Source organism: Streptomyces sp. NBC_00989 (assembly GCF_045162655.1).
In the GTDB taxonomy this organism is placed as follows: domain Bacteria; phylum Actinomycetota; class Actinomycetes; order Streptomycetales; family Streptomycetaceae; genus Streptomyces.
Window position 1 is genome coordinate 6,160,001 of the sequence record NZ_CP108728.1, and the last position, 56,028, is coordinate 6,216,028.

Consider the following 56,028-nt stretch of genomic DNA (forward strand, 5'->3'; position numbering starts at 1 on the left):
AAGCCGTGGGAGCGTCGCGTTGCATGCTTGCATGCAACGTCGTGACTGCGTGCCTTTTGAAGAATGAGCCTGCGAGTTTGCGGTGTGTTGCGAGGTTAACCCGTGTGGGGAAGCCGTAGCGAAAGCGAGTCCGAATAGGGCGATTTAGTAGCGCGCTCAAGACCCGAAGCGGAGTGATCTAGCCATGGGCAGGTTGAAGCGGAGGTAAGACTTCGTGGAGGACCGAACCCACCAGGGTTGAAAACCTGGGGGATGACCTGTGGTTAGGGGTGAAAGGCCAATCAAACTCCGTGATAGCTGGTTCTCCCCGAAATGCATTTAGGTGCAGCGTCGTGTGTTTCTTGCCGGAGGTAGAGCACTGGATAGGCGATGGGCCCTACCGGGTTACTGACCTTAGCCAAACTCCGAATGCCGGTAAGTGAGAGCACGGCAGTGAGACTGTGGGGGATAAGCTCCATGGTCGAGAGGGAAACAGCCCAGAGCATCGACTAAGGCCCCTAAGCGTACGCTAAGTGGGAAAGGATGTGGAGTCGCAGAGACAACCAGGAGGTTGGCTTAGAAGCAGCCACCCTTGAAAGAGTGCGTAATAGCTCACTGGTCTAGTGATTCCGCGCCGACAATGTAGCGGGGCTCAAGCGTACCGCCGAAGTCGTGTCATTCCAGTAATAGGGCCAACGCCTGCTGGGATGGGTAGGGGAGCGTCGTGTGCCGGGTGAAGCTGCAGCGGAAGCTAGTGGTGGACGGTTCACGAGTGAGAATGCAGGCATGAGTAGCGATACACACGTGAGAAACGTGTGCGCCGATTGACTAAGGGTTCCTGGGTCAAGCTGATCTGCCCAGGGTAAGTCGGGACCTAAGGCGAGGCCGACAGGCGTAGTCGATGGATAACCGGTTGATATTCCGGTACCCGCTGTGAAGCGTCAAACATCGAGCATCGTGATGCTAAGGCCGTGAAGCCGTTCCGGACCCTTCGGGGAATGGAAAGTGGTGGAGCCGCCGGCCCAAGCGGTTAGTAGGTGAGTGATGGGGTGACGCAGGAAGGTAGTCCATCCCGGGCGGTGGTTGTCCCGGGGTAAGGGTGTAGGACGTGGTCTAGGCAAATCCGGATCACACATAGTCTGAGACCTGATGCCGAGCCGATTGTGGTGAAGTGGATGATCCTATGCTGTCGAGAAAAGCCTCTAGCGAGTTTCATGGCGGCCCGTACCCTAAACCGACTCAGGTGGTCAGGTAGAGAATACCGAGGCGTTCGGGTGAACTATGGTTAAGGAACTCGGCAAAATGCCCCCGTAACTTCGGGAGAAGGGGGGCCATCACTGGTGATCGGATTTACTCCGTGAGCTGGGGGTGGCCGCAGAGACCAGCGAGAAGCGACTGTTTACTAAAAACACAGGTCCGTGCGAAGCCGTAAGGCGATGTATACGGACTGACGCCTGCCCGGTGCTGGAACGTTAAGGGGACCGGTTAGTCACTCTTCGGGGTGGCGAAGCTGAGAACTTAAGCGCCAGTAAACGGCGGTGGTAACTATAACCATCCTAAGGTAGCGAAATTCCTTGTCGGGTAAGTTCCGACCTGCACGAATGGCGTAACGACTTCTCGACTGTCTCAACCATAGGCCCGGTGAAATTGCACTACGAGTAAAGATGCTCGTTTCGCGCAGCAGGACGGAAAGACCCCGGGACCTTTACTACAGTTTGATATTGGTGTTCGGTTCGGCTTGTGTAGGATAGCTGGGAGACTGTGAACTCTGGACGCCAGTTCAGGGGGAGTCGTCGTTGAAATACCAGTCTGGTCGTGCTGGATGTCTAACCTGGGTCCGTGATCCGGATCAGGGACAGTGTCTGATGGGTAGTTTAACTGGGGCGGTTGCCTCCTAAAGAGTAACGGAGGCGCCCAAAGGTTCCCTCAGCCTGGTTGGCAATCAGGTGTTGAGTGTAAGTGCACAAGGGAGCTTGACTGTGAGACCGACGGGTCGAGCAGGGACGAAAGTCGGGACTAGTGATCCGGCGGTGGCTTGTGGAAGCGCCGTCGCTCAACGGATAAAAGGTACCCCGGGGATAACAGGCTGATCTTCCCCAAGAGTCCATATCGACGGGATGGTTTGGCACCTCGATGTCGGCTCGTCGCATCCTGGGGCTGGAGTCGGTCCCAAGGGTTGGGCTGTTCGCCCATTAAAGCGGTACGCGAGCTGGGTTTAGAACGTCGTGAGACAGTTCGGTCCCTATCCGCTGCGCGCGCAGGAACATTGAGAAGGGCTGTCCCTAGTACGAGAGGACCGGGACGGACGAACCTCTGGTGTGCCAGTTGTTCTGCCAAGGGCATGGCTGGTTGGCTACGTTCGGGAGGGATAACCGCTGAAAGCATCTAAGCGGGAAGCCTGCTTCGAGATGAGTGTTCCCACCCCCTTGAGGGGTTAAGGCTCCCAGTAGACGACTGGGTTGATAGGCCGGATCTGGAAGGCGGGTAACCGCTGGAGGTGACCGGTACTAATAGGCCGAGGGCTTGTCCTCAGTTGCTCGCGTCCACTGTGTTAGTTCTGAGACAACGAACAGTTGTCGGCTAGAGCTTGAACCACACAACAGAAAAGTGTGCTTGTTCGCTCGAAACCATTAGGGTTTCGGTGGTCATAGCGTGAGGGAAACGCCCGGTTACATTCCGAACCCGGAAGCTAAGCCTTACAGCGCCGATGGTACTGCAGGGGGGACCCTGTGGGAGAGTAGGACGCCGCCGAACAAATATTGCGAAAACCCCTGTACCGTTTATTCGGTACAGGGGTTTTCTGCGTTTCGGCTACGGTGGCTATCGTGGCTGATATGAACTACAAGATCCGTTCGATACGCGCCGACGAGTGGGCCGCGGCGAAGGAGCTGCGGCTCGTCGCCCTGCAGGATCCCGTCGCGCACCTTGCCTTCCTGGAGACCTACGACGCGGCGCTGGCCCAACCGGACTCCTTCTACCAGGAGCGGGCCGTAGGGGCCGCTGAAGGTGCTGAAAAGGCTCAGCAGGTCATTGCCGAGGGGCCGGACGGGGAGTGGGTCGGTACGGCGACGGTGCTTCTTGAGGAGGCCGGGACGGTCGACTGGGCCGGCTATCCGGTCGAGCGGAAGCAGGGGCACATCGTCGGGGTGTTCGTGCGGTCGGAGGTCCGGGGCATCGGGCTGACCGAGGTGCTCTTCGACGCGGCTCTGGAGTGGGCCTGGGGGCGCGGGGTCGAGCGGGTGCGGCTCATCGTGCACGAGGACAACGAGCGGGCCCGGCGCTTCTACGGCAAGATCGGCTTCGTCCCCACGGGCGTCGTCGTGCCGTTGGGCGAGAACGCGGACGAGCGTGAGCTGGAGATGGTGGTCGAGCGGCCGTAGTCGTAGCCGCAGCTGGAGGCGCCGCAAGTCCCGTTGCTAGACCGGTAGTTCGTGGTGGGGCCAGCGGGCCCTGGCCTGTTCTCTGGAGCGGAGCAGGGCCAGGGTCGGCAGGCCTCGGTCCGCGCCCGTGGCGAGGAGCTCCGGGAGTTGGGGGAGCGGGGCCACGGCGGCGACGTCGTCCAGGACAAGCGTCATTGGTGGGTCGAGGCGACCGGCCGATGACCGTTCGGCCATGTGCCGGCCGCGCTCGACCACGCTTGATGCGAGGGCGGTGAGGAGAGGCATCGCGCCCGGGTTCGTACGGGGGTCCTCGATGGATTCACCGACCAGATAAAGCGTGCCCCCTTCGTTCACGAAGGAATCCAAGGAGAGGGCGTCAGTTCTGTTGGGCGTGCAGGCTTCGCGGATGTTGACCGTGAAGAGGGAGGAGAGCGCGCGGGTCGTCAACTCCTGCGCGATGTCCCGGCGTTCGGGGTGGGATGTGAGTGCGGCTTCGAGTTCGCCTGCCGCGCCGGGGGCTGCCTTGGGGTTGGTGCGGAGGATTCTTACCGCGTCCTGGATCTGGGTGCCCTGGGACCAGCGGTGGACGTGGCGGATGGTGCGGCCGTCGATCGCGGCGGCGTGCAGGTAGCTGCGGAGGAGCGTTTCGGCTGTGTCCGCCACCGCCTGGTCGATTTTCGCCGTGGGTCTTACCGGGGTGAGGAGGGCGGCGGCTCGTTGTACCGCTGTTGGTTTGTCCTCGCAGCCCGTGGTGGGGGACCAGTGGAGGCGGGCCGGGGTGTCGCAGAGGTGGGTGGGGTCGTAGAGGAGGACCGGGCCCAGTTTGGCTCTGGCGTCCTTGGTGTCCTGCCAGACCGTCTTGTTCGACGTGACTACCAGGGCTGGGCCTTCTGCGTCTCGTACGGCCTGGGTGGCTGTGGTCTGGCGGCTTTCCGCCGTCGCCAGAAAGACCTTTTCCCACCCGCTCACCCGTTCGCCGTTGGACGGAGAAGTCCCGAAGTGCGGTGCAGGGGGCGCCTGTTCAAGGACGACCGTCGGCTGCGGTTGTTGTTGTGGTTCCGGGCGCTGTATCGGTACCTCCTGGGGCTCCGGTGAGGGCGGGACCACCAGGCTCTTCGCCCGTGTTCTCGCCCGTACCGCCCGCCATCTCGCCAGGGTGCCCATCACGAACACCGTCAGGACGACCAGGATCATCAACTCGCCGATGAACAGGCCCCAGAAGAGGCCGTAGCCGGAGAACTCGGCGGGTGGGGACTGCGGCCAGGCGCCGGTGATGTCGTGGGGCTGGGCGATCAGGTGGCGCATGGCCATCGGGGTGCGGGCGAAGGTCACGCCGGTCGGCCAGCTGCCCTTGGAGAACAGGGCCGCCAGGCCGGCGGCCGACCACACCAGCAGGGTCATGCCGAGGAGGAACGCGAGCAGGCCCACCAACAGGCCGTCGGGGATGCCCCCTTGGCGCTCGCGTCCACCGTCGTCCGGTCTCATGTCATGCCACCGCCGTTCACGCCACCGTGGACTCGGAGGAGCCGTCGAGATCGCTCAACTGCTGTTCCATGAAGGCCGCCGCGCGTTCCTCCGCCTCCAACTCGGCGGCGCGCAGGGCGTCGTCGGTCAGTTCCTGGTCGTGGTCGCGGGAGGACTGGGTCATCGCGCGGTCGGTGAAGACGAGGGGGCGTTCCGTCTCGGTGATCAGGTGTTTGACCACCTGGACGTTGCCGTTGACGTCCCAGACCGCGATGCCGGGGGTGAGGGTGGGGATGATCTCCACCGCCCAGCGTGGCAGGCCCAACACCCGCCCGGTTGCTCGGGCTTCGTCCGCCTTCTGGGCGTAGATCGTTCGCGTCGACGCCATTTTCAGGATCGCCGCTGCCTCCTTCGCCGCGGCTCCGTCGACGACGTCCGACAGGTGGTGGACCACCGCGACGAACGACAGACCCAGCCGTCGGCCGAACTTCAGCAGGCGCTGGAAGAGTTGGGCCACGAAGGGACTGTTGATGATGTGCCAGGCCTCCTCGACCAGGAAGATGCGCTTCTTCCGGTCGGGGCGGATCCAGGTGTGTTCCAGCCAGACGCCGACGATCGCCATCAGGATGGGCATGGCGATGGAGTTGCGGTCGATGTGGGACAGGTCGAAGACGATGAGGGGGGCGTCGAGGTCGATGCCCACCGTCGTCGGGCCGTCGAACATGCCGCGGAGGTCGCCGTCGACGAGGCGGTCGATGACGAGTGCCACGTCCAGGCCCCAGGCCCGTACGTCGTCTATGGCGACGTTCATCGCCTCGGCCGACTCCGGTTCGGGGTGGCGTAGTTGCTCGACGATGTCCATGAGGACCGGCTGGCGTTCGACGATCGTCTCGTTGACGTAGGCGTGCGCGACCTTCAGGGCGAAGCCGGAGCGTTCGTCGAGGCCGTGGCCCATCGCCACCTCGATGATGGTGCGGAGCAGCGCGAGCTGGCCCGTGGTGGTGATCGCCGGGTCGAGGGGGTTGAGGCGGATCCCCATGTCCAGGGCGGCAGTTGGGTCCAGGCGGATAGGAGTTATTCCCAACTCCTCCGCGATCAGGTTCCATTCGCCGACGCCGTCCTCGCCCTGGGCGTCCAGGACGACCACCTGGCGGTCGCGGAAGCGCAGTTGTCGTAGGACGTACGTCTTCTCCAGGGCCGACTTGCCGTTGCCCGACTCGCCCAGCACCAGCCAGTGAGGGGCGGGGAGTTGCTGGCCGTAGAGCTGGAAGGGGTCGTAGATGTAGCCCTTGCCGGAGTAGACCTCGCGGCCGATGATGACGCCCGAGTCGCCGAGGCCGGGGGCGGCCGTCGGCAGGTAGACCGCCTGGGCCTGGCCCGTCGAGGTGCGGACGGGGAGTCGGGTGGACTCGATCTTTCCGAAGAGGAAGGACGTGAAGGCGTCGGTGAGGACGGACAGCGGATCCCGCATCTGAGCCCTACCTCCGGATGCCGGTGGCGAACGGCAGTGTGTTCACAAACGCGCGGTGGTGCTCGCGGTCGCACCACTCCAGCTTCAGATACGACTTGCCGGCGGACGCCCTTATCGTGCGCTTGTCGCGCGCGAGGGCCTCGGGGTTGCGGGAGGAGACGGTGATGTAGCCGACCAGGTTCACGCCGGCCGCGCCGCTCGCCAGATCCTCGCCGCGCTGGTCCATGCGGCCGTGGGCGGCGACGTCGCGGGGGTCGACGGTGCGGTTCATCTTGGCGGCGCGGGAGGCGTCGGCCTCGTCGTTCGTCTTCTCGGTCAGCATGCGCTCGATGGCGATCTCGGTGGGTTCGAGGTCCATCGTGACGGCGACCGTGCGGATCACGTCCGGGGTGTGAACCAGCAGCGGGGCAAGGAAGTTGACGCCCACCGGGGTCATCGGCCACTCCTTCACCCAGGCCGTGGCGTGGCACCACGGTTCGCGGGTCGACGACTCACGGGTCTTCGCCTGGAGGAACGTCGGTTCCATGGCGTCGAGTTCGGCCGGCCAGGCGTTGCGCTTCGTCATCGCCTGGAGGTGGTCGATGGAGTGGTCCGGGTCGTACATGGAGTGGATGAGCGAGGCGAGCCGGCCCTGCCCGAGCGGCTGCCGTACGCGGATGTCCGCCTCCTGCAACCGCGAGCAGATGTCGGTGAGTTCGCGCGCCATGACGACCGCGAGACCTGCGTCCCGGTCGAGCTTGCGGCCCGCGTGGGGGCGCGAGGCGCGGGCCATCGCGTGGGCCTCGGCGGAGAGTTCGCGGTTGAAGTGCATGCAGGCGACGAGATAGGCGCGGTGCTGCTCGCTGCTGGTGGACACCATCGACTGGAGCTGGTCGTACGACTGTTGCAGCCAGCTCAGTGACTTCTCGTCGCCGCGCTGGGCGACGTCCTTGGCGTGCGCGTCCGGGTCGGCGGGGAGCGTGCGGGCGAGCATCTGGATGCGGGTGACGAAGCCGTCGCCGTTCGCCACGTGCTTGAGGAGCGTGCCGAAGCGGTCGACGAGGGCCTCCTGGTCCTCGCTGTCGCGCAGGCCGACGCCCGGGCCCTCGATCTCGATCGCCGCGGTGACCGTACGGCGGTCGGCGTGCAGCAGTACGGCGATCTCGTCCGGGCCGAAGGGGGCGGCCAGCCAGTTGATCCGGCCGATCCCGGGCGGCGGGCCGATCTCGACCTCGCGTCCGTCGAGGTGGACGCCGGCCTCCATGACGGAGGAGCGGTACGTCGTGCCGTTGCGCAGGGTTCGCTTGTAACTGCGGTTGATCTCGAACCACTTGTAGAACGTACGGCGCTTGTACGGCACGTAGACCGCCATCAGCGCCAGCATCGGGAAGCCCGTCAGCAGCACGATGCGCAGGGACAGGACGGGGACGAGGAGTCCGCTCATCATGCCGAGGAACGCGCCCACGATGATGAGCGCGATCTCGCCGGTCTCGCGATTCTTGCCGACGATCGCGTTCGGCCGGGCACGGCCGATGAGATAAGTCCGGCGGGGCGTGATCGGATGGGACAGGTGGGACTCTGTCGTCAACGCCCTTCACCTCCCGTGCGGTTGTTGCGGGCGTTGCTGGCGTGCGGGGTGTTCGCCGGGCTCTGGCGGGGTGCGGGCGCGGCGGAGGGGACGGCTCCGCCGCCGCCGCTCGACGGGCGGCTGCTGTGGGCCGCGACGCCGCCGGAGACCGGGTTGGACGGGCGGGCGCCCCCGCCGGACGAGGACTGGCCGCCCCCTCCGTCGTTCGTGCGGGCGCTGTGGGTCTTGATGCCCTGGGCGACCATGGTCGCCGGGGAGCTGATGACCGCGGCGGCCTTGCCCTCGGCGCCCTGCATGATGCGGTTGCTGCGGCTGCCGGCGATCTCGTCGCCGAAGCCGGGGACGAAGCGGTAGATCATCGCGCTGGCGAAGATGGCGAGCAGGATGATGGCGAGGCCGGAGACGACGGCGGAGAACGAGTCCGGGCCGTCGGCGGTGGACAGCGCGCCGGCCAGGCCCAGCACGATCACGATGACCGGTTTCACCAGGATCACCGCGATCATGATGCCGGCCCAGCGGCGGACGTGGCCCCAGAGGTTCTTGTCGACGAGGCCCGCGTAGACGACGGTGCCGAGGAGGGCGCCGACGTAGAGGAGGGCGGCGCGGATGACGAGCTCCAGCCAGAGGATGCCGGCGGCGAGGATGCTGACCAGGGAGACGACGATCAGCATGATCGGGCCGCCGCCGATGTTGTTGCCCTTGGCCAGGGCGCCCGAGAAGTTGCCGAAGAAGGTGTCCGTCTGGTTGCCGGTGGTTTTCGCGAGGACCTCTGTGATGCCGTCGGTGGCGGAGACGACCGTGTAAAGGATCAGGGGGGTGAACGCGGAGGCGATGACCGTCAGCCAGAGGAAGCCGATGGCTTCGGAGATCGCGGTGGTGAGAGGGACGCCTCGTACCGCGCGCTTGGCTACCGCGAGCAGCCACAGGAGGAGGGTGAGGATCGTGGACGCGGCGAAGACGACGGCGTACTGCTGAAGGAACCTGGGGTTCGTGAAGTCGACGTTCGCCGTCTCTTTGACGGCGTCGCTGAGTTTGTCGATGGTCCAGGAGGCGGCTTCGGCGCAGCCCTTTCCTAGGGAGGAGAGGGGGTCGAGGGTGTCGGTGACGCCGGGGTTGGTGGTGGTGCTGTTCTCGTTGCCGCGTTCGCAGTACTTCTTGGCCTCGCCGACGATGAGTTTGCAGGAATCGGCGCTCTTGGACGGCGAGGGCGACGGGCTGGGCGTCGCGGCCACGGCATGGGTGGCCAGCAGGACGAGCGACGTCTGTACGGCGGTCACGGCTCCGGCGAGCCTGAGCACGCGTTGCGGGTTACCGGGCATACGTGAACCCTCCGTACTCGTCGATGGCCTTGCTGATCTCGTCCGAGGTGGCGGCCGTGTCGTCGCCGGGTACCGGGGCCGGGCCGTCCTTCTGGGAGTCCGTGACGATCTTCCAGTCGCCGTTGGACCACTGGAGGTCGAAGGTCCAGGTCTTCCACGAGGTGGTCACGGGGTCGGTCGAGGTCTGTCCGGACATGCCGATGAGCCCCACGTACCAGACCGCGACCTTCGCGTCGTTGTCGCTGTACTGCTGGACCGTCGTGCCCACGGGGATCACGCGGGAGACGAACGTGCTGCCGGTGGGTGCGTTGCCGTTGGCGTCGAGGCCCAACTTGCCGAGGAAGTCGGTCGAGTAGGCCTGGTCCATCGGACCCGTCAGTTTGCTCGCGGCACCGGACGTGTAGAGGGAGTTCACGAGCGAGTGCCGGATCTCCTTCTGGAACATGCCGGTGGAGCCCAGCGCCACCGAGTAGTTCGCCGCCGCCGACTGCGCGCCTTGTTCGGTACGCGCGAACCCCGACGGAATCCCCCCGGTCTTCGACTCCACCGGCTTCGTTCCGGTCGCTGTCGTCGGTGCGGTTTCCGGCTTCGAACCGCTCGACGTGCTGGTGTCGTTGGACGAGGACGTGCCGTCGCCGCGGTTGGCGAAGGCGATGGCGGCGATGAGGAGGACGACTACTCCGACGACCGTCACCAGGCTTTTCGAGGAGGACGATCTGCCGCCGCGGCGGGCGCCGCCGTAGATGTCGCCGCCGGTGCCCTGCGGCAGGCGGGTGCGGGTCTGGCCGGTGCCGCCGTAACCGCCGGAGGTCTCGTGCTCGTCTCCGGGACTCATGCCGGGTACGCCCCTTCGCCGTCGTCCAGAAACATCTGGAAGTACGACGGTAGCCGTGCTGGTTCCCGCGCGGGCGCGGAGTGGTGACTCGACATCAGGGAAACGCAACCTCAGCCGGTGGGCACGACGGGCGGGTGGGTGGGGAGAGGGACTGGCCGGGCTCGGCTATACGGCCATGCCGTACACGATCGTGAAGAGGGTGCCGAGGGAGCCGATGATGAAGACGCCGGTCAGGCCGGCGACGATGAGTCCCTTGCCCTGTTCCGCGCTGAACGTGTCGCGGAGCGCCGTGGCGCCGATGCGCTGTTTGGCCGCACCCCATACGGCGATACCGAGGCAGAGCAGGATGGCGACCGCCATCACGACCTCGATCATCACCTTCGCCTCGTTGCCCAGGCTGCCGAAGGGGCCCCAGTCCGGAGCGATCCCCCCGATGATGGTGTTGATGTCTCCCTTGTCGGCCGCAGAGAGCATGTAAGTCACCGCCCCTGATGGGTAGTTCCGCATCCCCTGCAGGTGCGCAGAGGTCAGGCATCATTGTCGCCGACAAAGGCGCCGTGCGATGTCGACTTGGCGTCATTGATTGGCGGGTTTCGTACGAATACCTCGTACGGTCACTCTGTGTATCACGGTAGGTAACGCCGGGCAACGAGGCCGGGGCGGAACCTGTCCGTGGTTTGGTCGTTAGCCCCTGATTACTGGATTTGGTTCGTGTTGATGTTCTCATGATGAACGGGCCGCGGCTGGATGCCGCGGCCCGTTCTCTCGTGCCACGTGTGGCCCCCACGACCCACGGTGGCATGACATGTGACTGAGGATCAGATCAGGGTGGGGGGCAGATCACCGTCAGTTGGTGAAGGCCGTGACGCCCTCCGGGGTGCCCCAGCCGGTCGGGCCGTCGTAGCCGGTCTCGGCGGTGCAGAAGTACGCCGTGGAGCAGGAGCCGTTGTAGCCGCTGGTCACGTCGTTGAGGGACGAGGTGCCGGCGTAGTCGTAGGGGTACTGCGCCGGGTAGGTGCCGCTGGCCGGGGTGCCGGCGAGGGCGTAGACACCCGCGATGATCGGGGCGGAGACGCTGGTGCCGCCGAAGGTGTACCAGCCGGCGGTGACGCCGTAGGAGTCGTAGACGGAGACGCCGGTGGCGGGGTCGGCGACGGCGGAGACGTCGGACTCCATGCGCTTGGTGCAGCCGGTGTCGGTCTGCCAGCTGGGCTTGGCGTCGTAGGAGGAGCAGCCGGAGCCGGTGCCCTCGGTGCTGGAGGTGCGCCAGACGGCCTCGGTCCAGCCGCGGGTGGTGGAGGAGGTGGAGAGCTTGGTGCCGCCGACCGCCGTCACGTACTGGGACGTTGCCGGGTACTCGGCGCCGTAGGCGCTGTCACCGGAGGAGACGGTGATGGCGACGCCCGCGTGCTTGTAGTACGAGGTGTCGTACGTCGTCTGCGAGGAGGACTCGGAGCCGCCGTAGGAGTTCGAGACGAACTTGGCGCCCAGGGTCACGGCCTCGTTCTCGGCGGTGCCGAGGTTGGCGTAGCTGGCGCTGGTGGCCTCGACGAGGGTGATGTTGCAGAGCGGGCAGATCGCGCTCGCCATGTCGAGGTCGAGGGAGATCTCCTCGGACCAACCGGCGTCGCTGGTGGGCAGGGACGTCGTGGAGCCGGTCTGACTGACCTTCTTGAAGCAGCCGTTGGCCGTCGTGCAGGCCGAAAGGCCGTAGTACGAACGGTAGGTGGCGAGGTCGGCCTCGGCGTTCGGGTCGTTGTACGCGTCGACGATCGCGATCGTCTCGCCGGAGCCGTTGGAGGCGGCGGCGGAGGTCAGGCCGTAGGCGGACCGGAGGTTGGTCGGGCTGTAGCCGGAGGGGGTCGACGCGTCGGCCGCCTTGGGGGTGACGCCGGTCTTCGCGGCCTGCATCTTCTGGAAGGCGGTGAGGCCGCCGGTGACGCGGTAGGACTTGCAGGTGAGGTCGCCCGTGTGCTTGGGGGTCGCACAGGGGGTGGCGGCGTACGTCACCTTCGTGGAGGTGGTGGCGCTCGCCGCGGCGTCGGCCTGTACGGCGGTGCCGAGGCCGGTGAAGACGAGTGCGGCCGTGGCTATGACGACGGACCCTGTGCGGCGCCATCTACCGTGCGTGTGGGGGGAGTCGGGGGTCGTGGTACGCAAGGTGCAGCCTCCTGAGTCGGTGGAACAGGGGCGGTGCGGGTGCGTGTCGCCGGTGCGGTTTCGCCGGCGGTGGGGGGCGGCCCGCGATGACGATCCCTTGTTGAGTACGCGACAACAAGAGGCTGCTGGAATCCTGACCTCCGTATTGCCGAACGGGGTCTGGGCCTTACTTTCCGATGGCCGTCCGATGGCCAGGGAGTGGCTCCCGCTTGACCCAACTCACAGTATTTCCATGGTGTTTCCACTGGTCACGCAGTCGCTTAGCACATGGCGAACGGGCCGCGGCTGGTTGCCGCGGCCCGTTGCCACTTGCTCCGCCGAGGGGACCCCACGTCCCCCTCTGCCGGCGGCTCCCCGTGACCCGACGGGGAGGTTCTTGCGGAGTGGAGTGCGGTCAGCCGGTGAAGGCGGACACGCCCTCCGGGGTGCCCCAGCCGGTCGGGCCGTCGTAGCCCGACTTCGCGGTGCAGAAGTAACTCGTCGAGCAGGTGCCGTTGTTGCCGCTCGTCACGTCGTTCAGGGCGGAGGTGCCGGCCGCGGCGTACGGGTACGAGGCCGGGTAGTCGCTGGTGCCCGGGGTGCCGGCGAGGGCGTAGACCGAGGCGATGATCGGGGACGAGGCGCTGGTGCCGCCGTAGGTGCCCCAGCCGGTGCCGTCGTCGCCGTAGGTGTCGTAGACCGAGACGCCCGTGGCGGGGTCGGCGACGGCGGAGACGTCGGAGATCATGCGCTTGGTGCAGCCGGTGTCGGTCTGCCAGGTGGGCTTCGCGTCGTACGCGGAGCAGCCGGAGCCGGTGCCCTCGGTGCTGCTGGTCTTCCAGACGCTCTCGGTCCAGCCGCGGCTGTTCGAGGAGGTCTTGAGGGCGGTGCCGCCGACCGAGGTGACGTACCGCGAGCCGGCCGGGTACTCGGCGCCGTAGGCCTCGTCGCCCGCGCTCGCGGTGATGGCGACGCCCGCGTGCTTGTAGTACGAGGTGTCGTACGTCGTGTCGGAGGAGGACTCCGAGCCGCCGTAGGAGTTCGAGACGAACTTGGCGCCCAGCTTGACGGCCTCGTTCACCGCGGTGCCGAGGTTGGCGTCGCTCGCCGACTTGGCCTCGACCAGGAGGATGTTGCAGTTCGGGCAGGTCGCGCTGACCATGTCGAGGTCGAGGGACTCCTCACCGGCCCAGCCGCTGTCGGCGGTGGGGAGGGAGGTCGTCGAGCCGGTCTGGCTGACCTTGGTGAAGCAGCCGCTGGCGACCGTGCAGGCCGAGAGGCCGTAGTACGAGCGGTAGGTGGCGAGGTCGGCGGCGGCGTTCGGGTCGTCGTAGGCGTCGACGATCGCGACGGTCTCGCCGGAGCCGTTGTCGGCGGCCGCGTCGGCGAGGCCGTAGGCGGACTGGATGTCCGAGGGGCCGTAGCCGGTGGGGTCGTCCGAGGCGGCCTTCGGGGAGATGGTCTTGGGCGTGATGCCCTTCAGCGCGGCCTGCTTCTCCATGAAGGCGGTGGTGCCGCCGGTGACACGGAGGGCGTTACAGGCGGCGAAGCCCTTCTTCGGGGTGGCGCCGCAGGCGGCCTTCTCGTACTGCACGTGGGCCTTGGCGACCTGTGCGGCGATCGTCTTGGCGGTCGCCTTGTGGGGGGCTGTGGCGGCGCTCGCGTGGGCCGCGGTGCCGAGGCCGGCGATCAGGAGTGCGGCGGTCGCGGCGGCGGCGGAGCCGAGTCTGCGCCAGTTGCCGCGTATGTGGGGGGAATTGGGGGGTGACGTACGCAACGTACAGCCTCCAGAGAGAGGTGGGCAGAGGCCTGCGGGTGGGGGTCCACCGGTGAGGTTCCCGGTGGGGGCGGCGGCCCGCGATGACCATCTCTTGTTGAGTACGTGACAACAAGGAGGATTCCGGAACTCTGACTTCCGCGTTACTCAAGGGGGTTGGGGGATTGCTGATCAGTGGCGGCGGGATGGGGTGGGGATGGCCGGGGCTTGACTCTCTCCACGGGAACTTCACAGCGGGACGCGCGTTGACAAGCGGTGCGGGTGGGGTGGGGCCGGGTTGGGGGTGGGTGGCTTGGGTTGTGTGCGGGGTGCGGGTGGGTGGGGGCTTGTCGCGCAGTTCCCCGCGCCCCTGAGGGGTTGGGGTGGGGCGGGGTTAGGGGGTGCGGGTCGGTGCAGCCCGCGCCCCTGAGGGAGTTGCTGTGGCCGGCGTCAAGTGGTTGTCGTTCGCTACTCGTTCACGCGGGGTGTCAGGCCGTTCAGCAAGTGGTGGATCAGGGTGGGGAGGTCGGCGATCGCCGCCTCGGGGGTGAGGGTGCCCTGGGCCGCGAAGGAGGCCGTGCCGTGGAGGGCGGCGCCGATGACGAGGGCGATGGTCCAGGGGGCGCCGGGGATCATCTCGCCGCGTTCCTGGGCGTCGATGACTATCTGGACGAACTGGGTCGTCGTGCCGTCCACGGCCGCGCGGAGCTGCTCGGAGATGTCCGGGTCGTGCTTGCGGGAGTACATGACCTCCAGCAGCTCGGCGTTCGAGACCGCGAAGTGGACGTAGGTCCTGGCCAGTTCGGTGAGGCGGGCTTCCAGGGGCAGGTCGGGGCTGTCGGCGGCGGTCAGCTCCTCGGCCATGCGCTCGAAGCCGGTCAGGGCGAGGGCGTCGACCAGGGCCTGCTTGTCCTTGAAGTGGCGGCCGGGGGCGGCGTGGCTGACGCCGACGTCCCGGGCCAGTTCGCGCAGGGACAGTGCCGCGACCCCCTTCTCCAGCAGGGTGCGCTCCGCGCTCGCGAGCAGGGCGGAGCGCAGGTCTCCGTGGTGATAGGGGCGTACGGGCATGCGGACCATCGTATCCCGATGTTGGCGGCGCCAGCATTGTTGTCACCGTCACCATTGTTGTCATTGACAGCATTGTTGGCGTTGCCTACATTGAGAGGCATGGACAAGACGGACAGGACCATCAGCGGCACGGGTAAGAGCAAGAGCGAGAGCAAGTGGGACGCCGGGCGGATTTCCGATCTCTCCGGGCGTACCGCCGTCGTCACCGGTGCCAACAGCGGGATCGGTCTCGTGGCCGCCGCCGAGCTGGCCCGTGCGGGCGCGCATGTCGTGTTCGCCGTACGGGACCTGGAGCGGGGGCGGGCCGCGGCGGCCAAGGTGAGCGGGAGTACCGAGGTGCGGCGGCTGGACCTCGCGGATCTGGCGTCCGTGCGGGAGTTCGCCGAGGGGTGGGACGGGCCGCTGGATCTGCTGATCAACAACGCCGGCGTGATGATGCTCCCCGAGCGGCGGACGCGCGACGGCTTCGAGATGCAGTTCGGCACGAACCACCTGGGCCACTTCGCCCTGACGAACCTGCTGCTGCCGTACATCACCGACCGGGTGGTGACCGTCACGTCCGGCGCGCACCGGATGGGCGACCGCATCATCCACTTCGAGAACCTGAACCTGGACGGCATCTACAGCCCCCAGCGCGCGTACTCCCAGTCCAAGCTCGCCAACCTGCTCTTCGTCCTCGAACTCCAGCGCAGGCTCGCGGAGTCGGGCTCGCGCGTCCGCTCCCTGGCGGCCCACCCGGGCTGGGCTGCGACCAACCTCCAGAGCCATACGGCGAACCCGGTCTCGCGCGTGCTCATGGCCGTAGGCAACAAGGTCCTGGCCCAGGACGACAGGGGCGGCGCCCTGCCGACCCTGTACGCGGCGACGCAGGATCTTCCGGGCGCGAGCTACGTCGGCCCCAGCGGGCCGATGGAGATGCGCGGGGCGCCGACGCTGGTGGGGCGGACCGCGGCGGCGAGTGACGTGGCGGCGGCGGAGCGGCTGTGGGAGGCGTCGGAGGAGCTCACCGGGGCGGTGTTCCCGCTTGTGGGCGCCGCGAGCTAACTCCAGGTGCGCGCCTGGGCGTTGAACACGGCGGGGTCGCTGTGCACCGGCAGGACGCACAGCAGGTGGCCGCCGGGCGCGCGCAGTACCCGGCACTCCAGCCAGCGGGCGGTCTCGGTCGCGCCGAGGGCGAGCAGGCGGGCGGTCTCCGCCTCCACGTCGTCCGTTTCGATGTCGATGTGGAAGCGCGGGTTGGGGTCGTCGATGGACTGAACTGCCGTGACCAGGCCGGGGATCGCCTCGTGGAGCGTTGTGAACTGCTCCTCGCCGGGGACCGGTTCCGCCGGGGTGCCGAGTGCCGCCGACCAGAAGGCCGCCGCGGCGGCCGCCTCCGGGCCGGGGGTGTCGATCAGGAGGGCGTAGACGCGGCTTCTATGCATCTGGCCCGATTTCCTTGGTTTCCGGGGCTGTTGTGTCCGCCACGCCCGCCACGCCCGCCGCGTCCTCCACGCCCTCGACGAAGTGGTCGAACTCGCCTGCCTGTACGCCGAGTACGAAGGCGTCCCACTTGCGGCGGTTGGTGGTGACGACGTTCTCCGGGTCGCTGGTCTCGCGGATGTAGACCGGGGCCTCGCCGTCGTCGCCCTCACCGAAGGCGAGCTCGATCCAGGGCCCCGGGCCCGTCGCGTCCGGCGGGGCGGCTCGTTCCCAGGTGAGATCGGGGGGGATGTCAGACACGGGGTTTCCTTCGTCGGCTGCCGGGGAGACGTCGAGTATCGCGCAGGAGAGGCGGGAGGGACGGACGGACAGTACGGTGGACTGACCGCCGGACCGAGCGTCGACCGAAGCGCGAACGCGCTGTTCACAGGGAAATCTCAGTAAACGTCGACGTCCTTTCTCACCTTCGTGGGACAGAGTGGGGCCCGATGAAGCGCAGCTCACGCATCTCCCGTTCCGCTCGCCTCGCGGGCAACCGTAGGTACGCGCTGTTCGTCGCCGTGGTGACGCTGGCCCTTACCTCCGCGTCCGTGGCGACCGCCGACGACGGCCCCGGGCCCTTCGGCGTGACCACCGTGACCGAGGCGAGCAAACAGAGCGTGCGGGTCGGCGCCCTGTTCGGGGCGGCCCATGCCACCAGCCTCGTCGGCGGGCACCACTGCACCGCGTCCGTGGTGCACAGCGCCGGGCACAACCTCATCGTCAGCGCGGCCCACTGCCTGGACGGCGACCCCGGCGACGTCTTCGTGCCCGGCTACCGGGACGGCAGGGCGCCGTACGGGGTGTGGAAGATCGAGCAGCGGTTCCTGCCGGACGGGTGGTCCAAGGGGCAGGCCGAGGACAGCGACATCGGGTTCGCCACGCTCGTCGAGGTGGGCGGTAAGAACATCGAGGACGTGGTCGGCGCCGACCGGTTCACGACCGGGATGGCGACCGGGGCCACGGCGGTGACGATCACCGGGTATCCCTCCGCCACCGACCAGCCCATCAGCTGCACCAACAAGCCCACCCAGCACAGCAGCACCCAGCAGCGCATCGACTGCCCCGGTTTCACCGGCGGCACCAGCGGCAGTCCCTGGGTGAACGGGGACCAGCAGGTCGTGGGCGTCATCGGCGGGCACGAGCAGGGCGGACTGACGCCCGACATTTCGTACAGCGTCGTGTTCGGTAAAGAGGCGGCCGAGTTGTACAAGGACGCGACGACTGACCCGTAATAAGGAGCGGCACCAGGCTCCGTCGACGCGCTGAATACGCGTCAGATGTGGTGGAAGCACGGCGAAATGCCGCCACCCTGCCCCGAAATGGCCTTGAACAGGGCTGACATGGGGGAGGGTTGAGCCGTGCGAAAAGTATGGGTGGCCGGTGGGGTCGCGGTTGGGCTGGGGCTCAGCTTCGTGATGCTGCTCGTCGTCGGGGTCTACCTCGTCGCCGGGAACCTCGTGAACGGGGCCGGCGGCGGGAGCGTCGCGCTCGCCAAGGGCGCGGTGCCGGCGGCGTACTCGGCACTCGTGCAGAAGTGGGGCAACCTCTGCCCCGCCCTCAACCCCGCGCTGCTCGCCGCCCAGCTCTACCAGGAGAGCGGGTTCAACCCGAACGCGAAGAGCCCGGCCAAGGCCGAGGGGATAGCGCAGTTCATCCCCGGCACCTGGGCCACGCACGGCATCGACGGCAACGGCGACGGCGTACGCAACGTATGGGATCCGAATGACGCGATTCCGTCGGCCGCGACGTACGACTGCGAGCTCGCCTCGTACGTGAAGGACGTGCCGGGGAACCGGACCGCGAACATGCTCGCCTCGTACAACGCGGGCGCGTACGCGGTCATCAAGTACGGGGGCGTGCCGCCGTACTCGGAGACCAAGAACTACGTGAAGACGATCACGACGCTGTCGCAGAGCTTCGCCGCGCCCGTCAGCCGGGTCGATCCCTCCGAGCAGGCCGCCACCGCCATCACCTACGCGCAGGGCAAGCTCGGCACGCCCTATCTGTGGGGCGGGAACGGTACGGCCGACCAGGACGGGCGCTTCGACTGCTCGGGGCTGACCAAGGCCGCGTTCGCGAGTGCGGGGATCACGCTGCCGCGTGTCGCGAACGATCAGTACAACGCGGGGCCGCATCCGCAGCGGGCCGAATTGCTGCCGGGAGATCTGGTGTTCTTCTCGGACGACCTCACCAATTCCCGGGCCATCCGGCATGTGGGGATTTATGTCGGCGGCGGGTACATGATCGACGCACCCCGGACGGGTGCTGTGATCCGATTCGACCCCATTGACACCCCCGATTACTTCGGCGCGACCCGGGTCACCGAAGATGGCGCGAAAGCGCTCCCCACGACGGTGTGAACCGTGTGTGAACCCACCCCCTGAGCTGCGGCGATGAGTCTCTCTTCGATAACGTCTGAGTGATCATTCGGTGGAGGGTGGAACGTATTAAGCGGGACCGTGCGTTCCTGTTCAGTAATGCGCACGCGAGGTGCGCCCGGAACTACGACGAAGGAGCCGCAGCACCATGGCTGTACTCGCCGAATCCGGGTCGAATCCCGACGTCGATCTGCTCTACGACATCAATGGCCTCGCCAAGGACGCGCCGCACTGGTTCGACCGGGGTATGGAGTTCGTCGGTGAGTACGGACTGCTCGTCGCGATGGTGCTGCTCGTGGTGTGGTGCTGGTGGTCCGTGCGGCGGCGTGGGGGCGAGGACTCCGCGTCCTCCGTGGCCGCGCTCGTGTGGGCGCCGCTCGCCGCTTCGCTCGCCGTCCTCGTGAACGTGCCCATACGCGGGTTCGTGGAGCGGCCCCGGCCCTTCCTCGACCACACCGGGCTGGATGTGCTGATCTCCGGGAAGACCGACTACTCCTTTGTCAGCGACCACGCCACGATCACCATGGCGATGGGCGTCGCGCTGTTCGTCGCGGACCGGCGGTTCGGGCTGGCGGGGATCGGGCTCGCGTTGTTCGAAGGGTTCTGCCGGGTCTACATGGGCGTGCACTATCCGACCGACGTGATCGGCGGGTTCGCGCTGGGTACGGCTGTCGCTCTGCTTCTGTCGCCGGTTGCCATGGCTCTGCTCACGCCGGTGCTGAAGGCGGTCGAGGGCTCGTCGTGGGGCGGGTGGTTCGTTCGGTCGGCCGGGACCCGGGGGGTTGGGCGGGGGGCTGTGATTCCGGGGACTCGTACGGAGACTTCGGGGACGGAGGAGCGGGACCTCGCGGCGTGATTGCTCCGCCGGGAGGCCGGTTCGTCGTGTGCGGGTCCGATGTGGCTGGTCGCGCCCGCGCGGCGGAGCCGCAGATGGATACAGCCCCGCGCCCTGAGGGGGTTGTCGGACCGTGGCTGACTGCGGAGCCGTAGGTGGGGATACAGCCCTGCGCCCCAGAGGGTGTTGCCGGACCGTGGCTGACTAGAGCCCCTGGTGATATGTGAAGAAGTGGTTCGGGTCGTACTGCTTCTTCAAGGTTGTCAGGCGGGTTGACGCGTCGCCGTAGTACGCCTTGCGCCAGTTTGTGAGGGTTGGGTCGGTGTAGTTCTGGTAGGCCGCGCCGGAGGCGTAGGGCTTCATGGCGTTGTGGAAGGACGTCAGCCAGGACTGGGCCGATGTGCCGGCCGTGCCGGACGGCCAGGAGACTATGTACTGGGCCAGGATGCGGGAGCGGCGGTGGACGAAGGCCGTCGCCGTGGGGGAGACGCGGTTGACCGCGCCGCCCAGGGCCGTCAGGGCGATGTCGCCGGAGTTGCCGCGGACCGCCTTCATCTGGTTGAGCATCGTCTGGATGCCCGTGGCCGAGATCGAGCGGTCGAAGAAGTCGGAGCGGCCCACGTAGGTCTCCCGCGCCAGCGCGCCCTGCGGGGAGCGGCCCGGGGTCGAACCCGGCAGATGGCACTGGGCGTCCGTCGAGAACGACGTGCAGCCCGCGTACGCCTCCATCGACTCCTCGTACGTGTGCCGCTTCAGCGAGACGCTCGACGCGTTGCCGCCGACCAGGTGGGCCAGCTTGTCGACCGCGTTCTGGAGTTCGTTGTAGGTGCCGAGGGAGAAGGCCGCGACGGAGACGCGCGGGGTGCCACCCGGTGTGTTCGTCAGGTGGCAGGACGACCAGATCTCGTCGGGCTGGTCCGGACCCCACTCCTGCCAGGCCTTCACCACGGCCGCCGCCATCGACGACGGCCAGGTCAGATAGCCCGATACGGCCTGGGGCGCGGGGTGGGTCTTGAACTGCAGCTCGGTCACCACGCCGAAGTTGCCGTTGCCCGCGCCGCGCAGCGCCCAGAACAGGTCCTTGTTCTCGGTGGAGTTGGCGACCAGCTGCTTGCCGTCCGCCGTGATCAGCGTCGCCTGCGTGAGGCTGTCGCAGGTCAGGCCGTACGCCCGGGAGACCACGCCGTGGCCGCCGCCGAGGGTGAGGCCGGAGACGCCGACCGTCGGACAGGAGCCGGCCGGGATCGTCACGCCCTTCGCCGCGAGGCCCCGGTAGACGTCGATCAGCTTGGCGCCGGCGCCGACGACCGCGGAGGAGCCGCTCGCCCGGATCTTGTTCAGCTTCGACACGTCGACGATGAGGCGGCCGTCGCCGGAGGAGTAGCCGGCGTAGGAGTGGCCGCCGTTGCGGATCGCGACGCGGATGTTGTGGGCGCGGGCGTAGGAGAGGACCGAACGGATGTCGTCGGGGTTCGCGACGTACGCCACCGCGGCCGGCTTCAGGGAGTCGAAGCGGGTGTTGTAGAGCTGGTGGGCCGTCTTCCAGGAGGCGTCACCGGGGCGGACCAGGGTGCCGTCCAGCTCACGGGCCAGGGCGGCCCAGTTGGCGGCGGCCGCGGCGGTGGTGGTGCGCAGGCCCGTCGAGGTGGAGGCGTTGGTCGCCGTGGCGGACGCGTCACCGCCGCCGGTGTTCCTGCCGTTGCACGCGGTCGTCGCGGCCGCGGCTATCGCGGCCACGCCGCCACCGATGAATGAACGCCGTTCCATTACGCCTCCTGTGGGGTTCCGTGAAGTGAGATACGGCCCGGGCCTCACAAGTTCTCGTGGCCATGTCACGGATTCGGAACAGAGGTGTGGTGCCCCGCGGCGTCCGTCCTGGCCTGGCTGCGCGCCCGTCTCGCCGGGCCCCGCCAGCCGCAGAGGCAGCGGGCGAAGCAGAAAGGGCCCTGCTCGACCGTCGTCGTGCGGTGTTCGGGAAGCCCGGGTTGTTCGGGGGGAGCCTGTTGTCCGTCCTGCTGCGCCACTCCGACAACGTTACCGAGGTCCGGTAAAGCGCTCGTATGGCGGTCGCGCGACGGTCATAGGGCGGTTGTACGGCCGCGCCGTCGCGTGACGGGCCCACCCACCCGTCGTTAAGCGGAACGACAGGGGCCCGTGACGACGTACGGGGGTACGGCAGGCTATGGAGCGGCAGCAGAGGCGGGCGGGCGGGGCGGTCGTCGCGGCGGGACTCATGGTCGGGGTCTGTGTCGGCAGCGGGGGTTGCGGCGCCGGTGACGGGGTGGCGACCGCGGACGCGCGCGGCGGCGGGGACGCGGTCGCGGTGGTGCGGCGCGCGGCCGACTCGCTGGTGGCGGCGGGGAGTTCACAGGCCCGTACGTCCATGGAGATGGCCACCGGCGGCACCCGCGTGACCATCCGCGGCGAGGGCGTCTACGACTTCCGCCGCCGGCTCGGCCGGCTGAAGGTGCAGCTGCCGCAGGACCCGGCGGGCGCCAGCGAGCACCGGCCGATCACCGAACTCCTCGCGCCGGGCGCCCTGTTCATGAAGAACCGGGGCGCCGGGGTGCCCGCCGACAAATGGGTACGGGTCGACACCGGGACGCTGACCGACGGCAACCTCGTGACCGGCGGGGCCACCGACCCGTACGCCGCCGCCGAGTTGCTGCGCGGGGCGACTACGGCGACGGATCTGGGGAAGACGGAGGTGGCCGGGGCCTCCGTGCGTCACTATCGGGGGGTCGCCGATCTCGCCGTCGCCGCGCGCAGCGCGTCGGAGGGGAACGAGGCGGCTCTGAGGTCGGCGGCGAAAGGGTTCGCCACAGCCCGGGTGCCCTTCGACGTCTACCTCGACGACCAGGGGCGCGTCCGCAAGCTCGGGCAGCGGTTCAGCTTCGTCAACGGGCAGCGCCGCAGCACGGTGGCGGTCACCTCGACGACGTTGCTGTACGACTTCGGGGCCCCCGTGGACGTACGACTTCCGGCGTCGAAGGACATCTACGCCGGGCAGATCGCCGAGAAGTGAACTGAACCGATCGGTGTGTGGCGGTGTGAGGACTAGCCCGTCCGTGCCATGCGCGTTGTGTAGACCGCTCCCTACTCTAGGAAGTCGGTGTCGGCAGAGAAGAGGTGATGCACGTGGCTCCGGTCGGCGGTACGGCAGTTCAGGACCACGTGGCCCTCGCCGAGATCGAGCTGTGCGGAGACCTGATCATCGCGGCCTCGGCCGCCGAGGACCGGCTCAGCCTGGAGAGCATCGACGAGGTGCTGAAGGTCGCCGAGGAACGGGATGTCTCCGGCGGTCCCCGGTAGCCGGGTGAGCGGTTGGGCTCAGGTGCGGAGGAGGCGGGCGATCGCCTTCGTCGCCTCGTCGACCTTCGCGTCGATCTCCTCGCCGCCCTTGACCGCCGCGTCGGCGACGCAGTGCCGCAGGTGCTCCTCCAGGAGTTGCAGCGCGAACGACTGCAAGGCCTTCGTGGAGGCGGACACCTGGGTGAGTATGTCGATGCAGTAGACGTCCTCGTCGACCATGCGCTGCAGGCCGCGGATCTGGCCCTCGATACGGCGCAGGCGTTTGAGGTGCTCGTCCTTCTGGTGGTGGTAACCGTGCGTGACCGGTTCCTGGGCCGGGTCCTGTGCCGGTCCGGAGGGCGCCGCCGCCGCGCCGGCCTCGGTGGTCGTCATGGCGTCCATCGCGTCCTCCAGACATATACCCCTAGTGGGTATATCGTAACGAACTTTGCTGGGTATAGGGCCCTTGGTACGCCCCCGTGCGGATCACTGTGCCTGATGGGCGACACTGGGGGACGGCCCATTAGCCGTGGCCGGATGATGCACTTAGCATCAGCCTGACCGAAACCGATGCATCCCGAGGACCCCTTGTGCGCTTTCGTCTGACCCCCAGGGAGACGAGCTTCTACGACATGTTCGCCGCGTCCGCGGACAACATCGTCACGGGCTCGAAACTCCTCATGGAACTGCTCGGGGCGGACACCGCCGGCCGGGCCGAGATCGCAGAGCGTATGCGGGCCGCGGAACACGCCGGTGACGATGCCACGCACGCGATCTTCCATCAGCTGAACTCCTCCTTCATCACGCCCTTCGACCGCGAGGACATCTACAACCTCGCTTCCTGCCTCGACGACATCATGGACTTCATGGAGGAGGCCGTCGACCTGGTCGTCCTCTACAACGTGGAGGAACTGCCCAAGGGCGTCGAGCAGCAGATCGAGGTGCTGGCACGGGCCGCGGAGCTCACCGCGGAGGCCATGCCGAACCTGCGCACGATGGACAACCTCACCGAGTACTGGATCGAGGTCAACCGGCTGGAGAACCAGGCCGACCAGATCCACCGCAAGCTGCTGGCCATGCTCTTCAACGGCAAGTACGAGGCCATCGAGGTGCTGAAGCTCAAGCAGATCGTGGATGTGCTGGAGGAAGCGGCGGACGCGTTCGAGCACGTGGCGAACACGGTGGAGACCATCGCCGTCAAGGAGTCCTGACCTCTCCATGGACACCTTCGCTCTGGTCGTGACCATTCTGGTCGCGCTCTTTTTCACGTACACGAACGGTTTTCACGACTCTGCGAACGCCATCGCCACGTCCGTCTCGACGCGGGCGCTGACTCCGCGCGCGGCGCTGGCGATGGCCGCCGTCATGAATCTCGCCGGCGCCTTTCTCGGTTCCGGGGTCGCCAAGACGGTGAGTGAGGGGCTGATCGAGACGCCCGAGGGGTCGAAGGGGATGGGAATCCTCTTCGCCGCGCTCGTCGGCGCGATCACCTGGAACCTGGTCACCTGGTACTTCGGGCTGCCGTCCTCGTCCTCGCACGCGCTGTTCGGCGGGATGGTGGGGGCCGCGCTCGCGGGCGGTACGGATGTCATCTGGCACGGTGTCGTCGACAAGGTCGTCGTGCCGATGTTCGTGTCGCCGGTCGTCGGTCTGGTCGGCGGTTATCTGGTGATGACCGCGATCATGTGGATCTTCCGGCGGGCCAATCCGCACAAGGCCAAGCGGGGGTTCCGGATCGCGCAGACCGTCTCCGCGGCCGGTATGGCTCTCGGTCATGGCCTCCAGGACGCCCAGAAGACCATGGGCATCGTGGTGATGGCCCTGGTGATCTCCGGCCACTCGACCTACGGCGATCCGATCCCGGTGTGGGTGAAGATCGTCTGTGCGTTGATGCTGTCGCTGGGGACGTACGCGGGCGGCTGGCGGATCATGCGGACGCTCGGGCGGAAGATCATCGAGCTGGATCCGCCGCAGGGGTTCGCGGCGGAGACGACCGGGGCCGCGATCATGTTCACCACCGCCTATCTCTTCAAGGCGCCGGTGTCGACGACGCATGTCATCACCTCGGCGATCATGGGTGTCGGGGCGACGAAGCGGGTCAAGGCTGTCCGGTGGGGTGTTGCCAAGAACATCGTGATGGGGTGGTTCATCACGATGCCGGCGGCTGCGGTGGTCGCGGCGCTGGCGTTCTGGGTCGTGGACCTGGCGGTTCTGTAGGCACCCGGCGCTTGCTGCCAGGGAGCTCCGCCCCCTGGACCCCCGGGCCTTTGCCCACCCACCACCCGTTTACGGTCGGTCGAGAAGATGCCGTAGAAGCAAAACGAACGGGCCCGCCCCCAAAGCCGGGGGCGGGCCCTTTTCGGCCTCGCGGTGGCACCGCCATGCAGCACCGCGAGGGGTTCCTGGGGTCGGGGTCTAGCCGAAGCGGCCGGAGATGTAGTCCTCGGTGGCCTGGACCGACGGGTTGGAGAAGATGCGTTCCGTGTCGTCGATCTCGATCAGGCGGCCGGGCTGGCCGACCGCCGCGAGGTTGAAGAAGGCCGTACGGTCCGAGACGCGTGCCGCCTGCTGCATGTTGTGCGTCACGATGACGATCGTGAAGCGTTCCTTCAGCTCGCCGATCAGGTCCTCGATGGCCAGGGTCGAGATGGGGTCGAGGGCCGAGCAGGGCTCGTCCATCAGCAGGACCTTCGGTTCCACCGCGATCGCCCGCGCGATGCACAGGCGCTGCTGCTGGCCGCCGGAGAGGCCCGAACCGGGCTTGTTCAGGCGGTCCTTGACCTCGTTCCAGAGGTTCGCGCCCTTCAGGGACTTCTCCACCACGTCCGCCAGCTCGCTCTTCTTGTAGCTGCCGTTCAGGCGCAGGCCCGCCGCCACGTTGTCGAAGATCGACATCGTGGGGAACGGGTTCGGGCGCTGGAAGACCATGCCGATCTCGCGGCGCACCGACACCGGGTCGATGCCGTGGCCGTAGAGGTCCTCGTCGTCCAGGAGCACCTTGCCCTCGACCCGGCCGCCGGACGTGACCTCGTGCATACGGTTGAGCGTGCGCAGGAACGTCGACTTGCCGCAGCCGGAGGGGCCGATGAACGCCGTCACCGAGCGCGGCTCGACGGTCATCGAGATGTCTTCGATTGCCTTGTGGGAGCCGTAGAAGGCGGTGAGCCCGCTTACGTCGATTCGCTTGGACATGACTGCTTCACTTCCAGAGATTCAGAACGGTCGCTGAGGGGGTCGCGGTCAGCGACCGGTCTTGGGGGCCTTCCAGCGGGCGATGCCGCGGGCCACCAGGTTGAGGATCATCACGAAGGCGATCAGGGTGAGCGAGGCCGCCCAGGCACGGTCGTAGGCCGCACCGGCGCCCGCGCTCTGCGCGAACTGCTGGTAGATGTACAGCGGAAGCGACGCCTGCGCCCCGTGGAACGGGTCGTTGTTGATGAACGGGTTGCCGAACACCAGCAGCAGGACGGGCGCGGTCTCACCGGCGATACGCGCCACCGACAGCATGATGCCGGTGGTGATGCCGCCGATCGCGGTGGGGAGGACGACCTTGAGGATCGTGCGCCACTTCGGGATGCCGAGGGCGAGCGATGCCTCGCGCAGCTCGTTCGGTACGAGCTTCAGCATCTCCTCGGTGGAGCGGACCACGACCGGCATCATCAGGATGGCCAGGGCCAGCGAACCGGCGAAGCCGAAGGGCTCCATGTCCCACATGAGCATCAGGGACAGGATGAACAGACCCGCGACGATCGACGGGATGCCCGTCATGACGTCGACGAAGAAGGTGACCCACTTGGAGAGGGCGCCGCGTCCGTACTCGACCAGGTAGATCGCGGTGAGCACACCGATCGGGGCGCCGATCAGGGTGGCGAGGCCGACCTGCTCCAGGCTGCCGATGATGGCGTGGTAGATACCGCCGCCGGGCTCGGAGTCGGCGACGACGCCCATCGAGTGGGTCAGGAAGTAGATGTCGAGGACCTTCACACCGCGCGAGATCGTCGTCCACAGGAGGGAGACGAGCGGGATCACGGCGAGGATGAACGCGACCCAGACCAGGCTGGTCGCGATCCGGTCCTTGGCCTGGCGGGTGCCCTCGATGCGGGAGGCGATGACGTACGTACCGGCGACGAAGAGGATCGCCGCGATCAGGCCCCACTGGATCTTGCTGTCGAGGCTGGCGACCAGCCCGATGAGGACGGCCAGGACGATCGACCCGCCGGCGATCGCGTACGGCGACCACTTGGGGAGGGTCGCGCCCTGGAGGGTGCTCGCGGGCTTGTCCGCTACGGCTGCGTTGCTCATGCGTTGGCCCCCGAGTACTCCGCGCGGCGGGCGATGATGAGCCGGGCCGCGCCGTTGACCAGCAGGGTGATGACGAACAGGACGAGACCGGACGCGATGAGCGCGTCCCGGCCGTCCGCCGACGCCTCGCTGAACTTGCTGGCGATGTTCTGGGCGAAGGTTCCGCCGCCCGGGTTGAGCAGGCTGGCGTGGATGATGAAGTCCGGGGAGAGCACGGTGGCCACGGCCATCGTCTCGCCGAGCGCGCGGCCGAGGCCGAGCATCGAGGCGGAGATCACGCCGGAGCGGCCGAAGGGCAGCACCGACATGCGGATGACCTCCCAGCGCGTGGCGCCGAGGGCTAGGGCCGCCTCCTCGATCATCTGCGGGGCCTGGCGGAAGACCTCGCGGCTCACGTTGGTGATGATCGGCAGGATCATGATCGCCAGCAGGATGCCGACGGTGAGCATCGAGCGGGGGGCGCCTTCGTCCCAGGAGAAGATCCCGGTCCAGCCGAAGTAGTCGTTCAGCCAGCCGAAGAGCCCGACCATGTGCGGTACGAGGATCAGGGCGCCCCACAGGCCGTACACGATGGACGGCACGGCGGCCAGCAGGTCGATCACGTAGGAGACCGGGCCGCGGAGCTTGCGCGGGGCGTAGTGCGTGGTGAACAGGGCGATGGCGACCGCGATCGGGACCGCGATGACCATGGCGATGATCGAGGACACCACCGTGCCGAACGCCAGGACGGCGATGCCGAACTTCGGCGGCAGCAGGTTGGTGTTCCACTCGAAGGTGGTGAGGAAGTTCGCGTGGTCCTTGCTGATCGCGAGGGAGGCGCGATAGGTGAGGAAGACCGCGATCGCGGCCATGATCACCAACAGCAGGATGCCCGACCCGCGGGAGAGACCGAGGAAGATCCGGTCACCGGGTCGGGTGGCGCCGCGTGCGGTGCGCTTCTGCGCGGCGGCGGAGGGCTCGGGGGTGGGAGGCGGTGCCTCTGTGGGGTTCTTGGTCGATATATCCATCAGGATTCTCCGGTCTGCGGGTCCACACGTGCTGTGTGCGGTCCGTGGCGGCGGTGCACCGGACGGTGCGGCCGGGTCCCTGGTCCGGGACCCGGCCGCACACTCGGACTAGCTGATGCTCGCGATGGTGCTGCGAACCTTGGTGATGATCGCGTCGGGGATCGGCGCGTAGTCGATGGTGCTGAGGACCTTCTGGCCCTCCTCGCTGGCGATGTAGGTGAGGAACGCCTTCGTCGCGGGCAGCGTGTCGGCCTTGTTGCCCTTGTCGCAGACGATCTCGTACGTCACCAGGGTGATCGGGTACGCGCCCTCGGCCTTGGTGTTGTAGTTGAGCTGGAGCTTCAGGTCGGAGCCGGTGCCGACGATCTTGGCGTCGGCGATGTCCTTGGTGGCGCTGTCGGTGCTGGGCGCGACCGGGGCCGAGGCGCCGGTGTCGATGCTGACGGGCTTGACGCCGTCACCGACGTAGGAGAGCTCGAAGTAGCCGATGGCGCCGGAGGTCTGCTTGACCCCGGCGGCCACGCCCGCGGAGCCGGCCGCCGACTGGCCGCCCTTGGCCTGCCAGGCCTTGCCGCCGGAGTACTTCCAGTTCGCTGCGGTGGTGGCGATCAGGTACTTGGTGAAGTTGTCCGTGGTGCCGGACTCGTCCGAGCGGTGGAACGCCTGGATCTTGAGGTCGGGCAGCGTCGCGGACGGGTTCAGCTTCTTGATCGCCGCGTCGTTCCACTTGGTGATCTTGCTGTCGAAGATCTTCGCGAGCGTCGGGGCGTCCAGGACCAGGTTGTCGACACCCGGGACGTTGTAGCCGAGCGCGATCGGGCCGCCGACCATCGGGAGGTCGATGCCCTGGCCGCCGGAGCAGACCTGCTTCGAGGCGGTGACCTCTTCGGGCTTCAGCGCGGAGTCGGAACCGGCGAAGGCCAGCTGACCCTGGTTGAAGGAGGTGACACCGGCACCGGAGCCGCCGCCCTTGTAGTTGATCTGGACGCCGCAGGCCTGGCTGAAGGCCTTCACCCACGCGTCGATCGCGTTCTTCTGCGCGGACGAGCCGTCGGCCAGCAGCTGCTGGCCCTTCTTCGCGGTGCCGCAGTTGGCGGAGCTGGCGTTGGCCGCAGAGGAGCTGGTGCTGCTCGAAGAGCCGCCGTTGTCGTCCGAGCCGCACGCCGTGAGGGCCAGGGCGCCGGAGACCGCGAGAGCACCGAGGGTGAGGGCCCGCCGGTTCATGCGCTGAAGCTTCACTTGAGGGAGTTCCTTCCGAGAGCCGCCGTCCTGAATTACGGCGGCGTGCGAAGACGGGGTGACGCGGGTGGCGACCCCCAGGTCGCGGCTCGCATCGCGTAAGGCCGAAATTAGGCAGAACAGGTGAAGGCGCCTATGGGCATGAGTGAACGGAGGGTGAACCCCTGTGGGCGGTGCGGTTAGGTCACGGAACGCTCACGTCGAGGACACGGGCTGATTCCGGACTATGACAGCCGCGGCGGGGTCTGGAGCGCGTCCACGACGGTGCCGTCCCCCGGCCGGGTGAGGCGGTTTCGGGCGCCGCCGGGCAGGGCCGCACCGGCCCGTCACGGCTCGCGCCCGTCCTCGTCGGTGCCGATGGCGATGAGGACGAGGGAGATCAGGTCCCGGTCCCTCTCGTAGGTGAGCCGCTCGTGGGCCTCGTCCGGCGTGACCCAGCGCACCACGTCGACCTCGTCGTTGGGCGCGAAGGCTCCGCCGGTCGCCTCCGCCGCCCAGTAGCGGACCTCCTTGGGCCGCCCGTGATGGTCCAGGTACCGGGCCGACGGGAGCCTCGCCCCCAGCCGGCACGTGTGGCCGGTCTCCTCCAGCACCTCACGGCGGGCCGCCTCCTCGAAGGTCTCGCCCCGTTTGAGCTTGCCCTTGGGCCACGACCAGTCGGCCCACTTGGGCCGGTGGACCAGCGCCAGTTCGAGGTCTCCGGCGGACGGGCGGCGCCACAGGACGCAGCCGGCCGCCTGGACGATGGTGTCGTTCGTGGAGGAAGTCACTGCTCGTTCACCGTCTCCTCTGCGCGGGGTGGTGCGCGGCTTTGCCCGGGGCGTCAGGGGGTGCCGACCGCCTGCTTCTGCCACGACTGCTGGAAGGCGAAGCGGGCTGCCTCCACCTCGTGGCGCTGGTCGGCGTGCAGCACCCCGAGCGCGTAGGCGGTCGCCGGGGCGATGCGCGGGGTGCGGGCCGCCGACGCGGCGGCCGCGGCGGCCTCCGAGGCGTCCCGGTGCAGATTGAGGGCCTGGCCGGCCGTCAGCAGGCGTACGTCGGTCGGAGCGTCGTCTCCGTGCAGGACCTCGCCGGCGTAGCGGTGCAGGCGCAGCAGCAGGCGGACCTGGTGCCAGGGGCCGTCCTGGGGGTGCGGGGCGGTGTCGGGGGAGAGGCCGTGGATGAGGGCCTCCGCGTTGTACGGGTGCCCGGCGGTGACCAGGGGCAGCGTGGTGACCGCGTCGGTGAGGCGCTCCCCGGCGGCGGCGGCCAGCGGGCGCAGGTCGGCGCCGGTCGCGGCCGGGGTCAGGGGGACCTCGCTGGCCAGCACGGCGACCTTGTCGGCGACCGCGTGGAAGCGGGAGGAGCCGAGGGCCTGGAGGGCGGAGGAGTGGGCCCGGGTCCGGGCCAGGGTGAGCTGGCGCTCCAGCAGGGCGCCGGCCTTGGCCGCGCCGACGGTGAGGTTGCCGCGCTCGGCGGTGGCCGTGGGTGTCACGGTCGGTCCGGTGCCCGGAGCTCGGCCGCCCGTGGCTGCCGGGACGCCCCGGCCCGCGCCGACGACCCGGCCGCCCACCGCCGAGGCCGCCGACTGCGCGGGGAACGCCGTGGAACCCGACAGCCGGTGCAGGGCCAGCAGCAGCCGCTCCAGGCGGGCCGCGCAGGCGTGCTCCAGGGCCAACGTGCCCGACAGCCATGCCAGTTCGGGGCGCATCGCCTCGGACCAGTCGGCGTCCAGCAGCGGACGGAAGGTGTGCAGGCTGCCGCTGATGCGGCGGGCCGAGTGGCGCAGGGCGCGCGCCGCGTCGACGGAATCCTCCGTGCCGTTCTGCCCGTTGCCGGTCTCCCGGTGCAGCCGCAGGGCGCGGAGGAACTCCGTGGCCTGGCCGCGCAGGTAGCCCGCGAGGGCGTCACCTGTCACGGACCTGGCCGTGGGATCCGTCGGGTCAAGGTGTTGCTGTGCCACGCCGGCGCCTCCGGGCGTCTATGAGCATCTCCTGGACGTTGCGCAGGGGTTGGCCTTCCGCGTCGGTCGCGTGCCGGGTCCACTCGCCGTCCGGGCCCAGGTGCCAGGAGGACGTGGTGTCCGACATGCCGGTTTCCAGCATCCGGCTGATCGAGGCGCGGTGGGCCGGGTCGGTGACCCTGACGAGGGCCTCGATCCGGCGGTCGAGGTTGCGGTGCATCATGTCGGCGCTGCCGATCCACACCTCGGGCTCGCCTCCGTTGCCGAAGCCGAAGACGCGGGAGTGTTCGAGGAAGCGGCCGAGGATGGACCGTACGCGGATGTTCTCGGACAGGCCGGGGACGCCGGGCCGTACCGCGCAGATGCCGCGGACCCACACGTCGACCGGGACGCCCGCCTGGGACGCGCGGTAGAGCGAGTCGATGATCGCCTCGTCCACCATCGAGTTGACCTTGATGCGGATGAACGCGGGGCGCCCGGCACGGTGGTGCTGGACCTCCTTGTTGATCCGGGCGATCAGGCCGTCGCGCAGGGACTTGGGGGCGACCAGCAGACGGCGGTAGGTCTCGCGGCGCGAGTACCCCGAGAGCCGGTTGAAGAGGTCCGAGAGGTCGGCGCCGACCTGCGGGTCCGCCGTCAGCAGACCGAGGTCCTCGTAGAGGCGGGCCGTCTTCGGGTGGTAGTTGCCGGTGCCGACATGGCTGTAGCGGCGCAGCGTGTCGCCCTCCTGGCGGACCACGAGGGACAGCTTGCAGTGGGTCTTGAGACCGACCAGGCCGTAGACGACGTGGCAGCCCGCCTCCTCCAGCTTGCGCGCCCACTTGATGTTGGCGTGCTCGTCGAAGCGGGCCTTGATCTCGACCAGGACGAGGACCTGCTTGCCGGCCTCGGCCGCCTCTATGAGCGCGTCGACGATCGGGGAGTCGCCCGAGGTGCGGTACAGGGTCTGCTTGATCGCGAGGACGTCGTCGTCGTTCGCCGCCTGCTCCAGGAACCGCTGCACGGACGTGGAGAACGAGTCGTACGGGTGGTGCAGCAGCACGTCCCGGTTGCGCAGGGCGGCGAAGATGTCGGGCGCGGAGGCCGACTCGACCTCCGCGAGGTCGCGGTGGGTGCCCGCGATGAACTTCGGGTACTTCAGCTCGGGCCGGTCCAGCGAGCCGATGCGGAAGAGGCCGGTCAGGTCGAGGGGGCCCGGCAGCGGGTACACCTCGGCCTCGCTGATCTTCAGCTCGCGCACCAGCAGGTCGAGCACCTCGCGGTCGATGGACTCCTCGACCTCCAGGCGCACCGGCGGCCCGAAGCGGCGCCGCATGAGCTCCTTCTCCAGGGCCTGGAGCAGGTTCTCGGCGTCGTCCTCCTCGACCTCCAGGTCCTCGTTCCTGGTCAGCCGGAACGCATGGTGCTCCAGGATCTCCATGCCCGGGAAGAGTTCCTCCAGGTGGGCGGCGATGACGTCCTCCAGGGGGACGTACCGGCCCGGGGAGGACTCCAGGAAGCGGGAGAGCAGCGGCGGCACCTTGACGCGCGCGAAGTGGCGGTGGCCGGTGACCGGGTTCCGTACGACGACCGCGAGGTTCAGCGAGAGGCCCGAGATGTACGGGAAGGGGTGCGCGGGGTCGACCGCCAGCGGGGTCAGCACCGGGAAGATCTGGTGCCGGAACAGCGTGAAGAGGCGGGCCTGCTCCTTCTCCGTCAGTTCGTTCCAGCGGACCAGGTGGATGCCCTCCTCCGCCAGCGCGGGGGCGATGTCCTCGTGGTAGCAGGCGGCGTGCCGGGCCATGAGTTCGCGCGAGCGGGCCCAGATCATCTCCAGCACCTCGCGCGGCTGGAGGCCGGACGCGGAGCGGGTGGCGACACCGGTGGCGATACGGCGCTTGAGGCCGGCCACGCGGACCATGAAGAACTCGTCCAGGTTGCTGGCGAAGATCGCGAGGAAGTTCGCCCGCTCCAGCAGGGGCGTGTTCGGGTCCTCGGCCAGCTCCAGGACCCGTTCGTTGAACGCGAGCCAGCTGCGCTCCCGGTCCAGGAAGCGGCCCTGCGGCAACTGGGGCCCGTCGTACGGCGACTCCTCGTACTCGTCGAGGTCGGCGTCGATGTCGGGTTCCAGATCGGAGACCGCCGCCGACACGGTGTGCGGGCGGTGGGCGGCTATGGAGCCCACGGAGGGCTGCGCGTGCTGAACCTGGGCCTGGGCGTTGGGCTGGCTGCTCATGTGCCCATTGTTCCGCGCCACCGGCGATACAGGCGCGTCGGACAGCGCCGGAAGGAGCGGGACGACGGCCCCGTTGCTCCCGTTCACCTCGGGAGGCGGCGAAGGCTCTGGCACGACGGGCTTCATTCGCCGAGCGTCGCAAGCCCGTCTGAACCGTTGGTTACGGCGACATGGCGTGCGGGATATCGGGGAGCGGCTCCCGGACGTCTACGGCACGGAAACGAACGTAACGGATGCCCGGGGGCCGCGGGGAGGGGGGTTCCGGTCAGGCCGTGCGGCGGCGCAGGAGGGTGAAGGCGGCGGCGAGAACCAGGGCGGTGAGGGCCAGGGCGATGCCGGTCTCCAGGAGCTGGAGGGGCCAGAAGTGGGAGGCGGGGTGGTACTCGCTGTAGAAGCCGGTGACGTCGTGGGCCTTCAGGCACGTCGTGCTGTCGCGGCACATCGGGTCGGCGATGTGGGCGCCGGTGGAGGTGACGGCACCACCGTCGCCGTAGAGGACGTTCCGCGGTGTCTCGTAGTCGCTGCCGGTGCTGGTCGCCCAGGGCCACAGGTGCGGGCGGGCCAAGCCGAGGGTGGTGCGGGCGAGACCCATGACGGCGATCGCGAGGCCGGCCGCGGTCAGGGCGCGGCGCTGGAGCTGGCCCGCGAGGGCGCCGACGGCGAAGCCGAGCAGGGGGTAGACGACGGCGAGGGTGCCGTTGGCGGTGAAGGTCTCGTCGTTCCACCAGTTCCAGCTCATCGGCACCTTGTGGGCGTCGAACAGCAGCCGGTGCAGCAGGACCATCACCGTGCTGCCCGCGGTGACCAGCGTGGCGGGCACGGCGAGGGTGGTGGCCAGCCAGCGGGTCGGGGAGACGCCCTGGGTCCAGGCGAGGCGGGCGGTGCCGCGCTCCAGTTCGCGGGCGACGAAGGCGCCCGCCCAGACGGCGACGAGGTAGGGGACCCAGCCGATCAGGCCCTCGGCGACGGTGTACGCCGTGTGATAGAGGCTGATCGCGTTGCTCCAGGAGCACATGTCCCCGGTGCACTGGCGCTGCCAGTCGGCCCGCGCGGCGTTCCCTCCGGGGCCGTAGGCCCACAGCAGGATCCCGGAGACGGCGGCGACGAGCACCGCCCAGCCGATCAGGACGGCGCGGTGCAGGCGCAGCACGGCACGCCACATGCGGGCCGGTCTCGGGCGGGCCGTCGGGTCCACGGCGAGGGCGGTCATACGGCGGCTCCCTTGATGTTCGTACGGCGGCCGAGCAGCGTGTACGCGGCCATGAGGGCGAGTGCGGTGAGGGCGAGGAGCAGAGCCGTCGCGGTGAGCTGGACCGGCCAGAAGTGGCGGGTGGGCCAGATGTCGTCCCACGTGCGGCCGAAGAAGTAGCGCGCCGCGCAGGTGACGGCGGCGGCCACCGCGAGGGCGGGCAGTGCGCGGCGGAGGGCGATTCCGGCGAGGGTGCCGGCGGCCAGGGCGAAGAGGACCAGGGCCACGGACATCGGGCCGGCCGGGACGAGGACGCGGTCGTAGGACCAGTTGGTGACCAGGACGTCCTGGTCGCCGGTCCAGACCCAGGCGTAGAGCAGGCCCAGCAGGGTGGTGCCGGCGGTCAACGGCAGGGCGGCCGCGGTGAGTTGGGCGGTGAGCCAGCGGGCCGGGGTGACGGACTGGGTCCAGGCGAGGCGGGCGGTGCCGGTCTCCAGTTCGCGGCCGATCAGGGCGGCGCCCGCCCAGGCGGCCACGGCTATGGAGACGTAACTGAGCACGTCACCAAGGAAGTTCATGACGTTGTTGACGTCGGTGAGGACGAAGTACTGGTCGACGGGGTGCCGTTCGGAGGGCGCCCGGAACAGGTGCACCCACAGCAGCGCGCCCACGGCGAGCAGCAGGAACGCTCCCCACACGGTCAACGCCGGTCGGTGCAGGCGCAGTACGGCGTGCCGCGGTCGGGCGGTGGGGCTCAGGGCCAGGGCGGTCATACGGCGGCTGCCTTACGGACGGGCGCCGCCGGACCGGTCTGGCGCTTGAGGAGTCGGAACGCGGCCACGGTGAGGGCGGCGGTGACGGCGAGGATGATCGCGGTCGCGGTCAACTGGAGGGGCCAGTAGTGGGATTGGGGGTGGTAGTCGTTGTAGTAGCTGACGGCGTCGAGCTTTGCGTAGAAGGCCTGGCAGCCCGCGTTGGTGGTGGAGCCGCACTGCTGGTTGGCGATGTGGGCGCCGGTGGAGGTGACCAGGCCCTGGTCGACGACGATGCCGGAACCCTGCGGGACGTTGTTCTTGAGGCTGCTGAGCTTGGTGACCGTGGGCCACAGGTACGGCGTCGCGAGGGCCATCGCGCTCCACAGGAGCACCGTGGCGAACAGCGAACCGACCAGCGCGGCGAGGGAGTTGCGCTTGAGCAGGCCGATGAGGGCGCCGATCACCAGGGCGGCCAGGGCCATGGCGGCGGTGGCCGGGCCGTTGGCGGCGTAGGTGCCGATGTCGTACCAGCTCTTGGCCGAGTCGAGACGGCCCTGGCCGGTCGACCAGGCCCAGTGGTGCAGCCCGACGAGCAGTCCAGAGCCCACCGTGACGAGGACGGCCGGGAGGGCGAGCTTGGCGGCGAGCCAGCGGGCCGGCGAGACCGACTGGGTCCACGCCAACTGCGTGGTGCCGTGCTCCAGTTCGCGGCTGGTCAGCGCGGCGCCGGACCAGGCGGCGACCAGGAACGGGGCGGCGATGACGGCGATCGTCGTGTAGGAGTACCAGTCCTTGTACCGGCCGACCGCGCTCGGGTCGTACACGCAACCGCTCGCCTCGCAGGCGTGGTACTGCTTCCAGCCCTCGACCGCCGCGTCGGTGAGCGGTCCGCCCAGCCACAGCAGCAGCCCGCCGAGGACGAGCACGAACAGGGTCCAGGCGACCAGGGCGGGCCGGTGCAGGCGGATCAGCCAGCGGAGCAGGTGCGGTGAGCCGGTCTGCCGGCCGGTGACCGGCGGGGTGGCGAGGGCGGTCACGCGACGGTCTCCTCGGTCTTGGCGGCGGGGGCGGTACCGGCCTCGGGGTTGCGCAGATAGGAGAGAACCAGTTCCTCCAACGAGGGCCTGTTGGTACGCCAGTCGGTGTCGAGCGTGCTCGACGGGCGGACCAGGGCGCTGAGTTGGCGGCCGGTGGTGCGGGACTCGACGACCGTGTGCGGGTCGAGGACCGTGTGTGCGGGCGCGGACACGTGGACGTGCGCGGCGAGCAGTTCGTCGATCTCGCCGGCGAGGCGGACCCGGCCGCCGCCGATCAGCAGCAAGTGGTCGCAGGAGTCCTCTAGTTCGGCCACCACGTGCGAGGACATCACGATCGTGGTGCCGGACTCGGCGGCCTGCGCCATGAGGAGGCCCATCATCTCGTGCCGGGCCAGCGGGTCCAGGTCGGCCATCGGCTCGTCCAGGAGCAGCAGTTCGGGCCGCTTGGCCAGCGCGAGGGCGAGGGCGACGCGGGTGCACTGGCCGCCGGAGAGGGTGCGGATGCGGGACTTCGGGTTCAAGTCCCCGTCGTCCACGATGCGTTGGGCGACGGAGGCGTCCCAGCGGTCGGTGTTCAGGTCGGCGCCCATGCGCAGCGTCTCGGCGACGGTGAGCTGCGGGTAGAGGGGCTTGTCCTGCGCGACGTAGGCGACCCGCTCGCGGGCCGCGCCGACCGCCGTGCCCAGGACGGATATCTCGCCCTCGGTGGGGGCGAGCAGCCCGGCGGCCAGGGCGAGGAGCGTGGACTTGCCCGCGCCGTTCGGTCCCACGACCGCGCAGACGCGTCCGGCGGGCAGCCGGAAGGCGCAGTCCCGCAGGGCCCACTCTCCCCGCCGGCCGAACCGCTTGCCGAGAGCGGCGGCCTCTATCGCGGCGGTGCCTGTCATCAGTCTTCTCCTTGGAAGTGCTTTTCGAGTACGGCGGTGAAGAGCGCGGCGACGTCGTCCCGGCCGAGTCCGGCCACCTGGGCCCGCGCGGCCCAGTCGTCGAGCTCTAACCGCAGCGGCGAGTCGGCGGGCGTGATGCTCAGCCCCTTGCGGATGAACGTGCCCAGGCCGCGGCGGGCCTCGACCAGTCCCTCGCGCTCCAGCTCGCGGTAGGCCTTCAGGACGGTGTTCGGGTTGATGGCGGTGGCCTCGACGACCTCGCGGGCCGTGGGCAGCTTGTCGCCGGGCTCCAGCATTCCCAGGTGCAGCGCCTGCTTGGTCTGCTGGACGATCTGTACATAGGTGGCCACGCCGCTGTGCCGGTCGATGCGGTACTCGACCACTCGCTTCCACCACCCTTTCACTAATTGAGTAGTGAAAGGGTGGTGCAAGGGGGCTGAGAAAGTCAAGTGAGATCGATGTGCCGGTCCGTGAACCGATCGGCGGGGCTCGTGCGATGAGGAGACGTGAGGGATACGGGAAGCGACGGGGAGCTGCTGCGGGCCATCGCGGCGGACGGCGACCGGCGCGCGTTCGAGGAGCTGTACCGGCGGTACGCGCCCTGGCTGACCGCGCGGCTGCGCGGCCGGTGCGCCGACGCGGGAATGGTCGACGACGTCGTACAGGAGACGTTTCTCGCGGTGTGGCGGGGCAGTGCGCGCTACCGCGAGGACGGCGATGTGGCCGGGTGGCTGTGGCGGATCGGGTCGCGGCGGCTGATCGACGTGCTGCGCGGCGACGGGGCGCGCGGCCGGCTGCGGCAGGCACTGACGCGGCTGCGGCACCGGGACGAGGCGTCGGCGGAGGAGCGCGTGCTCGCGGGGGTGGAGCACGGGGACCTCGCCGGCGCCCTGGTCCGGCTCTCGCCGGAGTTGCGGGCGGTCCTCCAGGCCACCGTGATCGACGGGCTGACCACCCGGGAAGCCGCCGTGCTGCTGGGCATTCCGGCCGGCACGGTCAAGACACGGGCCATGCGGGCCCGTAAGCAACTGCGGGAGGAGCTGGCATGACCTGGCATGTGGCCGAAGACGACGTACGCGCCTATGCGCGGGGCGAGTTGGCACCGCCCATGCTCTGGTCCGCCGACACCCACATCGCGCAGTGCGCAGAGTGCCGGGCCCTGCTGGCGTCGGTCACCGACCCGGTGGCGCTGGACGTGGGCTGGGAACGCCTCGACGCCGAACTCGACGCCCCCAGAAGGGGGTTGGTGGAATCCCTGCTCGTGCGGATCGGCGTCGCCGACCACACGGCACGGCTGCTCGCGGCGACACCGGTCCTGCGCCGCTCATGGCTGAGCGCGGTGGCCCTGGTGCTCGCGATGACGGTCCTGGTGACGAACACGTCGGGCGTCGCGACGCCCAACGTCTTCCTCGCCCTCGCCCCGCTGCTGCCGCTCGCGGGAGTGGCGATGGCGTACGGCCCGGTCCTCGACCCGACCTACGAGATGACCGTCGTAGCCCCCCTGCACGGCTTCAGACTCCTCATGATCCGCACAACCGCCGTACTGGTGGCGGGACTCGGCCTCAACGGCCTCGCGACCCTGGCCCTGCCCGGCTACGGCCTCGCCGCCCTGGCCTGGCTGCTCCCCGCGCTCGCCCTCACCGCGACGAGCCTCGCGCTGACCCCGCGCCTGGGCCCGGTCCTCGCGCCGGGTGTGGTCGGCGGGGCCTGGACCGCCGTGCTGATGGTGGCCCACGGGCGGGCGACGAACGGCGGCACGCTCGCCCCGTTCACCGCGACCGGCCAGACGGTGGCCGCGGCGGTGGCGGTCCTCGCCGCCGGCCTCCTCTTCCTGGCCCGCGACCGCTTCGACACGAAGACCCCGGGCTTCGGCCCGACAGCCTGATTTCTCAAGCGACTTCATTCCACTTCACGCAACTTCATGCCATTTTCCGACTGGAGTACGTCATGACCACCACCGTCTCCGCGGCCGGGCTCAGCCTGCGCTACGGCCTGACGACCGCCCTCGACGACGTGTCGCTGCGGCTCACCGAAGGCGTCACCGGCCTGCTGGGCCCCAACGGGGCCGGAAAGACAACCCTGTTGAGGGTGCTGGCCACCGCGGTCCCCGCCGACGAGGGCGCCTTCACCGTCCTCGGCCACGACCCCCGCACACCCGCCGGCCGCCAGGAGACCCGGCGCGTGCTCGGCTACCTCCCGCAGACGCCGGGCTTCCACCCCGACTTCTCGGCCTTCGACTTCGTCGACTACGTCGCGATCCTCAAGGAGTTGACCGACCGTACCGCCCGCCACAACGAGGTACGGCGGGTCCTGGCCGAGGTCGACCTGTCGGACGTACGCGGCAAGCGCATCAAGAAGCTGTCCGGCGGTATGCGCCAGCGGGTCGCGCTCGCGGCGGCGCTGGTGGGCGACCCCGGCTTCCTGGTCCTGGACGAGCCGACGGTCGGCCTGGACCCCGAACAGCGCATGCGGTTCAGGGAGTTGATCGCCCGCGCGGGGGAGGGGCGAACGGTTCTCCTGTCCACCCACCAGACCGAGGACGTGGCGATGCTCTGCCACCGCGTCGTCGTCATGGCCGCCGGCCGCGTCCGCTTCGACGGCACCCCGGCCGAACTCACCGCACGGGCCGCGGGCCGCGTGTGGAGCAGCTCGGAACGCGACCCCAACGCGAAGGCGGGCTGGCGCACCGGTCTCGGCGTCTTCCGCAACGTGGGCGACCCGCCGCCCGGCGCCGAACTCGTCGAACCCACCCTGGAGGACGGCTACTTGCTCACCCTCGACGGCATGCACGCGGAGGCGACGGCATGAGCACAGTACTGACCGAGGCCCCCGTCGAGACGACCACGGCACCCGCCCGCGAGCCATGGTCGGCGATCTTCGCGCTGGCCCGCTTCGAATCGCGCAAACTCCTCCTGCGCGTCCCGGTGCTGTTCATGCTGGCGGCCTACGTCGCCTGGATCGTGTGGCGCACCAAGAGCGACTGGTACGGCTATCCGGCCCTCCAGGACGTCGACCGCTCCACCCAGATGGGCCCGCTGCTGGTCGGCTTCGCGGTCCTGCTCTGCGTCAACCAGGCCGTCCTGCGCTCCCGACGGCACGACACGGAGCGGCTGTTCGGGGTCCTGGTCCTCGAACCGTGGCGCCGTGCGGCGGCCCACGCGCTGTCGATCCTGCCGGTGACCGGACTCGTCGCGCTGGGCGTGGCGGCCCAGTTCGGCTGGCAGGCGGTCAAGTCGACCGCGGTGGGCCACGGTTCGGTGGGCGAGCTGCTGGTAGGCCCCCTGTGCGTGCTGCTCTGCGGGGCGATCGGCCTGCTGATGGCGAGGCTGGTGCCGAAGCCGTTCGCGATTCCGGTGGCCGCGGTGCTGCTCCTCGTGTTCTCCGTCCTCGCGCCGGTCTCGACCGGCGGGGGTGCCACGGCATGGCTGACCCCGATCGTCGGCGAGGGAAGCAGCAAGACGATCCCCTCCGAACTGATCGGCCGCCCGGCCGTCTCGCACTCCCTGTACCTGACGGGCCTGGCGCTGGCTCTGGCCCTGCTCGCGGTACTGATCAGCAAGGGCCGCACGAAGACATCGACGGCGGTACTGGCGGGCTCGCTGGCCGGGGCGATCGCCCTCGGTGTGGTCGGCGGAGTCGGCCAGGCGGCAGGCGTCTCGTCGGAGACGGTCGCGGCCCGCACCCGGGCCACGCTCACCCCGCAGAAGGACCAGACCTGCGTCCGGCACGGCGGCTCGATGTACTGCGCGTTCCCCGAGTGGGTCCCCAGGACGGCGACATGGGCCGATGTCACGGACCACGTCCAGTCACTCGCGGGCGGCACCGCACAGACCCAGAAGCTGCTCGTACGGCAACGGGTCGACGCCCGCTACGGCATGGAGGCCGACGGCGCGATCGACCCGTCCACCACACCGAACCAGGTCACCGTCCGCACGATGTGGGGCGGACCCCGGACACCGGAGTTCTCCGCCGCGGTCGCCTCCGTACTGGTCCTCGGCAACGAGAAGGCCGGCGGTGACCTGTGCGACGGCCGCATGGTCACCATCATGTGGCTGGCCCTGGGCTGGACGTCCGACCCGGTGTCCGAGCTCCGCGCGGTCCGCCTGAGCGACACCGTGACCGGCTCCTCCATCGTCCTGTCGCCGACCAACGGAATGTCCATGACGGCCGGACAGACCAGCGTCGTAAGGGAGTTGATCGCGGCGGGCCCGTCCAAGGTCACCCCGAAGGTGAAGGCGCACTGGGCGGAACTGACGTCTCCGAAGGTGACGACGGCGAAGGTCGCCGAGCTGCTGGGCGTCAAGGCCCCCGGTGGGACCGACAAGTGCGAGTGATGACGAGGGAGAGCGCGAAGACTGAGCGGACGGGCATCCAACACCCGTCTACGGCAAGGGTGTTGGCGCAACTGACCCGACCGGTCCTGCGCGCCCTGCCGGTACGGGCACTGGCCGCGACCGCCGCGGTGGCCCTCCTGATCGCCGCCCTTCCCCGCCTCCTCTCGGACGAACCGGACCAGTGGTCCGCGCTCATCGCGCTGCGTGCCGCCGCGCTGACCTTCGCCCTGGGCCTGGCCTTCGTCCTGGACGACCCGACCCGCGAGCTGACCTCCTCGGTGCCGACCCGCCGCATGCTCCGCACGACCCTGCGGGTGGCGCTGGTGGCCCCGTTCGCGGCGGCCTGGTGGACAGCGGCGGTCCTGCTGATCCCGTCGAAGATCCGCCCTCCGATGGGCGACATGACCCTGGAGGCGGCGGCTGCGGCGGTCCTCTCCCTCGCGGCAGCGACCGCGGCCCTCCGCTTCACATCCGAACCGGAACCGGGCCAACGGGTCGCCGCAGGTTTCCTGGTCGTCGCCCTGGTGTCGCCCCTGGCACTGCCGGACGACTGGGGGATGTACGTCTCCCCGACGGAGAAGCCGTGGGGGGTGGGGCACGACCACTGGGCGATGGTGTTGGTGGGGGCGGCGATGGTGTGGGCGGCTTGTGGACCCGAGCCGGTGCGGCGGAGGCTGTTTGGGCGGAGGACCGGGGCCACTTCGTGACCAGGTCCGGCAACCAGCAGCCCGTCCGGCGGCGGCCTTTCCACGCAGGCCGCCAATATCCAGGCTGTCCGTCATGCGCCAGTTCAGGCTGACATAGCCAGCCTGCCCGTCACATGTCAGCGCAGGCCGGCATATCCAGCCCGTCCGCCACTTTCAGCGCAGGCCAGCGGTCACTCTTCAGCGCAGGCCGGCATCATCCAACCCGTCCGTCACTTCTCAACGCAGGCCCGCAAAATTCAGCCCGTCCGGCGTTTGAGGACGAGGCCCCTTCAGGGCCGATGGGGGTCTGGGGGCGCAGCCCCCAGGACCTCAGCTTCCCGACCCGCACCTCACGACTCCGAGCGGTACATCAGGTCCGTCTCATACGTCGTGAACCCCAGCCGCTCATACACGGACACCGCCGCCTTGTTGTCCGCGTCGACGTACAACATCGCCGTAGGAAGCCCCCGCAGGGCCAGGTGCCGTAGACCGATCGTCGTCAGCGCCTTGCCGAGCCCTCCACCCTGCGCACCCGGCAACACCCCGACGACATAGACCTCACCGAGCTGCTCCTGCTCATGCACCTTCGTCCAGTGGAAACCGACGAGTTCCCCACCCCGCTCGGCCAGGAAGAACCCCTCGGGGTCGAACCACGCCTCGGACTTACGCTCGTCCAGGTCGCGCTGGGTGAGGGAACCCTGTTCCGGATGGTGGGCGAAGGCCGCCGCGTTCACGGCGAGCCACGCCGCGTCGTCGGCGCCGGGCACGAAGGTCCGTACGGTCACCCCCTCGGAGAGAACCGGCTCCGGCAGCTCCAGGTCGGTCAACGCCCGCCGCAGCTGCCGGAGTTCACGGAACATCGTGAGCCCGAGAACCTGCGCGAGATGACGCGCCGCGGCATGCCCGCCATGCGCCCACACCCGCAACCGCTTCCCCGACGCGGCCAGCAGCGCAGCGCCCAGCGCTCGCCCGTGCCCGTGCCCCCGGTGCGAGGGATGGACGACGAGTTCGGCGGCCGGTGCCTCCACCGGGTCCGTGTCCTCCAGCTGCGCGTAGCCCACGAGTTCGTCGCCCAGGGTCAGCAGCAGATGCGAGACCCCGTCCCGCTCACCGCCCCGGATCCGCAGCCGTCCCTGCTCGGACACCGCCTGCTGCCCGTCGGTCCTGGCGGCCTCGGCGATCAGCGCGAGGACGGCCCCGCCCTGGTCCGGGGAGAGCACGGAGTAGGTCTCGATGGATCGGGAGCCGGGGGCGGGCCGTACGGTGTCGTCGCTGGTCATGGGTATGAGGGTAAGCCGATCCCCCCGCAAAGTGGCGGCAAAGAAGAAACCAGGATGTAACCAAGAACCCCCTGTCACGCTACGCGCGTTGACCCTAGGCTGCGCCGGAACGTGGTGACCTTCTCAGCCGACACACAGGGGGGCTCATGCCAGCCACAACCCAGCCCGACCGCCCGCGCAGACGCCGTACCGCCGCACTCCTCGCCGCCACCGTGAGCCTGGCCACGGCGGGTGCGCTGGCCGCCGCGCTGCCCGCCGACGCACACGGCAACCCCGGCGGTCACGGGCACAAGCCCAGCCGCTACCAGGACGTACAGCTCCTGTCCTTCAACGACCTGCACGGCAACCTGGAGCCGCCGTCCGGTTCCTCCGGCCGGGTCACCGAACTCCAGGCGGACGGCACGACGAAGACGATCGACGCGGGCGGTGTCGAGTACCTCGCGACGCATCTGCGCGAGGCCCGCAAGAACAACCCGTACTCGATCACCGCGGCCGGCGGCGACATGGTCGGCGCGTCCCCGCTGATCTCGGGCCTGTTCCACGACGAGCCGACGATCGAGGCGCTCAACAAGCTTGATCTGGACGTCACTTCGGTCGGCAACCACGAGTTCGACGAGGGCGCGAAGGAGCTGGCCCGCCTCCAGAACGGCGGCTGCCACCCCACCGAGGGCTGCTACACGGACAAGAAGTTCAAGGGCGCCGACTTCCCCTACCTCGCGGCCAACGTCCTCGACGAGAAGACCAAGAAGCCGATCCTGAAGCCCTATTGGGTGTGGAAGAAGAACGGCGTCAAGGTCGGCTTCATCGGCGTCACCCTGGAGGGCACCCCGGGCATCGTCTCCGCGGACGGCGTCAAGGGCCTCCAGTTCAAGGACGAGGTCGAGACGATCAACAAGTACGCCAAGGAGCTCCAGAAGCAGGGCGTCAAGTCGATCGTCGCGCTGATCCACGAGGGCGGCTTCCCGGCCTCCGCGTCGTACAACTACGACTGCGACGCGTCCGGTTCGGGCTCCGGCATCTCAGGCCCGATCGTCGACATCGCGAAGAACGTCACCCCGGCGGTCGACGCCCTCGTCACCGGCCACACCCACAACGCGTACGTCTGCACGATCAACGACCCAAGTGGCAAGCCCCGCATGGTCACTTCGGCGGCCTCCTTCGGCCGCCTCTACACGGACACCACGCTGACGTACGACCGCAAGACGGGCGACATCGCGCGTACGGCGGTCAAGTCGGCGAACCACGTGGTCACCCGGACCGTGCCCAAGGCCGCCGACATGACCTCGCTGATCGGCAAGTGGAACACCCTCGCGGCCCCCATCGGCAACCGCGCGATCGGCTACATCTCCGCCGACGTGGGCAACACCGGCACCGAGTCCCCGATGGGCGACCTCATCGCGGACGCCCAACTCGCGTACGGCAAGAAGCTGGACCCGGAGACCGACCTCGCGCTGATGAACCCGGGCGGGGTGCGGGCGGGGCTCACCTACAAGGCCACCGGCGCGGAGGGCGACGGCGTGGTGACGTACGCCGAGGGCTTCACGGTGCAGCCGTTCGCCAACACGGTGAACCTCCAGGACTTCACGGGTGCCCAGGTGATCCAGGCGCTCAAGGAGCAGGTGAGCGGCACGAACACGGCGGCGCCGAAGGTGCTCCAGGTGTCGTCCGGGCTGACGTACACGCTGGACCTGACGAAGACCGGCGCGGACCGCGTGGTCACGGACTCCATCCGCCTGAACGGCGCGGCGATCGACCCGGCGGCCACGTACCGCGTCGCGACGAACAGTTTCCTCGCGGGCGGCGGTGACGGCTTCACGACGCTGGGGCAGGGCACCGGTGACCTGGTCGGCACGGACGACCTGACCGCGCTGGCGGACTACCTGACGGCGAACTCGTCGGCCACCGGCCCGCTGGTGCCCCCGGCGGCGAACCGGATCACGATCGTGCAGTAGCAGTCAGCAGCTCTTCCCTGCTCAGGGGCTCGGTGCCGCGTAGGTCGGCACCGGGCCCCTTCTGTTTTCCGGTCCTAAATTCTGTGTAAGACCCGGTTCAGTTCCGCAAATTCCATAAGAGTCTTCCACAGGGATTGCTCAGGAAGGTCTAAGCGGAAAAGGCTTTTCCTGCGTCAGGAGTCCAGTAGTGTTTTCCATGTCGAAAGCGAACAGCGCAAACGACAAGAAGACGCAAGAGACGAAGGAGAGCACGATGAGCTTCCACAAGATCGCCCCGGTGAAGAAGACCCGCAAGCCCGCTCCGGCGCCCAAGAAGGCTCCGAAGAAGCCTGCTCCGGCCCCGAAGCGCCGCCCGGTCGGCCACAAGTAAGCCGCTGGGCCAGCCGCAATAAACCGCAGATAAGAATTCCCAGGGAGGGAAACAAATCATGAGCTTCAACAAGATTCACCCCATCAAGCAGACCCGCAAGCCCGCCCCGGCCCCCAAGAAGCCGGCGCCGAAGAAGCCCGCCCCGAAGCGTCGCCCGGTCGCCCACAAGGGCTGACAGAGAATTTACAGACGTAATTCAGAAGTAGTTCAAAGGCAATTGCAGCAGATCGGTAGAGGAACTGTTGCAGAACCGCAGCAGAGCCGGCAGCAGCCGCGACAGAGAGGGACACAGACATGAGCTTCCACAAGATCGCCCCGGTCAAGAAGGCCCACAAGCCCGCCCCGGCCCCGAAGAAGAAGCCCGCGAAGAAGCCGGCGGCGGCCCCGAAGCGCCGCCCCGTGGGCCACAAGTAACCCGCCGGGCCGGCCGTAGAAGACCCGCAGTACTCGCAGCACCCGCAGCACCACCTCGTATCAAGCCGCGGCACAGCGGCACTCCCAGGGAGGGAACCCAGCATGAGCTTCCACAAGATCGCCCCGGTCAAGAAGTCCCACAAGCCCGCCCCGGCGCCCAAGAAGGCCCCGAAGAAGCCGGCTCCGGCCCCGAAGCGTCGTCCGGTCGGTCACAAGTAAGCCGCAGGGCCGGCCGTAGAAGACCCGCACCACCCGCACCACCCGCAGCACTTACTGCACCCGCAGCACCACTCGCAGTACTCGCACGACTCGCACCACCCCACAACCCGCCGCGGCACAGCGGCACTTACCGGGAGGGAACCCGCCATGAGCTTCCACAAGATCGTCCCCGTCAAGAAGACCCACAAGCCCGCCCCGGCCCCCAAGAAGAAGGCGCCGAAGAAGCCCGCGCCGAAGCGTCCCGTCGGCCACAAGGGCTGATCCCGCACACCCTGAGGCGGGGCCACCGGTTAGCGGGCGAACTCGCTGCGGTGGCCCCGCCTCGGCCATGACCAGCCCACGTTCTGAAGGGAGTTGTTGACCATGAGGGAAGCCCGTGAGGCCTTCCGCCGTTTCTGGCCGCTGACCCGCGGTGACCGCAAGTGGCTCGCGGTGATCATCACGTGTGTCGTGGTGTCGGCGCTCTCCGAGACCGCCGCGATCCTGCTGTTCGCGGACCTCACGGACAACGCCCTCAAGTCCGGCTCGCTGTCCGCCTTCTGGGGCCCGGCCACGGCCTGGCTCGGCGTCGCCGCACTGGGCGCGCTCGTCGGCTACTTCGGCAACTCCCTCGCCACCTGGACCGCGGAGAGATTCGTCCTGCGCCTGCGCGCGAACGTCTTCCGCCATGTCCAGGACCTCCCGCCCCACTTCTTCCAGAAGCACCGCCGGGGCGACCTCGTCGAACGCCTCACCGGAGACGTCGAGGCCATCGAGCAGATGGTCGTGTCCGGAGTCGTAGGCACCATCTCGGCAGCTTTCTCAGCCGTGTTCTACGCCTGCGCGGCCCTCTACCTCCGCTGGGACCTGGCCCTGGCCACCTTCGTCCTGGCCCCCCTCTTCCTCTTCGCGGCCCGCCGCTTCTCGGGCCGCATCAAGCAGGCCTCGCAGGACGAACGGGTCGCGGACGGTGCGATCACCTCGGTGGTCGAGGAATCCCTCGGCAACGTGGTCCTCACCCAGGCGTACAACCGCCGCCGGGACGAGGAGAAGCGCCTCGACGTGGAGGCCCGCGCGTGGATGAAGGCGTCCGTCCGCGGCGCCCGACTCAGCGAGATGTACGAGCAGTTCGTGGAGGTCGTGGAGACCCTCTGCGTCCTGTCGGTGATCGGCCTCGGCGTGTGGGAGATCTCCGCCGACCGCATGACCCTCGGCGCCCTCCTCGCCTTCGCCGCCTTCATCGGCTACCTCTACCCGCCGGTCCGCAACCTCGGCCAACTCGGCCTCACCCTCACCGCCGCCACGGCCGGCGCCGCCCGCATCAACGAGATCCTGGACGCAACCCCGTCCGTCGGCGACCCCAGCGAACCCGTCCAGGCCTGGCCCGTCCACGGCTGGGTCAGCTTCCACGGCGTGACCTTCGCCTACCCCGGCGCGACCCGGAACTCGGTCGACGACGTCACCTTCAGGGCGGACCCGGGCGAGCTGGTGATCATCACGGGCGAGAGCGGAGCGGGCAAGTCGACCCTGTCCAAACTCCTCACCCGCTTCTACGACCCCTCGGGCGGCGTGATCTGCCTGGACGGCGTCCCCCTCCGCGACGTACCCCTCGAATTCCTGCGGGAGAACGTCGCGTTGCTGCCCCAGCAGACCCTCATCCTCAACGGCACGGTCCGCGAGAACATCGAGTGCGGCCGCCCCGGCGCGACGGACGAGGAGATCGAGCGGGCGGCACGTTCGGCGGCAGCGCACGACTTCATCACCTCCCTCCCCGAGGGTTACGACACCCAGATCGCCCCCGGCACGGCGGCCCTCTCCGGAGGCCAGCTCCAACGGATCGCGATCGCGCGGGCGATGCTCCGCGAGGCACCGGTCCTGGTCCTGGACGAACCGACGGCCGGCCTCGACTCGGTGGCCGCCCGCCAGGTGATCCAGCCCCTGCGCCGGCTGATGTCCGGCCGTACGACGATCATGATCACCCACGACCTGAGCCTCGCCCCCGACGCGGACCGCATCCTGGTCGTGGAAGGCGGACGTCTCGTGGAGACGGGTACGCACGGGGAGTTGGTGGCAAGGGGCGGTGCGTACGCGCGACTTGCGGGTCCGCTCCCCGAAACGGCGATCACGGGAAGGGGACGGCATCGTTCGGAGGACACGATGATCCTGCGCCAGGTCCCGCCGCAGGCACCGGACGAGACGATGATCCTGCGGGTGCCGAAGCGATAGATCAGATAGGCGGAGCGTTCCGGAGGCTGTACCCGAGCCCCCGCACGGTGTGGATGAGCCGCGGTTCGCCGCGGCTCTCCAGTTTCCGGCGCAGGTACATGACGTACACATCAAGGGTGTTGGACGCGGGCTCGAAGTCGAAGCCCCACACCTGCCGGTGGATCTGGGACCGGGTGAGCGCGGCGCCCGGATGCCTCAACAGGTGCTCCAGCAAAAGGAATTCGGTCTTCGTGAGATCGAGCGGCCACCCGTCACGGGTGACGGTACGGGTACGCAGGTCCATCACGAGATCCTGGAAGACGAGCCGTTCGAGCTCGGGCGGGAGATCGGGGCGGGTGTGCCGCGGGACACTACGGCGCAGCAACGCCCGTACCCGGGCGAGGAGTTCCTCGATGGCGAACGGTTTGCTGAGATAGTCGTCGGCGCCGTTGTCGAGGGCGACGATACGGTCGCCGACCGCGTCCCGCCCGGTGATCATCAGGATCGGCACGGTGGACCCGGAGGCGCGGATACGCCGGGTGGCGGCGAGCCCGTCCAACTCGGGCATGGTGACGTCCATCAGCACGAGGTCGGGCGCGGAGGCATCGTCGGGCACACCGAGGGACAGTCCGAGAGATACGCCCAGAGACACGCCGAGCAGATCGAGCGCGGTACGCCCGTCTCCGGCGAGGACGGTCTCGTACCCCTCGAATCTGAGCAGCCGCCCAAGCCCTTCGCGTACGTCCACGTCGTCATCGGCAAGCAGGATCTTCCGCGCCATCTCAACACGGTGTGACGGGGGGCTGTGCTGGGGCTGGCAGGGGGTTATGCGTGGGCTAGGGGGCTAGGGCTGGCCCCAGATCGAACTCACAGATCTCCATCCCCGCGAACGACGTGTGATCCAGGTCGAGTTGAAGCCACACGCGAGGCCCGCGCTCTTCCTCTCCCTCGTCCTCGTCGTCGAGATGGATCCAGGCGTTGGAGGCGCGGGCTGCCGGAGCGGTCCGGAGGTAATTGCAGGTCGGGCCGCACCCGCACCATCCGTGGAAGCGCAACTCCGCCAGGGCCCGCGCCAATTCGGGCTCACCTTCTCCGACCAGGGCCGCGTCCAGGAACGAGACCAGCGCGGGATAGACGTCGGTCAGCAGCGGGGGTTCGATCTCGCTCACCCAACCAGGCTAGCGGGGGCCCGACTTGGCCCGAGGGCTCGGTGTGCGCGGGGGCTACACCAGGAGCACGAACGCCATGCACAGGGCGATGAAGGCTGCGATGCACACCACGCCCCAGACCTTGCGGTCCCGCGCACGCCGCAGTATCCGGTCCTCCACATCGGGCCGCAACTCCCAGGCCGCGCCCCGGTGCGGAGCGGATACGGCACGCAGGTCGGCGAGTTCGGCGTGGAAGTCGGGGAGTTGCCAGTCGTCGAAGTAGGGGAGGCGCGTCCGGCGGCCGTCGTTGTCGTAGACGTAGGTCGTCCACTGGGCTCTCTCGACGCGGCCGTTCGTGTTCAGCTCGGCCCGGATGTCGTAGACGTCGTGCCAGGCCCAGGTGTTCGTCTGGATGGCGTCGCGGGCGGTGATCCCCTGGGCGCCCACGATCGTGCGCCCCCGCTGTCGATAGAGCACGGCCGGGACGACCCGGGCGAGCACGATCACTACCAGCGCGATCACGTACCAGCGCTTGGAGGCGTAGGGGTTCGTCGCCATCTGGAGGACGATGTTGCCGCCGATGACCACGGTGACGGCGATCTGCCACCAGGAGACGGACAACGTTTTTCGCCGTCTGTACTCCCGCTCGATCTCCCGCACATCGCCGAAGTACCCGTTGTCCCCGCTCATGGACCCTCCCCCGGTCAGCAGAGGAGGAGAGTAAGGCAGGAACCTGTGCACGTGAGGAGGGGGGGGTGGAGGTGAGTGCCGCCGGCCCGGTGTCACAGCCCGCACCCCGGGATGCGCCCGCCCCGGCTGACCGCGATCCGGATCACGTCCTCCAGGGACTCGGACGCCCTGGTGAGTGCGAAACGTACGGCCCGTTCGCCGGCTTTCGGGTCGGCGAGTACGGCCTTGGCTCCGGCCAACACCTGCTCCCCGGAGTCGAGTTGGGCCGCCTCGATGTCATCGGCGAGGAGGGAGAGGCGGCTGTCGTGGCTGTCGGCGCTGAGGTAACAGGGCTTGCCGTCGGGGGTGGTCCAGGGCAGCAACCGCAACTGCCGTTCGCCGCACGTGGTGTTGGGCATGTTGCTGGGGATGCTCATGCCCGTACCACCACCCCGTGGATACGACGCGGCCCCACATCGATGCCGTGCACGGCGAGCCAGAGGGCGCGTCGCCGCCGCCGTTGAAGTCGCCGTTTGCGCCGGGCGCGACGCTGCGAGGGGAGCAGGGCGTGCACGAGTGCCATCAGCAGTAACTCCCAGATTCCTACGACGCGTTCACTCATTCCGCTGCGCTCCTCTGCCCTGCCGGGGTCCTGACGAGCGGTGATTACCGTTCGTGCCTTGATGGTCACCGGTGCGGCGTACGCTGCGGAAGAGGGTTGGCGTTGTCTGCGGGCCCAGGCAACGGGGAGGGGTGAAGTGACCGAACAGGTTGACGCGGAGGGCGAGTCGGGGCGCGCGGTACTGGGACGGACGCTCCGGTATCTGCGCGAGAAGGCGGGGAAGTCACTCGGGCAACTGGCCGAGGACACCGGCTACGACAAGAGCTACCTGAGTCGGCTGGAATCCGGGGAGCGGCTGTCCAAGGTGACGGTCATGGAGGACCTGGACGTCTACTACGAGGCCGGTGAACTGCTGGTCAGCCACTGGAGGGTGGCGCGACTGGACGCGTTCATGGACCCGTACAAGCGGTTCATGGCGCTGGAATCCACAGCTCGGGTGATGTGGAAGTTCACGCCGGCGATGCCGGGGCTTGTGCAGACCGAGGACTTCGCGCGGGAGGTGTTGTCTGGAGCCCAGACAACACCTGACGGCGCCGAGTTGGTCGAGGAACTGGTAGCGGCGAGGGCCGGACGGCAGTACCTGCTGCGGCAGAAGCCGGAACCCGACGTCCGAATCGTCGTGGACGAGAGCGCGTTCCGACGCCCGGCCAGCCGAGCCAAGACGTGGAGTGACCAGCTGATTCACCTTGAGACCGTCGCGATGTGGCCCAACGTGACCATCCAAGTGCTGCCGTTTTCTGCGGGAGTTCACCACCACATGACGGGATCGCTGACGCTGCTCTGGCAGAAGGACGGAAGCGCTGTTGCCTACAAGGAGGGCAACGAATGCAGCGAGCTGACTGAGGATCCGGACGACATCCTGCGATACCGACTGTCCTACGATCGGCTTCGCGACCTGGCGCTGTCCCCGTCGGACTCGCTCACGTTCATCAGGGGCGTACTGGAGGATCACAGATCATGACGCACACCCCCGACCTCAGCACCGCTGTCTGGCGCAAGTCGAGCTACAGCGCAGGTGGGGACAACGACTGCGTCGAGGTCGCCGACGGCTACACCGGCCTTGTCCCCGTCCGGGACAGCAAGACCCCGACGAGCCGCCCGTTGGTCTTCTCGGCCGGGTCCTGGCTCATGTTCGTAGAAGAGATCGGCCGGAAGGAAAGGTGAACCCCCGCGGGTGAACCAGTGCGAGGACGGGTCCCGAGGGGTGCCATGTCGGGGCTATGGTGAAGCCATGGCGGAGAACACGACCATCCAGGTGTCCCGGCAGGCCCGTGACCATCTCGCGCAGGTCGCCAAGGAACGGGGGGTGACCCTGGGGCAACTGGTCGAGCAGCTGGCGGCTCAGCAGCCCACTGCGGAGCAGATCGCGGAGCGGGTGGCCGCCACGCGCAAGGTGCTGCGTGAGCGTATGGGCTGCACGCTCACTGATGAGGATTTCGACAACGGACCGGACGTGCTGGCCAACATCTACGCGATGGCCGCTGAGAAGATGCACGCTGCCCGAAAGCGAGCCGCGTGATCATTCTCGACACCAGCGCAACCCTCGCGCTCGCCCACGGGCACGAGGCCCTGCACCGACTGGCGGACAACGTCGCGCGCACTCCTGGCGACTGGCTCCACATTCCCGCTCTCTGTCTCATGCGCGCGGAGGAGAGTGACGAGGGTGTCGGGACCCGGCTCCTCGCACTGCCGGGGATTCACATCGACCCCCTCGGCCAGGCAGCGGCCGTGACGATGGGCGGCATGGTGCGTGACGGATGGGGAGGCTCGGACACCTGCCAGGTCATCTACGTGGCCACACCTCACCTGGAGTCGGGCGGCATGTCCATCATCCTGACCGGCCGCGAGGCGGACTACCCGCCGGGCTTCCTGGCGATCGATATCGACTCTCCCGGAATGCTCGGCTTCCGCTGAGGCAGCAGTGCTTCTGGGTGGGGAGGAGCCGCCCGGGGCACCTCCGGCGAAGTCGTAGCCGCCCCGGGAAACCGCACCGCAAGCACCCCGACCGCAGCGCGTTCAGCGCTGCCACCACGGCGGAGCATCCGACGCCACCGGGGGACCCGGACGCCGCCCGCGCGGAATTCCCCGGCTGATCAGGGCAACGGCCGCGACGACGCCCGGCGTTGAGAAAAGCGCGCCGATGACGCCGCCGACGTGCCCTATGCGGAACGTCGTTTTCCACTGGTGGACGAAGAGCCCGGATCGGCGAACTCCCGTTGGTATCTCCGTCGTAAGTAGTGTGCGGAAATGACAAGAAGCGAGCGGATCGCGGACCAGTTGGACCGGCACTGGCAGAAGAACCTGCGGCCGCGGCTGCACGGTCTTGCCGATGAGGAGTACTTCTGGGAGCCGGTACGTGGCTGCTGGAGCATCCGCCCGCGTGGCACGTCGTCCGCACCGATGTCGGAAGGTTCGGGGGAATGGACGATGGACCACGCGTCCCCCGACTCGGTGCCGACGCCGGCGCCGGTGACCACGATTGCCTGGCGGCTGGCGCACATCATCGTCTCCTGCCTGGGCTATCGGGTCGGATGGCACTTCGGCGGCCAGGACGTCGACTCCGGGACATTCGCTTACGCGGGGACCGCTGACGAGGCGCTGAAACAGCTCGACGAGATGTACGGGAGATGGAACGCCGGGGTCCGCGAACTCTCGGACGCCGACCTGGAGAATCCGCCCGCGGTGGGCCCCGAACAGTTCCCCATGGAGGGCATCGTCCTGCACGTCAACAGGGAACTGATCGCTCACGGCGCCGAGATCTCCCTGCTGCGCGACCTCTACCGCTGGCAGGACGGACCCGTACCGCGCCGCATATGACCTTCCGGCAACCGGCAACCGGCAATCAGCTACGACATGTCCGGCGGCGGAGCCGTGGGCGTTCCCGGGATCCGTACCGTCGCCACCGTCCCGCCCCCCGCCGCGTGCGCCAACGTCACCTCGCCGCCGGCCTGTTCGACCGTGCGGGCGACGATGGACAGGCCCAGGCCGGAGCCGGGGAGGGCGCGGGCCGACGGTGAACGCCAGAACCGGTCGAAGACGTGCGGGAGTTCGTCGTCGGGGATGCCGGGGCCGTGGTCGCGGACGGTGAGGACACCGCGCGTGAGCTGGACCTCGATGGTGCCGCCCTCGGGGCTGAACTTCACCGCGTTGTCGAGGATGTTGACGACCGCGCGTTCCAGGGCGGAGGGCTCCGACTGGACGTACCAGGGCTGTACGTCCGCCGTGATCGTCAACTCCGGGCCGCGGAGCCTGGCTCGGCGCAGGGCGGATTCCACGGTGTCCTGGAGCGAGACCACCTGGACGCGCTCACCCCGTTGGCCTTCCGAGCGGGACAACTCCTGCAAGTCGCCGATCAGGGACGCGAGTTCGGTCATCTGTGCCTTCACCGAGGCGAGCAGTGCCTTGCGGTCGGCCGGGGGGATCGGGCGGCCCGTCTCCTCGCTGCGGGTGAGGAGTTCGACGTTCGTACGGAGGGAGGTGAGGGGGGTGCGGAGTTCGTGACCGGCGTCCGCGATGAGTTGCTGTTGCAGCTCGCGGGAGTTGGCGAGGGAGGTGGTCATCGAGTTGAAGGAGCGGGAGAGGCGGGCGATCTCGTCGTCGCTGTCCTCGTCCACGGGGATGCGGACGGCCAAGTCCTCCGTACGGGCCACGTGTTCGACGGCCTCGGTGAGTTTGTCGACGGGACGGAGACCTGCGCGGGCGACCGCCAGACCGGTTGCGCCGGCGCCGACGACTCCGATGCCGGACACGAGGAGGAGGATCAGGGCCAGTTCGTTGAGCGTGTTCTGGGTGCTCTTCAGGGGCACCGCGACGAGGAGTCCGACGTTGGGTCCCGCAGCCCCGGAGGCAGTGGTGGTGGGGGCCACGAAGCGCGTCATCACGCGCACCTCGTTGCCATCCTTGTCCGTGCCGTTGCGGTAGTAGACCCGGTTCTCGATCGCGTTCTTGATCTCGTCCTTGTCGGCCTGGATGACCTTGACCACTCCCGTGGAGTCACCCGAGACGCAGACCTTTCCTTTCTCCGTGACCACCTGGGAGTAGGAGTTCCGGACGATGAAACCGTTGTCGGTCTGCGGGACCGTCTCCGAACAGTTGGTGAGGGCGGACTGGACCTGCGGGATCTGACCGGGCCCCCTCATCGCCGACCTCTGCAGGTCGTTGTCCAACTGCTCGTACAACTTCCCCTGCACGATGAACCAACAGGTCACCGATACCGCCGCCACCCCGAACGCCACCGCCGCCGCGACGAGCATCGCCAGCCGTGACCGGATCGGCAGTGTCCGGAACCGGTGCAGGAACCGGTCGAGGACCTTCTTCACTCCGCGCCACCCTGTCGGAGGACATACCCCACGCCCCGCACCGTGTGCACGAGCCGAGGCTCGCCGCCGGCTTCCGTCTTGCGGCGCAGGTACATCACGTACACATCAAGGGAGTTGGAGGACGGCTCGAAGTCGAAGCCCCAGACCGCCTTCAGGATCTGCTCGCGGGTGAGGACCTGGCGGGGATGCGCCAGGAACATCTCCAGGAGGGTGAACTCCGTGCGGGTCAGCTCGACTTGGCGGCCGTTCCGGGTGACCTCGCGGGTCGCGAGGTCCATGCGGAGGTCGGCGAAGGTGAGGGAGTCGTCCTCG

54 protein-coding genes, 2 rRNA genes and 1 pseudogene (2 of these 57 only partly in view) are annotated in these 56,028 nt (G+C 68.6%); 23 read left to right on the top strand and 34 right to left on the bottom strand.

The annotated features are described in order from the left end of the window. The 3 genes from OG714_RS27225 to OG714_RS27235 all read left to right on the top strand — a co-directional run. Positions 1 to 2,510 (top strand): 23S ribosomal RNA (locus OG714_RS27225) (it extends 613 nt beyond the left edge of the window). A gap of 106 nt (positions 2,511 to 2,616) precedes the next feature. Then, positions 2,617 to 2,733: ribosomal RNA gene (gene rrf / locus OG714_RS27230) — 5S ribosomal RNA — on the top strand. An 80-nt stretch (positions 2,734 to 2,813) separates the two neighbouring features. Next, a complete protein-coding gene (locus OG714_RS27235; protein ID WP_406131967.1) occupies positions 2,814 to 3,359 on the top strand; it encodes a GNAT family N-acetyltransferase in 546 nt (181 codons plus the stop codon). Between the two features lie 36 nt (positions 3,360 to 3,395). Here OG714_RS27235 and OG714_RS27240 read toward each other — a convergent pair whose 3' ends face one another. The 9 genes from OG714_RS27240 to OG714_RS27280 form a co-directional block, all read right to left on the bottom strand. Then, positions 3,396 to 4,844 (bottom strand): type IV secretory system conjugative DNA transfer family protein, encoded by a 1,449-nt coding sequence (locus OG714_RS27240; RefSeq protein WP_406124804.1) that lies wholly within the window; start codon positions 4,842 to 4,844, stop codon positions 3,396 to 3,398. A gap of 16 nt (positions 4,845 to 4,860) precedes the next feature. Next, entirely contained in the window at positions 4,861 to 6,294 is a 1,434-nt protein-coding gene (locus OG714_RS27245) for an ATP-binding protein (protein ID WP_393752831.1), read from the bottom strand. Positions 6,295 to 6,301: 7 nt separating this feature from the next. Next, positions 6,302 to 7,861, bottom strand: coding sequence for an SCO6880 family protein (locus tag OG714_RS27250; protein ID WP_406124806.1), 1,560 nt, complete (start codon positions 7,859 to 7,861; stop codon positions 6,302 to 6,304). Continuing rightward, positions 7,858 to 9,180 (bottom strand): hypothetical protein, encoded by a 1,323-nt coding sequence (locus OG714_RS27255; protein ID WP_406124807.1) that lies wholly within the window; start codon positions 9,178 to 9,180, stop codon positions 7,858 to 7,860. The genes OG714_RS27250 and OG714_RS27255 overlap by 4 nt, the downstream gene beginning before the upstream one ends. Then, complete coding sequence (locus OG714_RS27260) at positions 9,170 to 10,015, bottom strand: hypothetical protein (RefSeq protein WP_406124809.1); 846 nt, start codon at positions 10,013 to 10,015, stop codon at positions 9,170 to 9,172. Before OG714_RS27260 ends, OG714_RS27255 begins: the two co-directional genes overlap by 11 nt. A 165-nt stretch (positions 10,016 to 10,180) precedes the next feature. Beyond that, entirely contained in the window at positions 10,181 to 10,489 is a 309-nt protein-coding gene (locus OG714_RS27265; RefSeq protein ID WP_033281366.1) for a hypothetical protein, read from the bottom strand. A gap of 372 nt (positions 10,490 to 10,861) precedes the next feature. Further along, on the bottom strand, positions 10,862 to 12,175 hold the full coding sequence (locus OG714_RS27270; protein WP_406124810.1) for a peptidase S8: 1,314 nt from the start codon (positions 12,173 to 12,175) through the stop codon (positions 10,862 to 10,864). A gap of 394 nt (positions 12,176 to 12,569) precedes the next feature. After that, positions 12,570 to 13,931: a peptidase S8 gene (locus OG714_RS27275; RefSeq protein ID WP_406124812.1), complete on the bottom strand. Its 1,362-nt coding sequence runs from the start codon at positions 13,929 to 13,931 to the stop codon at positions 12,570 to 12,572. Positions 13,932 to 14,378: 447 nt separating this feature from the next. Further along, positions 14,379 to 14,978, bottom strand: a complete 600-nt coding sequence (locus tag OG714_RS27280) for a TetR/AcrR family transcriptional regulator (RefSeq protein ID WP_406124814.1) — start codon at positions 14,976 to 14,978, stop codon at positions 14,379 to 14,381. A 99-nt stretch (positions 14,979 to 15,077) separates the two neighbouring features. On the opposite strand from OG714_RS27280, the gene OG714_RS27285 reads away from it, so the two are divergent. Beyond that, the gene (locus OG714_RS27285; protein WP_406124816.1) at positions 15,078 to 16,022 is read left to right on the top strand and encodes an oxidoreductase; all 945 of its coding nucleotides are present in this window, start codon (positions 15,078 to 15,080) and stop codon (positions 16,020 to 16,022) included. Here the strand turns inward: OG714_RS27285 and OG714_RS27290 are convergent. Then, the gene (locus OG714_RS27290; protein ID WP_406124818.1) at positions 16,019 to 16,402 is read right to left on the bottom strand and encodes a VOC family protein; all 384 of its coding nucleotides are present in this window, start codon (positions 16,400 to 16,402) and stop codon (positions 16,019 to 16,021) included. The two genes, OG714_RS27285 and OG714_RS27290, sit on opposite strands and share 4 nt — an antisense overlap. Continuing rightward, positions 16,395 to 16,700 (bottom strand): DUF397 domain-containing protein, encoded by a 306-nt coding sequence (locus tag OG714_RS27295; protein ID WP_406124819.1) that lies wholly within the window; start codon positions 16,698 to 16,700, stop codon positions 16,395 to 16,397. Before OG714_RS27295 ends, OG714_RS27290 begins: the two co-directional genes overlap by 8 nt. Before the next feature lie 188 nt (positions 16,701 to 16,888). Between OG714_RS27295 and OG714_RS27300 the strand changes: the two genes are divergently transcribed. The 3 genes from OG714_RS27300 (at position 16,889) to OG714_RS27310 (ending at position 19,676) form a co-directional block, all read left to right on the top strand. Further along, positions 16,889 to 17,674, top strand: coding sequence for a trypsin-like serine peptidase (locus OG714_RS27300; protein WP_406124821.1), 786 nt, complete (start codon positions 16,889 to 16,891; stop codon positions 17,672 to 17,674). 183 nt (positions 17,675 to 17,857) lie between these two features. Further along, entirely contained in the window at positions 17,858 to 18,802 is a 945-nt protein-coding gene (locus tag OG714_RS27305) for an NlpC/P60 family protein (RefSeq protein ID WP_406131969.1), read from the top strand. A 166-nt stretch (positions 18,803 to 18,968) separates the two neighbouring features. Then, positions 18,969 to 19,676: a phosphatase PAP2 family protein gene (locus tag OG714_RS27310; RefSeq protein ID WP_406124823.1), complete on the top strand. Its 708-nt coding sequence runs from the start codon at positions 18,969 to 18,971 to the stop codon at positions 19,674 to 19,676. Positions 19,677 to 19,859: 183 nt separating this feature from the next. Here the strand turns inward: OG714_RS27310 and OG714_RS27315 are convergent, their stop codons facing one another. Beyond that, entirely contained in the window at positions 19,860 to 21,422 is a 1,563-nt protein-coding gene (locus tag OG714_RS27315; protein WP_406124825.1) for an FAD-binding oxidoreductase, read from the bottom strand. Between the two features lie 65 nt (positions 21,423 to 21,487). Beyond that, positions 21,488 to 21,679, bottom strand: a complete 192-nt coding sequence (locus tag OG714_RS27320) for a hypothetical protein (protein WP_406124827.1) — start codon at positions 21,677 to 21,679, stop codon at positions 21,488 to 21,490. 158 nt (positions 21,680 to 21,837) lie between these two features. Between OG714_RS27320 and OG714_RS27325 the strand changes: the two genes are divergently transcribed. Together OG714_RS27325 and OG714_RS27330 are read left to right on the top strand one after the other, a co-directional pair. Beyond that, the gene (locus OG714_RS27325; protein WP_406124828.1) at positions 21,838 to 22,680 is read left to right on the top strand and encodes a hypothetical protein; all 843 of its coding nucleotides are present in this window, start codon (positions 21,838 to 21,840) and stop codon (positions 22,678 to 22,680) included. 107 nt (positions 22,681 to 22,787) lie between these two features. Beyond that, complete coding sequence (locus OG714_RS27330) at positions 22,788 to 22,967, top strand: hypothetical protein (protein WP_405949029.1); 180 nt, start codon at positions 22,788 to 22,790, stop codon at positions 22,965 to 22,967. Between the two features lie 18 nt (positions 22,968 to 22,985). Here OG714_RS27330 and OG714_RS27335 read toward each other — a convergent pair whose 3' ends face one another. Then, the gene (locus OG714_RS27335) at positions 22,986 to 23,339 is read right to left on the bottom strand and encodes a metal-sensitive transcriptional regulator (protein ID WP_406131971.1); all 354 of its coding nucleotides are present in this window, start codon (positions 23,337 to 23,339) and stop codon (positions 22,986 to 22,988) included. Between the two features lie 197 nt (positions 23,340 to 23,536). Here OG714_RS27335 and OG714_RS27340 point away from each other — a divergent pair, with 197 nt between their 5' ends. Both OG714_RS27340 and OG714_RS27345 read left to right on the top strand, forming a co-directional pair. Next, on the top strand, positions 23,537 to 24,157 hold the full coding sequence (locus OG714_RS27340) for a DUF47 domain-containing protein (protein WP_026151758.1): 621 nt from the start codon (positions 23,537 to 23,539) through the stop codon (positions 24,155 to 24,157). A gap of 7 nt (positions 24,158 to 24,164) precedes the next feature. Beyond that, positions 24,165 to 25,163, top strand: coding sequence for an anion permease (locus OG714_RS27345; RefSeq protein ID WP_406124829.1), 999 nt, complete (start codon positions 24,165 to 24,167; stop codon positions 25,161 to 25,163). A gap of 198 nt (positions 25,164 to 25,361) precedes the next feature. Here OG714_RS27345 and pstB read toward each other — a convergent pair whose 3' ends face one another. The 12 genes and pseudogenes from pstB to OG714_RS27405 form a co-directional block, all read right to left on the bottom strand. Beyond that, positions 25,362 to 26,138 carry a phosphate ABC transporter ATP-binding protein PstB gene (gene pstB, locus OG714_RS27350; RefSeq protein WP_328682001.1) on the bottom strand — a complete coding sequence of 259 codons (777 nt, stop codon included), beginning with the start codon at positions 26,136 to 26,138 and terminating at the stop codon, positions 25,362 to 25,364. 48 nt (positions 26,139 to 26,186) lie between these two features. Further along, positions 26,187 to 27,248 carry a phosphate ABC transporter permease PstA gene (gene pstA, locus OG714_RS27355; protein ID WP_406124831.1) on the bottom strand — a complete coding sequence of 354 codons (1,062 nt, stop codon included), beginning with the start codon at positions 27,246 to 27,248 and terminating at the stop codon, positions 26,187 to 26,189. Then, complete coding sequence (gene pstC / locus OG714_RS27360) at positions 27,245 to 28,255, bottom strand: phosphate ABC transporter permease subunit PstC (RefSeq protein ID WP_406124832.1); 1,011 nt, start codon at positions 28,253 to 28,255, stop codon at positions 27,245 to 27,247. Before pstC ends, pstA begins: the two co-directional genes overlap by 4 nt. Before the next feature lie 108 nt (positions 28,256 to 28,363). Next, a complete protein-coding gene (gene pstS, locus OG714_RS27365) occupies positions 28,364 to 29,494 on the bottom strand; it encodes a phosphate ABC transporter substrate-binding protein PstS (protein ID WP_406124834.1) in 1,131 nt (376 codons plus the stop codon). A gap of 326 nt (positions 29,495 to 29,820) precedes the next feature. Beyond that, positions 29,821 to 30,264, bottom strand: coding sequence for an NUDIX hydrolase (locus tag OG714_RS27370; RefSeq protein WP_406124836.1), 444 nt, complete (start codon positions 30,262 to 30,264; stop codon positions 29,821 to 29,823). Between the two features lie 53 nt (positions 30,265 to 30,317). Further along, entirely contained in the window at positions 30,318 to 31,436 is a 1,119-nt protein-coding gene (locus OG714_RS27375) for a CHAD domain-containing protein (RefSeq protein ID WP_406124837.1), read from the bottom strand. Further along, positions 31,417 to 33,777, bottom strand: a complete 2,361-nt coding sequence (locus OG714_RS27380) for an RNA degradosome polyphosphate kinase (protein WP_406124839.1) — start codon at positions 33,775 to 33,777, stop codon at positions 31,417 to 31,419. Before OG714_RS27380 ends, OG714_RS27375 begins: the two co-directional genes overlap by 20 nt. 139 nt (positions 33,778 to 33,916) lie before the next feature. Next, positions 33,917 to 34,861 (bottom strand): hypothetical protein, encoded by a 945-nt coding sequence (locus OG714_RS27385; protein WP_406124841.1) that lies wholly within the window; start codon positions 34,859 to 34,861, stop codon positions 33,917 to 33,919. Continuing rightward, the gene (locus tag OG714_RS27390) at positions 34,858 to 35,613 is read right to left on the bottom strand and encodes a hypothetical protein (protein ID WP_406124843.1); all 756 of its coding nucleotides are present in this window, start codon (positions 35,611 to 35,613) and stop codon (positions 34,858 to 34,860) included. Before OG714_RS27390 ends, OG714_RS27385 begins: the two co-directional genes overlap by 4 nt. Then, complete coding sequence (locus tag OG714_RS27395) at positions 35,610 to 36,632, bottom strand: ABC transporter permease (RefSeq protein WP_406124844.1); 1,023 nt, start codon at positions 36,630 to 36,632, stop codon at positions 35,610 to 35,612. Before OG714_RS27395 ends, OG714_RS27390 begins: the two co-directional genes overlap by 4 nt. Before the next feature lie 389 nt (positions 36,633 to 37,021). Next, positions 37,022 to 37,519: pseudogene (locus OG714_RS27400) on the bottom strand (ATP-binding cassette domain-containing protein); the annotation flags it as partial. Further along, positions 37,519 to 37,902 (bottom strand): GntR family transcriptional regulator, encoded by a 384-nt coding sequence (locus OG714_RS27405; RefSeq protein WP_406124845.1) that lies wholly within the window; start codon positions 37,900 to 37,902, stop codon positions 37,519 to 37,521. The pseudogene OG714_RS27400 and the gene OG714_RS27405, both read right to left, overlap by 1 nt. 123 nt (positions 37,903 to 38,025) lie before the next feature. Here OG714_RS27405 and OG714_RS27410 point away from each other — a divergent pair, with 123 nt between their 5' ends. The 5 genes from OG714_RS27410 (at position 38,026) to OG714_RS27430 (ending at position 42,560) form a co-directional block, all read left to right on the top strand. Further along, positions 38,026 to 38,568 carry an RNA polymerase sigma factor gene (locus OG714_RS27410; protein ID WP_406124846.1) on the top strand — a complete coding sequence of 181 codons (543 nt, stop codon included), beginning with the start codon at positions 38,026 to 38,028 and terminating at the stop codon, positions 38,566 to 38,568. Further along, the gene (locus OG714_RS27415) at positions 38,565 to 39,404 is read left to right on the top strand and encodes a zf-HC2 domain-containing protein (RefSeq protein ID WP_406124848.1); all 840 of its coding nucleotides are present in this window, start codon (positions 38,565 to 38,567) and stop codon (positions 39,402 to 39,404) included. Before OG714_RS27410 ends, OG714_RS27415 begins: the two co-directional genes overlap by 4 nt. A 62-nt stretch (positions 39,405 to 39,466) precedes the next feature. Then, on the top strand, positions 39,467 to 40,327 hold the full coding sequence (locus tag OG714_RS27420; protein ID WP_406124849.1) for an ABC transporter ATP-binding protein: 861 nt from the start codon (positions 39,467 to 39,469) through the stop codon (positions 40,325 to 40,327). Continuing rightward, on the top strand, positions 40,324 to 41,853 hold the full coding sequence (locus OG714_RS27425) for an ABC transporter permease (protein ID WP_406124851.1): 1,530 nt from the start codon (positions 40,324 to 40,326) through the stop codon (positions 41,851 to 41,853). The genes OG714_RS27420 and OG714_RS27425 overlap by 4 nt, the downstream gene beginning before the upstream one ends. Before the next feature lie 59 nt (positions 41,854 to 41,912). Next, positions 41,913 to 42,560: an ABC transporter gene (locus OG714_RS27430; RefSeq protein WP_406131972.1), complete on the top strand. Its 648-nt coding sequence runs from the start codon at positions 41,913 to 41,915 to the stop codon at positions 42,558 to 42,560. Between the two features lie 329 nt (positions 42,561 to 42,889). On the opposite strand, the gene mshD is transcribed toward OG714_RS27430, so the two are convergent. Next, entirely contained in the window at positions 42,890 to 43,819 is a 930-nt protein-coding gene (gene mshD, locus OG714_RS27435) for a mycothiol synthase (RefSeq protein ID WP_406124852.1), read from the bottom strand. 146 nt (positions 43,820 to 43,965) lie between these two features. Between mshD and OG714_RS27440 the strand changes: the two genes are divergently transcribed. Further along, on the top strand, positions 43,966 to 45,771 hold the full coding sequence (locus OG714_RS27440) for a bifunctional metallophosphatase/5'-nucleotidase (RefSeq protein ID WP_406124853.1): 1,806 nt from the start codon (positions 43,966 to 43,968) through the stop codon (positions 45,769 to 45,771). Between the two features lie 1,366 nt (positions 45,772 to 47,137). After that, positions 47,138 to 48,979 carry an ABC transporter ATP-binding protein gene (locus OG714_RS27445; RefSeq protein WP_406124855.1) on the top strand — a complete coding sequence of 614 codons (1,842 nt, stop codon included), beginning with the start codon at positions 47,138 to 47,140 and terminating at the stop codon, positions 48,977 to 48,979. 1 nt (position 48,980) lies between these two features. Here the strand turns inward: OG714_RS27445 and OG714_RS27450 are convergent, their stop codons facing one another. The 5 genes from OG714_RS27450 to OG714_RS27470 all read right to left on the bottom strand — a co-directional run bounded on the left by OG714_RS27450 (position 48,981) and on the right by OG714_RS27470 (position 51,397). Next, positions 48,981 to 49,739, bottom strand: a complete 759-nt coding sequence (locus OG714_RS27450) for a response regulator transcription factor (protein ID WP_406124856.1) — start codon at positions 49,737 to 49,739, stop codon at positions 48,981 to 48,983. 55 nt (positions 49,740 to 49,794) lie between these two features. Next, positions 49,795 to 50,127 carry a hypothetical protein gene (locus OG714_RS27455; protein WP_406124858.1) on the bottom strand — a complete coding sequence of 111 codons (333 nt, stop codon included), beginning with the start codon at positions 50,125 to 50,127 and terminating at the stop codon, positions 49,795 to 49,797. Positions 50,128 to 50,181: 54 nt separating this feature from the next. Continuing rightward, the gene (locus OG714_RS27460; protein WP_406124859.1) at positions 50,182 to 50,796 is read right to left on the bottom strand and encodes a PH domain-containing protein; all 615 of its coding nucleotides are present in this window, start codon (positions 50,794 to 50,796) and stop codon (positions 50,182 to 50,184) included. 92 nt (positions 50,797 to 50,888) lie between these two features. Continuing rightward, complete coding sequence (locus OG714_RS27465) at positions 50,889 to 51,212, bottom strand: hypothetical protein (protein WP_406124861.1); 324 nt, start codon at positions 51,210 to 51,212, stop codon at positions 50,889 to 50,891. Then, positions 51,209 to 51,397: a hypothetical protein gene (locus tag OG714_RS27470; protein WP_384163356.1), complete on the bottom strand. Its 189-nt coding sequence runs from the start codon at positions 51,395 to 51,397 to the stop codon at positions 51,209 to 51,211. The genes OG714_RS27465 and OG714_RS27470 overlap by 4 nt, the downstream gene beginning before the upstream one ends. 136 nt (positions 51,398 to 51,533) lie before the next feature. Here OG714_RS27470 and OG714_RS27475 point away from each other — a divergent pair, with 136 nt between their 5' ends. The 5 genes from OG714_RS27475 (at position 51,534) to OG714_RS27495 (ending at position 54,214) form a co-directional block, all read left to right on the top strand. Beyond that, positions 51,534 to 52,358 (top strand): helix-turn-helix domain-containing protein, encoded by an 825-nt coding sequence (locus tag OG714_RS27475; RefSeq protein ID WP_406131974.1) that lies wholly within the window; start codon positions 51,534 to 51,536, stop codon positions 52,356 to 52,358. Then, positions 52,355 to 52,561: a DUF397 domain-containing protein gene (locus tag OG714_RS27480; protein ID WP_406124862.1), complete on the top strand. Its 207-nt coding sequence runs from the start codon at positions 52,355 to 52,357 to the stop codon at positions 52,559 to 52,561. Before OG714_RS27475 ends, OG714_RS27480 begins: the two co-directional genes overlap by 4 nt. Positions 52,562 to 52,628: 67 nt before the next feature. Continuing rightward, positions 52,629 to 52,916, top strand: a complete 288-nt coding sequence (locus tag OG714_RS27485) for a hypothetical protein (protein WP_406124864.1) — start codon at positions 52,629 to 52,631, stop codon at positions 52,914 to 52,916. Next, the gene (locus OG714_RS27490; protein WP_406124866.1) at positions 52,913 to 53,311 is read left to right on the top strand and encodes a hypothetical protein; all 399 of its coding nucleotides are present in this window, start codon (positions 52,913 to 52,915) and stop codon (positions 53,309 to 53,311) included. The genes OG714_RS27485 and OG714_RS27490 overlap by 4 nt, the downstream gene beginning before the upstream one ends. A gap of 333 nt (positions 53,312 to 53,644) precedes the next feature. Beyond that, positions 53,645 to 54,214: a DinB family protein gene (locus OG714_RS27495; RefSeq protein ID WP_406124868.1), complete on the top strand. Its 570-nt coding sequence runs from the start codon at positions 53,645 to 53,647 to the stop codon at positions 54,212 to 54,214. Positions 54,215 to 54,243: 29 nt separating this feature from the next. Here OG714_RS27495 and OG714_RS27500 read toward each other — a convergent pair whose 3' ends face one another. After that, a complete protein-coding gene (locus OG714_RS27500; RefSeq protein ID WP_406131976.1) occupies positions 54,244 to 55,650 on the bottom strand; it encodes a sensor histidine kinase in 1,407 nt (468 codons plus the stop codon). A gap of 62 nt (positions 55,651 to 55,712) precedes the next feature. Then, on the bottom strand, positions 55,713 to 56,028 hold the final stretch of the coding sequence (locus OG714_RS27505) for a response regulator transcription factor (protein ID WP_019064547.1). 422 nt of this gene lie beyond the right edge of the window; 316 of the gene's 738 nt are visible here — the last part of the coding sequence; its start codon lies off the right edge, out of view; the stop codon is at positions 55,713 to 55,715.

Bases quoted from the DNA above. Each gene is read 5' to 3' on its own strand.
- OG714_RS27445 (WP_406124855.1), top strand. From the start codon at position 47,138: ATGAGGGAAGCCCGTGAGGCCTTCCGCCGTTTCTGGCCGCTGACCCGC.
- pstC (WP_406124832.1), bottom strand. From the start codon at position 28,255: ATGGATATATCGACCAAGAACCCCACAGAGGCACCGCCTCCCACCCCC.
- OG714_RS27280 (WP_406124814.1), bottom strand. From the start codon at position 14,978: ATGCCCGTACGCCCCTATCACCACGGAGACCTGCGCTCCGCCCTGCTC.
- OG714_RS27260 (WP_406124809.1), bottom strand. From the start codon at position 10,015: ATGAGTCCCGGAGACGAGCACGAGACCTCCGGCGGTTACGGCGGCACC.
- pstA (WP_406124831.1), bottom strand. From the start codon at position 27,248: ATGAGCAACGCAGCCGTAGCGGACAAGCCCGCGAGCACCCTCCAGGGC.
- OG714_RS27300 (WP_406124821.1), top strand. From the start codon at position 16,889: ATGAAGCGCAGCTCACGCATCTCCCGTTCCGCTCGCCTCGCGGGCAAC.
- OG714_RS27420 (WP_406124849.1), top strand. From the start codon at position 39,467: ATGACCACCACCGTCTCCGCGGCCGGGCTCAGCCTGCGCTACGGCCTG.
- OG714_RS27245 (WP_393752831.1), bottom strand. From the start codon at position 6,294: ATGCGGGATCCGCTGTCCGTCCTCACCGACGCCTTCACGTCCTTCCTC.
- OG714_RS27240 (WP_406124804.1), bottom strand. From the start codon at position 4,844: ATGAGACCGGACGACGGTGGACGCGAGCGCCAAGGGGGCATCCCCGAC.
- OG714_RS27470 (WP_384163356.1), bottom strand. From the start codon at position 51,397: ATGAGTGAACGCGTCGTAGGAATCTGGGAGTTACTGCTGATGGCACTC.
- OG714_RS27425 (WP_406124851.1), top strand. From the start codon at position 40,324: ATGAGCACAGTACTGACCGAGGCCCCCGTCGAGACGACCACGGCACCC.
- OG714_RS27310 (WP_406124823.1), top strand. From the start codon at position 18,969: ATGGCTGTACTCGCCGAATCCGGGTCGAATCCCGACGTCGATCTGCTC.
- OG714_RS27285 (WP_406124816.1), top strand. From the start codon at position 15,078: ATGGACAAGACGGACAGGACCATCAGCGGCACGGGTAAGAGCAAGAGC.
- OG714_RS27255 (WP_406124807.1), bottom strand. From the start codon at position 9,180: ATGCCCGGTAACCCGCAACGCGTGCTCAGGCTCGCCGGAGCCGTGACC.
- OG714_RS27500 (WP_406131976.1), bottom strand. From the start codon at position 55,650: ATGCTCGTCGCGGCGGCGGTGGCGTTCGGGGTGGCGGCGGTATCGGTG.
- OG714_RS27480 (WP_406124862.1), top strand. From the start codon at position 52,355: ATGACGCACACCCCCGACCTCAGCACCGCTGTCTGGCGCAAGTCGAGC.
- OG714_RS27460 (WP_406124859.1), bottom strand. From the start codon at position 50,796: ATGAGCGGGGACAACGGGTACTTCGGCGATGTGCGGGAGATCGAGCGG.
- OG714_RS27495 (WP_406124868.1), top strand. From the start codon at position 53,645: ATGACAAGAAGCGAGCGGATCGCGGACCAGTTGGACCGGCACTGGCAG.
- OG714_RS27290 (WP_406124818.1), bottom strand. From the start codon at position 16,402: ATGCATAGAAGCCGCGTCTACGCCCTCCTGATCGACACCCCCGGCCCG.
- OG714_RS27235 (WP_406131967.1), top strand. From the start codon at position 2,814: ATGAACTACAAGATCCGTTCGATACGCGCCGACGAGTGGGCCGCGGCG.
- OG714_RS27465 (WP_406124861.1), bottom strand. From the start codon at position 51,212: ATGAGCATCCCCAGCAACATGCCCAACACCACGTGCGGCGAACGGCAG.
- OG714_RS27315 (WP_406124825.1), bottom strand. From the start codon at position 21,422: ATGGAACGGCGTTCATTCATCGGTGGCGGCGTGGCCGCGATAGCCGCG.
- OG714_RS27390 (WP_406124843.1), bottom strand. From the start codon at position 35,613: ATGACCGCCCTGGCCCTGAGCCCCACCGCCCGACCGCGGCACGCCGTA.
- pstB (WP_328682001.1), bottom strand. From the start codon at position 26,138: ATGTCCAAGCGAATCGACGTAAGCGGGCTCACCGCCTTCTACGGCTCC.
- OG714_RS27385 (WP_406124841.1), bottom strand. From the start codon at position 34,861: ATGACCGCCCTCGCCGTGGACCCGACGGCCCGCCCGAGACCGGCCCGC.
- OG714_RS27450 (WP_406124856.1), bottom strand. From the start codon at position 49,739: ATGGCGCGGAAGATCCTGCTTGCCGATGACGACGTGGACGTACGCGAA.
- OG714_RS27345 (WP_406124829.1), top strand. From the start codon at position 24,165: ATGGACACCTTCGCTCTGGTCGTGACCATTCTGGTCGCGCTCTTTTTC.
- OG714_RS27440 (WP_406124853.1), top strand. From the start codon at position 43,966: ATGCCAGCCACAACCCAGCCCGACCGCCCGCGCAGACGCCGTACCGCC.
- OG714_RS27380 (WP_406124839.1), bottom strand. From the start codon at position 33,777: ATGAAGCCCGTCGTGCCAGAGCCTTCGCCGCCTCCCGAGGTGAACGGG.
- OG714_RS27305 (WP_406131969.1), top strand. From the start codon at position 17,858: ATGCTGCTCGTCGTCGGGGTCTACCTCGTCGCCGGGAACCTCGTGAAC.
- OG714_RS27325 (WP_406124828.1), top strand. From the start codon at position 21,838: ATGGAGCGGCAGCAGAGGCGGGCGGGCGGGGCGGTCGTCGCGGCGGGA.
- mshD (WP_406124852.1), bottom strand. From the start codon at position 43,819: ATGACCAGCGACGACACCGTACGGCCCGCCCCCGGCTCCCGATCCATC.
- OG714_RS27335 (WP_406131971.1), bottom strand. From the start codon at position 23,339: ATGACGACCACCGAGGCCGGCGCGGCGGCGGCGCCCTCCGGACCGGCA.
- OG714_RS27485 (WP_406124864.1), top strand. From the start codon at position 52,629: ATGGCGGAGAACACGACCATCCAGGTGTCCCGGCAGGCCCGTGACCAT.
- OG714_RS27265 (WP_033281366.1), bottom strand. From the start codon at position 10,489: ATGCTCTCTGCGGCCGACAAGGGAGACATCAACACCATCATCGGGGGG.
- OG714_RS27415 (WP_406124848.1), top strand. From the start codon at position 38,565: ATGACCTGGCATGTGGCCGAAGACGACGTACGCGCCTATGCGCGGGGC.
- OG714_RS27330 (WP_405949029.1), top strand. From the start codon at position 22,788: ATGCACGTGGCTCCGGTCGGCGGTACGGCAGTTCAGGACCACGTGGCC.